The organism is Nostoc sp., assembly GCF_036917675.1.
Lineage (GTDB): Bacteria > Cyanobacteriota > Cyanobacteriia > Cyanobacteriales > Nostocaceae > Nostoc.
Genome location: NZ_JBALCT010000031.1, coordinates 1 through 57,671, shown reverse-complemented (window position 1 = coordinate 57,671; position 57,671 = coordinate 1). Strand labels below are relative to the sequence as shown.

Sequence of the window (57,671 nt, the reverse complement as noted above, 5' to 3'; positions counted from 1 at the left end):
CAGCAGCTAGCCAAGCTAATTTTTTGCCTAGCATAATTTTGCCGATTTCATACACCAGCCATAAGCTAAAAATGCCAGCAATCATGCTAGGAAGACGCGCACTAGTATCACTGATCCCAAACAGCTTATAGGAACTGGCAATTAACCAATAAGGACCAGGGGTTTTATGATGTGCCTTTTCCCAAGGAGCTATCCAATTATCAGAGTCAAACATCAGACGCGCACGCGATGCGTAAAGCCCTTCATCATGTGCCATCAAACTATTGTGTCCAGAATTAAATAGTAATAAGGGCAGTATCCAAACCAACAAACTAAAATAGGGTAATGATCCCACTAGGCGAATTTGTCGGCAAATCTGCTGCAAGAAGTGTAGTTTATAGAACATTGAATTGATAAAAGACGGTGCGCGAACAATTTTGAATTGTTAACTGCCCTGATGTTATTAAAATATGTTACATAGTCCTTGTTTCAAAATACCTGAAATTGTCGCCATCTGCGGAAAAGTTTTCCATAACAGAGATTTATGCAGCTAAAACCGAATCAACGCCTGAAATTAGATGACACAGACGATAAGCTGTTCTATGCTTATCCCCGCTTCGTCACCCATGTCGATGAAGGATTTATTCAACAGTTAACGGATTTATATCGCGATCGCACTAAACCCAACACCCGCATTTTTGATATGATGAGCAGTTGGGTGTCTCATCTGCCAGAAGAGACGCAGTTTTCCCATGTGGAGGGACACGGACTCAACGCCCAGGAACTAGCACGAAATCCCCGCTTAAATCATTATTTTGTACAAAATCTTAATGAAAATCCGCAGCTACCTTTACCAGATGAAGATTTTGATGCTGTTCTCAATTGCGTATCGGTGCAGTATGTGCAATATCCAGAAGCAGTATTTTCCGAAATTTACCGCATCTTGAAACCCGGTGGTGTCGCAATTATCAGCTTTTCTAACCGGATGTTTTTTGAAAAGGCAATTCAAGCTTGGCGGGAGGCTTCAGAAGCAGAGCGAGTGGAATTAGTCAAAGCCTATTTCGCCTCAGTTCCAGGATTTACAACCGCAGAAGTTATAGCTCATAAGTCAACATTACCAAATTTCTTACAATGGTTGGGTGCAGCCGGAGGAGATCCGTTTTATGCCGTTATAGCTTATCGCAGTTAAGCCCAGAGGTGGGTACTTCAACGAATTTTAGATTTTAAATTTTGGATTTTGGATTGATTGACCATTTCTCGTTCCCATGCAAAGCTAGGAATGGCTGATTAGAGGCTCTGCCTCCAGTCAAAATTGAGTTGGAGCCTCAATGAATGCATTCCCAGGCTCCGCCTGGGAACGAGTCAAGCCTCATCAAGGTAGGTTTTTAGGACTTGTGTGTACACCGTAGGACTTTAGGCATCGGATCAATCTAAAATCTAAAATCTAAAATCTAAAATCCAAAATTGATTGACGCCCATTGCACAGGATTTAATTGATAGTAACGTTGAAGTTGCTCATAAAGTGCCGGATGCTTGGATAGCAATTGGTGCGGTTTCTCAAAGAATGTCTCAGTCGCTACGGCAAAAAATTCTGCGGGATTCGTTGCACCATAGCTATCCATTACCGTCTTTACGCCTTGTAGAACATCATTACAAAGTTGCTGATATGCTTCTGTCATCACCTTCGCCCAAATAGGATAGTCTGAGTTGCGTTGCAGTATCGGAACTCCTTCAGCTTTACCATCCTCTTGATCTAACTGATGGGCGAATTCATGAAGCACAACGTTGCGTCCATCCCTCCAGTTATCAGTGTCTTGTTTCACCTGTTCCCAAGATACTACTAATTGGTCAGTTGTCCACGATTCCCCCAGTCTTGCTACACGCCTTTCTTCAACAACATAATTTCCGATGGAAGTCGTTTCCTGAACAAAATAAGCATTGGGATACACCAGAATTGAACGAAGTCTGGGAAAGTACTGGCCACGTTCATTTAGTAGGAGTAAACAGGCGACAGCCGCAAGGGTAAGTTTCATTTCCTCCGTCACCTGTAATCCTCTACAGCCAATAAATTGCTTTTCTGCTAAGAACACTTGAATATGTCCCTGAAGTCGTCTGAGTTCATCGGGAGAAAGACAGGGGTAAATGGGAAGATTATTCTCAATAATGGCATTCCAAAGTGGGGAAAAAGGGCGATGTTTGAGACGGGTTCTTCGCCTTTTGACTAAAATGGGATTGACTAAAATCCCAGTGATAATCAGCCCAATGATCAGAAATAAAATTATTGTTTTAATCATTGACTTTTGAGCAGTTTACATATTTCAGTCACTGGTAAGGAATAAGAATTAAATAACATACAATTTATGTCCTTGGCTTACCTCACCCTCAATCCCTCTCCGATATATTGGAGAGCGATCGTGAGACAGGATGAAGTTTTGCATTTTATTTAATCCACGTTCCTAAGCAGAAAATTTAGATAAAATAATTGTTCTTGTTGTGACTCACTAACTAAATTAAAATGGGACTTTTGTCTCCAAGCTTGCCTCTTGATTTACGGTTGCCAGCACTGTGAGTTTCGCCACCATTTTAAAATACTATTGAATCGATAACCGTTTGAAGAAATAATTTCCCTTGGGATTAAGTACGTTACAACCGTGGAGCCGAGATACAGAGTTTTTCAGGTAAATGAGGTAGACAGGTAGGGGCACAACAATGTTCATACGTGTCAACTTAAGCGCAAACCCTTTTAAAGCCTCGTTTACAGCCAGAGGCTGGAAATGCTCCTCCTGGCGGCTCTGCCGTCAGCAAGGGAGGCGGAACCTCTAGAACGGCATTCCCAGTCGGAGACTCTTGACGAGACAATCTAAAAGCTGGTTCTAGGAAGGTTTTCACGCTAAGTTGACACCAATGAACAATGTTGTGCCCTTACAATAATCTGTACAGAGGCGCTTGTTGCAATCTGCTGTATTTAGCATGCAGATAAAAGGCGTTGTTAAACTTAAATCAGCAACGCCTTTTCTTGAGTATTCAATAACTACTCAGCCCTCTTATTCTGCCCAAGCAATTAACCTTGGTTCATAGGGATTAGCCAGATTTTGATTCTTCGGCAATACACGCAAAGACAAGCCTTGCAAACCAGAAGCGGTATAGGTGATATTACCCGTGTAAATACTCAATTGCTGTGCATCTTCCCCTTGGTAATCCATCACCACTGGGACAGCGTTGACAATCTCACCATTGGCATCGATCGCACCTTGATATAGTTCCACCTGCACATCATCATCGGTCAAAGTTGCCAAGTCAACCTTGGCTTTGACAGCAACGGTTTGGTTAACCTCAATGTCTGAAGCTGCCGATACGTCAATATCTTTGATTGTGATGTTGAACCAGTGTTCGCTCAATTTCTCTTTCCAAGCAGCTAGTTCTTTAGCTGGGGCATAGTTATCAACAGTCAAGGTATGATAGCGATCGCTAGCTGGGAAATAAGCTCTAAGAGCATATTCTCCTACCATCCGCGCTGTATTAAAGAAGGGACAATTCAACCGAATTGCATCCTTCATTTTGGCAACCCAAGGACGGGGCAAGCCATCACTATCCCGTTGTTCATAAAATAACGGTACAACTTCCTTCTCTAACAACTCGTAGAGAGCATTTGCTTCTACTTCATCTTGATAGTTAGGATCGTCGTAATTCTCTCCATGTCCAATTGCCCAGCCTGTGCGGACGTAATCAGCTTCATCCCACCAGCCATCTAGTACACTTAAATTCGGCAATCCATTCATTGCTGCTTTCATCCCACTCGTACCAGAGGCTTCCCGTGGACGACGCGGTGTATTTAACCAGATATCGCAACCTGCAACCATCAACCGGGCAATATGAATGTCGTAATTGGGAACAAACACTACCTGTTTTTCTAAATGTTGTTCGCGGATAAAGTGATTGATATCGCGGATGAGTTCTTTACCGGGAATATCCTTGGGATGCGCCTTACCAGCAATCACAAATTGCACTTTCCGGTCTTTGTTAGCCAGCAAAAGCCGCTTAATACGTTCCAAATCACGCATCCAGAGGGTAGCGCGTTTGTAGGTGGCAAAGCGACGGGCAAAGCCAATGGTGAAAGCGTAAGGATCTAAAACTTCTTGGGCTTGGAAAATTTCCGAGGCGGAAGCGCCGCGATCGCGCAAATGTTTGACCAAATGCTCTCGCACATACAAAACCATATCTAAGCGGCAGCGTTCGTGATTGCGCCACAACTCCTCATCGGGTATAGCTTCCATCCGCTCCCACAATTGGCTATCTGGTGGTGCTGATGACCAATTTGGCCCTAAGTAGCGATCGTACAATTCTTGAGTCGATTTGGCAACACAACTCCGAGCATGGACACCGTTGGTAATTGCGGCGATCGGCACTTCCTCTACTGGCACCTTCTTCCACAAGCCCTGGAACATTTGCCGCGACACCACACCATGCAGTTGGGCGACACCGTTAGAAAATGTTGCCATCTTCAGCGCTAGTACCGCCATACTGAAAGGCCCAGATAAATCGCCTGTATTCTCGCGCCCTAGTCCTAAAAATTGCTCTTTGGGCAACCCAAATATCTCTGCATAGTACCCCAGGTAATACAGCATTTTTTCGGGAGCGAACAAGTCAATCCCTGCTGGTACTGGCGTGTGAGTGGTAAAGATATTGCTGGAAGCCACCACCTGTCTAGCTTGGGCATAATTCAGTCCCTCTTCCTGAATCAGCAAGCGGATGCGCTCTAAGGCAGAGAAGGCGGCGTGGCCTTCATTCATATGGTAGGCGGTGACTTTCAGCCCCAAAGCTTTGAGCATTTGCACACCACCAATTCCCAGCATGATTTCCTGGTGGATACGCATATCGATGTCGCCACCGTACAGCTGATCTGTGATGTCGTGATCGTAAGTAATGTTGGGTTCAATGTTGGTGTCCATCAAATATAGGGGCACCGTTCCCACCTGTACGCGCCAAACTCTGGCATACACCTTGCGTCCTGGATAATCTACCGCAATCCGCAGTTCTGAACCATCGGAATTGCGCTCTAGATGCAAGGGCATATTGTAGAAATCGTTGCTCAGGTAGCGTTCCTGTTGCCAGCCATCGGCATTGAGATACTGGGCAAAGTAGCCTTGCTGATACAGTAAACCTACACCTACAAGCGGTAGCCCCAGGTCACTGGCAGATTTGAGGTGATCCCCCGCCAAAACGCCCAAGCCCCCAGAATAGACGGGCAAACAATCTACAAGTCCAAATTCCGCCGAAAAATAGGCGTAGCATTCCTTTGGTTTCTCCTCCCGTTGTTTCTGATACCAAGTGCGCTCTTGCAAATAATCTTCTAACTGACGGTCAGATCGATCCATTTGCGCTAGAAAGCCTTCATCTTCAACAACTTCCAGAAGCCGCGATTGAGAGATAGTACCCAGCATCAACACCGGGTTATGATGGCTAGACTCCCACAGGTCGGAGTCTAAGCGACGAAATAAATCTTTAGTGTCAACGTTCCAATCCCAGTGCAAGTTATATGCTAGCCGCCGCAGTGGTTCGAGTCGCGGCGGTAGTGAAGGCGATACGTTAAATGTACGAATTGGCTGCATAGGTTGGCAAAACTCCAAGTTTAGCTATGGTTATTGTTTACTCTCTTTCCCAATGTTGCCAATTCTTTATACTGTAGTTTGTGAAAAAGCTATGACTTTGTTAAGCATTGAGAATTCTTTTTAACCTCGTTGCTAAAGTTTACACCAAGGTGTTTCTCATTCTATGCGTTATCTCAGCCATGTATTTGGTATATTAAGATTTAATCATTTACTGGTATGTATCACTTAAAAAAATCTAGTTTTGAATAAATAATTTATATTTATTTTAGTATTTATTCCGGGGATCAATTCTAGGGTCTTGGCTGAGGGTGAAAATTCCTCATAGCTGTGTCTAGGAAAGTTAAATTTTTTTTAATTATTTTTTAATAAAATTGCGCTGTCAAAAAAGCAGTTCGAGGGAAAGACTTAAATTTCGGTTAAGGTTAGCTTAAGGTGATGCGTCACCGCATAGCCCGTTCTAGACATCGCCTAAAATTATCTGATGCGAAAACTGTACCAAGCAGTTAACCAGTAAAAGCGATGCCTGGGTTGGGCTACGCCTACGCTAACTACTTGGTATTAAATTTTGAAACTAAAACAGGAAAATAACTTAGAAAGGTGTTATTTTACGCACCTAGTGAAGGTTGATCTTTAGTACTTTTTGTCATTGACAAAGCTACAGCTGCTGCATAAGCAATCTCCGCGGCCATTTGATAAGCAAGTTTGATACTTGATGAAGTGTCCTTGGCTTTAGGAGAGAGGGAAGCTTTTTTTCGGCGCGACTCTTGTTTGATATCACCTGCTACAATAGCTCGTTGTAAAATGATCCAGGCATCTAGGTCTTCTGAGTCATAATTACTTTGAAGCTGCGATCGCAGTTTATCTTCGGCTCTAACACTCAGATAGCCAGTAGTTAGAGCTTGTTGCACAAGTTTTTTAATTAAAGCCATAATTTGAACCAAGTGTGTGAGTTAAAACCGATACCTCAATTTGGGTGTGTGATGTTATTCTGTGGACTTTTCCCAGAAACTAAGCTACCTTTTAGCTCTCTTTGAATAGAATTTATAATAAGTAGTGTTAAGAACGCATCACCCGCTTGGCTCACCCGAATGGGTGATTTACAAATTTATAGATAAGAATGCCAATTAACCGCTTAAAACATTTTTCAACTCCCCATCCTCAAGGGATTTTATCTAAGTGTATAAAATTATTTGGGAGTAGCGATCGCTCCCGTAAAAAAGCTAACTGATTTCCATCATTCTCATCAACAAGCAACCTGAAAATCAACTTATTTATTAAGAGTGTTCCACTAAAAATAAAATGTGCTATGGTTAAAAATAATTGTCATTAAAAACCATTCATCTAATTATAAACGTGAATTGGTTAGTCTGTAAATCATCTGTGTGCAACATGATTGGAGCAGCATACTCTAGAAATTCGTTGCAAGAAAGCCGTCATAGCAGTCGGGGAAGCGCTTACTTGTTTGCACCGATGGTTAACTTCAATGTAATGGCTGATGTGGGAGATAATCCACCCTAATTGGGTTTTATTTGGGGAAAAGTACCCAGAAAAATCCAACAATAATTACATTGTCATGCTAGGCAAAAATTTTATCTAAATCTTTGAAATAGTCTAGTCAAATGTATTTTTTGTTGCAAAATAGCTTGTGGAACTGAGTTGTTTTAAAAGATTAAAACCGCTTGAGAGAAAGTAGCCTCATACTCAACACGGGCTAAACCCTAGCTATCCGCTAACAGCACTGTTTCGGTAACAAGCTTTGCAAATTTACTGGATAACCAAAACAGTATCCTATTTAAACCAGCAAATTTTGCCATCAGACAATTTAATAGCCTGAGCTTTGATCTTGCAATGCACTGAAATTGTTTTGTTAATTTAGCTGATCAAAAAGAAGCCAAATTTTTACGTACCTATTGTACAAAAGCTTCTAGCGACTTAACGCAATTTTGCATATAAATTGAGTGATTCTACACACATAAATTTAAAAATTGCTCACATAGTCAAAGCCATGCTCTAGTTTTTCAAATGTTGGAAAACTACCTAAAAATATGGAGAAAATTCGGTGATATTGCCAGTTTACCTCCTGTGTCAATGAATACTAACGCTGTTAGTATTGGTAAAAGATTAGGATACAGCCAAAACAACTTTTAAGACTGTCAACAACAATTGATTCAAGAGATATGTAACCATGCCTAACGAGCAATATTTTTCAAAATTGCAGCGCGTGCAAGAACTTTTAGTAACTACAGTGTTAGGAGATATTCCGACACTTCTTCTGGGGTCAAAGTTGCGTAATTTGGGATATCGTAGTATTTTTGCCCAGATAGGCAGCCCAGTCTATATTCAAAATGGTGTTGAATTTAACGGTACTTCTTGTATTGAGATAGGTAGTGGAGTCTATATTTTCAAGGGTGTGCGGATGGATGCTAGAGGACACAAAAATAATAGAATTCATCTAGGAAATAGAGTCGCTATTGAGCGTAACGTTGATATCGGGTCTTTGGAAGATACGTATATACATATTGATGAAGACACCTTCATTGCTCCCAACGTGTCTATTGAGGGGCCAGGAGACATTAAAATTGGTAAACACTGCCTGATTGCTGCCCACTCAGGGATATATGCCAATAATCATAATTTTGCCGATCCGATGGAGCCGATTAAATACCAAGGTGTTACTCGCAAGGGAATTGTGATTGAGGATGATTGTTGGCTAGGGCATGGCGTAACAGTATTAGATGGCGTTACCATAGGCAAAGGCAGTGTTATTGGTGCGGGAGCAGTTGTCAATAGAGATATTCCTCCTTTCTCTGTTGCTGTAGGTATACCTGCACGAGTAATCAAAAACCGAATTGGCAAAGACCTAGCAAAAGTTAAAACTGAGAAATAGGGCATGGGGCATGGGGCAGTTGTACTGACTTGTACTGACCATCTGGCTTACCTCGGCTTACCTCGGCACAAGTCGCTCGATAGAATCGCAGCCTCTGGTAGAGAAATATTAGGTATTGGGTATTGGGCATCATAACAATCTCCTTTTCCCTGTTTCCTTTTTTTAAGAAACTTTTGCCGTTACTCAACGTCACAAGAGCAAACGTCACCAGAGTTCATCTAAAAAAAGGACGAGATTTGGGTAATATAAAGGAGCTATCTTTTCTGCATGGTAGATCCTGAAAGAAAAGCTCTTTTTGTCTTACCCGTTGGAGATATTTCTATGCTGACTTTAAAAATCGCTGTTTATATTGTTGTTGCCTTCTTCGCCGCTCTGTTCATCTTCGGATTTTTATCGAACGATCCCGCTCGTAACCCCGGCCGTCGGGACTCAGAGTAAAAGGACGATAAATCATCCGCGACTTTGGAAGGCGGAAGATACTAAAGGCCACGGAAACTTACTAAACTTTCGCCTAGTAAGTTTCCTCTTCCAAGTGGCTTGCTCCAGGTAGCAGAAGGCGACAGTCGGAAGGCAAAATGTATATTTATCCTTCCGTCCGTCATTTGGCTGTTTGTTAGCCCGATTTTGCTCAAATATGCTTCACCCATTTCTGCCGCCCAATCCGCCTCATATCCTCGAATCTTTACAACCTGTAAATCCCGCCTCATCTGCTAGTCATTCAAAGTTTCTTTCAGGTGTAGAGACTGGAATACACGAAAAGATAGACAAATTCAAGCAGCCCAAGGCTTTGGCTCAGTTGGCAATTGCGGGTGACACTAAGATTGATCCGCCATTGCCAACTGTGATCAACTCAACTCAGGATGACTTGGTAGTTGCCAAAACTTCCTCTGTACCTCATTCACCAGAAACCTTTCCACTAGAATTTTCCCCCCTTACCGCTTCTAGGAGTGCTGCACTTTTGGGGCAGTCGGTGGTAGTTGGTTATCCCATGCAAGAGGTTCTAGCCCCGAATCGCCATCAGGGCAGTGAGGCTCAAAACCCTTATGGAGTGAGAATTGGGGGAGATGGGGAGAAACTTCCCCCATTCTCTCTGCTCCCTGCTCCCCTGCCTCCACTAGACGTTGCTCCAAGTGTGACAAACAGCGACAAGTTAGTTGAGTCGAAGGCGGAAATTTTAGCCCAGAAGTTAACCCAACAAAAACAGCAAAGTGATATTACTGCCCAACAGTCTTCAGGAGGAGAGAATATCTCTGTATCTGCTACTGATCTGGCACCGAGTTCTCAATCAGTACAAAATTTTATAGAATTTAAGTCTCGCAGCCCGACAAACCAACTCTCAGCGCCCATCACTGTAGAATTTAAGTCCCAAACCCAGCAACAAAGCCAAGCACCAACACCTACACCACAGGAAAATACCACCAATCAGCCACAAGGTCAACCATCTGGTACAACTGCACCAGCTAGCACGCCGCCAGTCAGACCGAGAATTGTGGAAGTGACTTCAGATCGGCAAGAGTATGACGAGCAACGGCGAATTGTTACAGCTGTAGGTAATGTAGTTGTGCGATTTGATGGAGCGGTGGTGGATGCCGATCGCCTGCAAGTCAATTTGGACAACTTGATCGCTGCGGGAGAAGGTAATGTCACCTTAACACGGGGCGATCAGATACTGCGTGGACAACGCTTTACCTATAACTTTGTTCAAGATAGTGGGGAACTGGAAAATGGGAGAGGAGAAATTTATGTACCCTCAGCCCAAACAGATTTTGCTTTCTCGCCCACGGATGTAACTGCTGGTGGAGTTTCAAAACGTCCGGCAAGCGATCACATTCGAGCCAATCAGCCCCTTTCCGGTGTGAGCAGCCCTGGAGGAATTGATGTGACATTTGGTGGCCGGGCAAATGCTACCAACATCCCGCCACCGAAATCAGGGGGTGTAGTCAATCGGCTCAGGTTTGAAGCTGAACACATTGATTTTTATCCGCAAGGCTGGCAAGCAAGCGATGTCCGCATCACCAATGATCCTTTTTCGCCCCCAGAACTAGAATTACGCGCAGATAAAGTAACTCTGACGCGAGAGACACCCTTGCTAGACCGGATCAGGACACAGCGACAGCGTTTGGTATTTGATCAAACACTCTCCTTACCAATTCCGGTGGATGAGCAGACTATTGACCGTCGGGAACGGGACGTTACACCCTTTATAGTCTCCCCTGGCTATGATGGAGATAAGCGGGGTGGGTTGTATGTTGAGCGTGGCTTTCCAGTGATCAATACAGACAACACACGCTGGACGATCACGCCCCAGTTGTTAGTACAGAGAGCTGTGCAAGAAGGCGCGGGTGATTTAGGCGCACTATTTGCTGTGAAGACAAAGATAAATTCCGTTTTGAGTCCACGGACAGTAGTTGAGGGAACTGGGGAGTTAACCAGTTTTGACTTGAACAATCTGGAAGAAAATTTGCGGGTGAATTTGTCATTGCGCCAGACATTAGGCAGTTCCCTTCCCCATATCTTGAATCTGCAATATAACTACCGCGATCGCCTCTACAATGGTAGCCTCGGCTTTCAAACTGTCCAGAGCAGTTTTGGCGGCATTATTACCTCTCCTGTGATTCCTTTAGGAAAAAGTGGCATTAACCTCAACTATCAAGCAAGCGCTCAATATATCGATGCCAACACCGATCGCCAAGACTTACTAAAACCGCAGCGTGAAAACGATCGCATCTCACTAGGTCGTTTACAAGGCAGCGTTACCCTCAGTAAAGGGCTGTTGCTATGGCAGGGAAAACCATTACCACCCACTGCCACTGAGGGATTACGATACACGGCTAGACCTGTAGTTCCTTACTTGCAAGCGATCGCTGCCATCACAGGCACTAGCAGTTATTACAGCAATGGTGATAACCAAAGCATCTTAACTGGTACAATTGGCTTACAAGGTCAAATTGGCCATTTTTCTCGACCTTTTTTCGACTATACCGCCTTTAATATTAGCTATTCCCAAGGTTTAAATAACGGATTATCACCATTTTTGTTTGATCGCTCCGTTGATAACAAAGTGTTGAGCGGTGGGATATCACAGCAAATCTACGGTCCTTTTCGCTTAGGCTTCCAAACATCTGTTAACTTGGATACTGGTCTAGAAACTAGCACCGACTACATTGTTGAATATAGCCGCCGCACCTATGGCATCACCTTGCGTTACAATCCGGTGCTGGAGTTAGGCGGTTTTAGCATCCGAATTAGTGATTTTAACTGGGGTGGCGGCACTGATCCATTTTCGGAAGTTAAGCCAGTAGTAAACGGCGTTCAACAGGATTATTAGGACTAAGAATTAAATAACATACAATTTATGTCCCTGGCTTACCTCACCCTCAATCCCTCTCCGATATATTGGAGAGGGATCGTCAGACAGGATGAAGTTTTGCATTTTATTTAATCCACGTTCCTTAGTTAAACAGTTATCAGTGATCAAAGGAATCACTCTCACGCCTGGAAAACTTCACCGCCCTAGCTTCGGAATAAGTTGATGCACCACCAGGTATTCTCAGCTTGGCATAGTCGCCGCTTAGTTCAACACTTGACGGTGGTTGGTGTAGGGTTGCACAGCATCTTTGAACTGCGGCTTGGTACTCTCGCCATTGCTTGCGGATTACAATACTTGCAGCATCGTCACCTAAGTCTGAAAATCTTAGCCCCGCTCGAATCAGCCAAGATTCTACATCAGTTGTTTCACCCAGTATTTCTGGAATGGGATTAATCTTTTCCATGAGTAATATCTTTTAAGCATATTCAAAATAGGTCATTTTACTTTAATAGAAGCTATTGATAATAGCCAATACAATTGTTTATCAAAATCATAAATTAAATTGATTAAAAAAATGGTCATATCTGAGTATGGAGACTCAGATATGACAGGATGAGTTACTATTACGGCTGGCAAACATCATTGCTTTAGTTTCCGAATAAGCCGTTTTCTAGCTCGTAATTACTAGAAACGATAGCCTAATCCGGCTTGGAAGCTCAGAGCATCAGCATCACTATTTCTGTAAGCGCCAATACCCCATTTAGTATCGCCATAGGCAATGACATTGTTGCTAACTTCTGATTCAATCCCAAGGGTAACTACAGGTGCATTCTGATTGCCCAATGGGGTTTTTTGACCTTCGTCAGTGACAAAAGAATAACCACCACCGAAGTAAACGTTAGTATTTTTGGCGATGGGTGCATCGTAAGTCACTATGGGCATAATGGCGGCAGCATCACCACCATACAGCACAGAACCCCGTACTGAAAGAGGTGTTTTAGGAACAGCGTAACGTCCTTGGATATTGCCACCAACTTGTGCTTCATCGTTTCCTTGTCCGCCACTGGTTGCACCAACCGCAATCCCAGCACCAATGTAATTACCGTTTGTACCGGCTGTTTGAGCAGAAGCAATTCCCGCCGAAAGGACAATTGAAGCAACAGCAAGGAAAGAGGCAGCTAATTTTGTAAATTTCATAGGATTCTTCTCACCAGAGTTAAGTAAAATCAATCTTCTCTAGTACCAGAATCTCTTTTTTTACAAAATGTAACCTCGCACATTTGGTTCACCCTACTGGCTGAATTATTGTTCACCCACTTGGGTGTACCAACTGAATTCAAATGAGAGTTATTTCTTCAAAAAGCGCTGACGCAGACGAGATATAAATCTATTGACTTCTGGTATTTTCATCGATGAAGCGATCGCAGCAAACACCGCAATCCCCACGAAACCAGATACACACAACTGCAACACCAGAATCACTAAACCTTCTTTACCTAACAACTGTTGAGTAGCAACCAATGTCCCATAGGTTGCTACCCCAGCTACGACGCTACCAGCAGCCAAACCCAAAATTGGCACACTCCACTCCCGCCAAGGTAAACCATTAAGTTTGCGATCGAGCAACCATAACAGCATTAACATTGAGCTGCAATTTACACCCACTGTTGCTAACACCAAACCAGGAGCGCCAAAAGGTTTAACGAAAAACGAATCTAGTAAGGCGTTGAGTAAGATGTTATAAATACTGATGCGAAAAGGTGTCTGTCCATCGCCTAAAGCATAAAATACCCGCACCAAAACATCACGTCCCAAATAGACAAACATCCCAATTCCATAAGCGACTAACAATGATGAAACTAACTGTGTGGCTTCTGGCTTGAAAGCACCGCGCTCATATACCACCTGCACAATGGGTACTGATAACGCCACCATCAGCGCCCCTAGCGGTAGCATGGTAAAGGCAGTGAGTAGGAGTCCTTGGCGAATGCGTAATTTTAGCTCTGGCCAATTTTCGGGGCCAGCAAGTTTGGCAAATATCGGTAATAGGGGCAGCAAAATGATATTAGAAATAATCCCTAAGGGAGTTTGAACTAATAGATTGGCATAGTTAAATCCTGCCGCAGCACCAGGGATAGGACTGGCAAAATAAAGGTCAGTGGCAACATTAATTGGCATCATTCCAGAGGAAACTGTTGCCGGAGTCATAATTTTAATGACTTCTTGAACGCCTGGGGATTTAAACTCAAACCGCAGGCGTAATGTGCCTAATCCTAGCCGCCACTGGACAATTAGCTGCACTAACCACTGGAGAACGGCTCCTGCCAAGGTTCCCCAAGCTAAGACCATTCCCCCGATTAAAGCGTACTCCGGTTTAATCATATCTTTGCCCAGTTGCATAGCTAAGATAGCAAGTCCGGCAACAACCGTAATACTAGATAATAAGGGGCTAATGGAGAGCAACCAATATTGATTGGCTGTATTGAGAGTACCAAAGCCAATGCCAATTAAACCGGCAAATAAAGCCATCGGTGCCATAATGCGGAGTTGTTGAATGGCGATCGCTCTGGTTGTCGCCTCCAAACCCTGACCAACGAAATCAACGATCGCATCCGCAAATAAAATCTGAGCAACTGTCACCAACAACAGCACTCCAGCCACCAGCGTTGTCACGGTTTCCACTAAAGGAGCCGCTTCTTCTCGCCGCCGCTTGGCTAAAACGCTGACGATCGCACTGTGTAATGGTCCATTTACACCACCAAGTAATATTAATAGAAAGCCAGGGATAATATAGGCATAACTATAGGCGGTGGCAGCAGCACCAACACCAAAAGCGGCAGCGATCGCTTGCTGCCGCACTAAACCGAAGACTTTACTAATTAATGTGGCTGCGGCAACAATGCCAGCAATTCCAGCGAAAGAACGAGAGGGTTTTTGGTCTTGTTGTGTCACGAATAATACCCGACAACTCTTAGAGAGTGCATATTTTAAAACATTTAACCTGAAATTCCGCAGTCTGTCAGGCAAATTTTGGCAAATTAGTCATTAGTTTATAGTCTCATGGCAATCATTTTAAGTGCGATGGCTGCGACGATCTGCGCCTACGCTCAAAACGAAACTGCTGCGATCGCTATAGTAGTAAGCATTTTAGCTCTCATTCCCTCTTATTTTCAGGTAATACCAATTCTTTCTAGGCTTGTCGTTACCCACATTTTTATAACAGTCAAAGTGTCGTGCTGACCGATATCCCGCCCAGAACTTAAGTTCTGGGCTGATAGCTAAAGTCCACTCAAGTGGACTGAAATTTTCCTTTTAGATACTCTACATGGCTGAAGATTTGTATTTAGTCCTCTTGAGAGGAATGCAACCCCTAAAGGGGTCAGATCGCTTTTCTGATTAGTCCCGGCAACACTAACTTAGTCATGTTTTCTGCTGTATACAAGCCAAAATTATTTTTTAACCACTACGAAAATAGATCAAGAAAAGGGAACTATAAAAATAATCATCTTCTGGGAAATAGTTGAAAACTGCAAAAATTTGCAGCTTGTCATATTTTTGACCCCCTTTGACTCTATGAAGCTTGGGATGAGGAATTATTAAAACCGACATAATCCAGAGCAATGGAACCCAATTCAAATTTAACGGAAAATCAACTTCTTTTGTCAAGCGTTCAACTTCAAGAGCAACTAGAGCAACAAAAGGCTCTGGCGAGTGTAATTGTGCGAATTCGGGAGTCTCTTGACTTAGAGACAATTTTTCAAACCACCGTTACCCAAGTGCGTCAGTTGCTAAATGCTGACCGTGTAGCCGTCTTCCAGTTTGACTTAGAAAAAGATTGGGAAGGAGAATTTGTTTCTGAGGATGTTGCACTTGGCTGGGACTCGGCATTGGCACTAAAAGTTTACGATCACTGCTTTGGAAAACAATTTGCTGCCAGTTATCAACAAGGTAGAGTGCAAGCAGTAGCAGATATTTACCAAGCGGGGCTGAGTGATTGTCATGTAGCAATTTTGAGTAAATTTCAGGTACAGGCTAATCTCATTGTCCCTCTATCGCGGGATAAGGAACTGTGGGGATTGCTTTGCATTCATCAGTGTAGTCAGCCTCGTGACTGGAAAGAATCGGAAATTGAGTTTATTCGTCAAATTGCTGACCATCTTACGGTAGCCATTCAACAAGCAAGGCATCTCCACCAAGTCCAATTGCAAGCCGCAAGATTGGCTCAAGCGGCTCAACGCGACCAAGTAATTGCTCGGATTGTCGATGAAATTCGCTCACCCCTTGATATTGAAACCATCTTTAAAACCACAACTCAAGAAATACGCCACTTGCTGCAAGCTGATCGAGTTGCCATTTTTAGCTTCAGTGCCGATTGGAGTGGTAACTTTGTTGCTGAATCATATGCTGAAGGTTGGACTCCCTTAGTTGGTGTTCAGCCTGCGATCGCTGATACTTATTTACAACAGACGCAAGGCGGACGTTACCTTAAAAACCAGACATTTACAGTTAATGACATTTATCAAGCCGGATTAACAAACTGCCATGTAACTCTGTTGGAGCAATTCCAGGCAAAAGCCTTTGCAAGTGCCCCCATTCTCCAGGGAGATCAACTTTGGGGAGTCATCGCTGCCTACCAAAATGCTTCACCCAGACAGTGGCAATCTTATGAAGTCGAATCACTGACCAAAATTGGTACACAAATTGGTGTGGCACTGCGACACCATAAGTTGCTGACACAGGCTCAGTACCAAGCAGAGCAACAAAAGACATTAACTAGCGTGATTACTCGAATTCGGGAGTCCCTAGATTTAGATACAATCTTCCAGACTACTGTCACCGAGTCCCGGCAAATGCTGCAAGCAGACAGAGTAGCAGTCTTTCGTTTTGAGCCTCAAAAAGATTGGGAAGGAGAATTTATTTCTGAGGATGTTGTAGCTGAATGTAACTCGGTAATAGCAGAAAAAGTTTATGATTATTGCTTCGCTGAAAACTTTGCACACCTTTACGCCCAAGGTCGAGTAAATGCGATCGCTGACATTTATCAAGGAAAGATTCCAGCTTGCTATGTCCAAATCCTAGAAAAATTTCAAGTGCGGGCAAATATGATCGCACCTCTATTGAAAAAAGGTGAACTTTGGGGATTGCTGTGTATTCACCAATGCAACGCTCCTCGTGACTGGCAACCCTCTGAAATTGAATTTGTCAGTCAAATAGCCCAGCAATTGGGAGTCGCATTAAAACAGGATTCTTATTTAAAGCAAGTTCAAATGCAGGTTGTCCAGTTAGCAGAAGCCACCGAACGCGAGAAATCAATGGAACGGCAAGAATTGCTGGCTGCAACAATTGATAAAATCCGCCAGTCACTCGATATTAAAACTATTTTTAGAACCACTACTCAAGCTGTGCGAGAGTTGCTCGAAGTCGAGCGAGTTGCAATCTACCGCTTCAACTCAGATTGGAGCGGTAAATTTGTGGCAGATTCCTTTAAAGATGGTTGGAAACCTGTTGTACAAGCCCAGCCAATGATTATAGAAGCTTTTGAGGACACAGACGATGATAACGAACTTCCGCGCAACGAAACCTTTGTTCCCATTCGGGAAGGTGAAAAATTGTGGGGATTATTAGTTGCTTATCAAAATTCGCAACCGCGTTATTGGAAAAATGAAGAAATTAATTTACTGGCTCAAGTAGGGGTGCAATTTGGAATTGCAATTCAGCAAGCAGAATTACTCGAACGAACTAAACGTCAAACCTCAGAACTCACTCAAGCCCTACAAGAGTTAAAACAAACTCAGACTAGGTTAATTCAAGGTGAAAAAATGGCAGGTTTAGGACAACTACTTGCTGGAGTCGCGCATGAAATCAACAATCCTATCAGTTTTATTTTTGGCAATCTCATACATTTAACTGAATATACTCAAGAACTGCTAAATGTAGTGAAACTTTACCGTCAAAACTCCTCCCTATTGCCAACTGTCCAACAACAAATTGACAAGACTGATTTGGAGTTTCTCATCGAAGATTTACCCAAAACTCTTGAATCAATGAAAGTAGGAACAGAGCGGATTTGTGAGATTGTCCTATCACTGCGTAACTTTTCTCGTACAGATGAGGCTGAATTGAAGCCTGTAGATATTCATGAAGGATTGGATAGTACTTTGCTAATCTTAGGGCATCGGCTCAAAAATAATAATCAACGCCCATCTCTTGAGATTGTTAAAGAATATGCTAATTTACCTTTGATCGAATGCTATCCCGCGCAATTAAATCAAGTGTTTATGAATCTTTTGAGTAACAGTATCGATGCCTTGGAAGAAAAGTTTAAAACTATACAGGAAAAGTATTTTAAGTTGTCACAAAGGTGTCCGAAAATACCCTTAACTATCTGGATTAGTACGCAAGCTGTTAATAATCAGATTGTAATTAGAATAGCTGATAATGGTCTGGGGATTCCAGAAGAAGTGCGATCGCACATTTTTGACCCCTTCTTCACCACAAAAGCAATAGGTAAAGGTACAGGGTTAGGATTATCTATCAGTTATCAAATAATAGTTGAAAAACATCATGGTCAGATTAAATGTTCTTCTAAACCAGGAGAAGGAACAGAGTTTTTGATTGAAATTCCCACCACTAGTTAAAGGTGACTGATTTTCGGGAATTCCAATAATGCTATTTTACGAAATACCTGGTACAGATACACGGCTAGGAGCGTACATCTGTAGATTGGTGTCAACTTAAGGTGAAAACCAGTATATAACCAGCGAATATGAGATTGTCTCGTTCCCAGTCAGAGACTGGGAATGTCTATGGGAGGCTCTGCCTCTCTGACTCGCGGCAGAGCCGCAATGAGCAACATTTCCAGCCAGAGGCTGGAAACGAGGTTTTAAAAGGTTTTGGCTGAAGTTGATTTTGCGTTTGCTCATGAATTTTGGAATTTTTACCTCTGATAAAATACCAAAATAAAAGCAAATTGGTAATTAATAATACATAACCTAATAAAGAATTTGTATTTTCCATTTTTTCGCTAAAATGTCTCTGCTTTTATGCTCAAGGCGGAGATTCTTTACTTACAACCTAAACTCTCTCGCGTTGACACACCAGTAACGGGATTTTCCCCATCAGCTCTTCCACACAGCAGCGACACTTGATAGCGGTCAATTAATGCATCTGTAAAATCAGCACCAGTGATATCAGCATCGTAAAAGCGGCTGCTCGTCAAAGTGGCTTCTGTAAAAATGGCATTTTTTAGGTTAGCACTATCCATAGTCACGCGATCAACCAAAGCGCCGCTCAAGTTCGCACCTTCCAGATTTGCTTTTAATAAAATTCCCTTAGTCAGAATTGCATTGCTTAAATTGGCTCCTTGAAAATTCGCGCCTCGCATTTCTGCTGCGACAAAAGTCACACCTGCTAAATCAGCATTGGAGAAGTCACGATTTTCTAAATTTATATTGTTGTAGTTGATTGTGTTTAGTTGAGCAAAAGCCGGTTTGGGATTAAGTATTATCCACAAAAATGCTAGTATCAAAATCGCAATCAAACCAAAAAAGCGCAGTAAAATCTTTTTCATAACTTTATTATTTGTCAGTAGTCCTTTGTCATTAGTCCTCTCTTACAAAGTTCTGTTAGCGTAGCTCCTCCGAAGGAGGCTCGGAGGAAACCTCCGCTCAGACTTTGCGCTTTGTCATTTAACTAATGACTAATGACTAATGACTCTTGCCTATTTCCAATCTTTACCAATGCGGATTGTAAGATCAGATTCTAAATCACCAATGGCCGACACCTCGATTTGACCCAAGCCTAAGACTTTTTGCAAATCAACTCCAACTCGTCGGTTGCCTTTTTGGACAATAATCTGAGTTTGACGTTGGGTATCTGGCCAATCAGGCACTTTGTAAATATTATTAAAGCCTTTCTGTTTGAGATAAGCAATAACTTTTTCAGTTAGCTGAGGTTGATTGGAAGCATTTTGAATAGCAATTTTGAGGTTAGGAACCCGGCGCATATCTGGCTTTAGACCAGGTACATTTACCCCAACATAATCATTCAACAGGCTCTGTTGTCCAGTCATGTTCAGCCAATAGCTATCAGGATCTTTGCTAAAACGGCTAAACGTACCAGGCAACATGGTCATTTGGAAATTATCTCGATCCAAGTTGAGTCCGAAGTTCACCAACGCCATCATTTCTTCCATCTTCAGGTTGGTATCAAAGTATTTTCGCATCAAGCGAGTTAATTGAGGCAACCTGGGTAAGACGGTAGGACTATTTAAGCGTTGCAGCAGGGCTGCTGTTAGTGCTTGCTGACGCTGTACTCTCGGCAAATCTCCCAAACCTGGTTCGCGGAATCGAACAAACTCTTCTGCTTGTTCGCCGTTGATGGTTTGCCAGCCACTGACTAAATTAATTGACAGCCGACTGCTGGAGTCTTTATATTCCATTGATTTGGGAACAAAGACCTCTACTCCGCCTAACTGATCGACTAACTGCCGTAAGCCACTGGTAGAAATACGGATGTAGCGATCAATTGGGGCATTGTTTAAGGTACGGCTAACTACCCGTGCTGCCAACACTGGGCCGCCTTTGGTATTGGCATCAGATACCTTAGTTAATCCCTTTTCTCCCTTTTCGGGGATGGCGATCATCGTATCTCTGGGAATGGAAAGCACCCGTACAGATTTTTCACTAGGATTCAGGCGTACCAGTAGCATGGTGTCGCTTTTCCCAGCAAAGCTTTCTGGTGAACCATCAACAGTACCACTGACTGGTTCAATTCCCATAATTAAAATATTCATCGGTCGTGAAAGCTGGTACTGGGAGAGTTTGCTCCATAACTCCCCTGGTAGTGGTATTTTTACCTCGTCTTTAGCAGTAGTTCCTAAATCTTCATCTGTTCGATCTAGATTGCTCCATAGCGGAGTCCAAAGTGCTAAGGTTGATACCAGTAACCCAGATAAGATGATGCCGATGACAACCGTCATGATCCACAACAGCCATCGAGGCATGGTCAAGCCCAGTCTCTCATAAAGCTGATTGGGAATTGCACCCACTGATTCGACGACGCTACGGTTCGGATTCGCTGGCTGGTTTAGTTCGACATCCTCCTCCTCTGAATCTGCTACTGGTGCAGGCGTTACCTGATTTTCCGTTCGTTGAAGTTGCGGCGATCGCACCTCAGTTTCAAATTCTACTACTTGCTGAGATGTCACCGGATTTTCCGACCATTCGATTTGTTTTATCACAATTATTTCCCCACTCAACCACTCCCTAAAAGTTATGTTAATCGAAGCTACAAATATTGCCAGTGGAAAAGCTCACTGTAAACTTGTAATGTTCTTCGGTAAGCGTGTATGACAACATGAATACTTTATTGTTCCCCGTAATCCTTGCTGGTGGTAAAGGTGAACGTTTTTGGCCTCTGAGTCGCAAAGACCGACCCAAACAATTTTTAAGTCTTGATGGTAGCTCTAGAAGTTTATTACAAGCAACCGCCGATCGCTTGTTAGCACTCGGAGGCGCTTGGGATTCCTTGTGGGTCATAACTTCTAGTCAGATAGCTGAAGGGGTACGACAACAATTACCTGATCTACCAGTTGAAAACTTACTGATTGAGTCTGAAGGAAGAGACACTGCCGCAGCCGTTGCTTGGACAAGTTTAGAAATCAAACAGCGCTATGGAGAAGACGCTGTTATTGGCTTTTTCCCTGCTGACCACTGGATTGCTGACCAAAAGGCGTTTGCACACACATTAAGCGCGGCTACGCAGCTGGCAGCAAGCACAGCAGCGATCGTTACACTGGGGATCAAGCCTACTTTTCCATCAACCGGTTACGGCTATATTGAACAAGGTGAAAAAATAGGTAGCTTTAATGAGTTGCCAGCTTATCACGTCAACCGTTTTACTGAAAAGCCCAACCGTGAAACAGCAGAAACTTTTTTATCTACGGGACGCTTTAGCTGGAATAGTGGAATGTTCGTTTTTCGGGCAGGGGTTGTTCTCAAGGAACTACATACCCATGCTCCAGAAATTATCGAACCTTTAGAGCAACATGGTCCTGATATCTATCCCCAGTTGCCTAAGAAGAGTATAGACTATGCGCTAATGGAAAAGACAACTTTAGCATACGTTTTGCCAGTTGATTTTGGTTGGGATGATTTAGGAGATTGGAATGCGATCGAACGCTTACTGAAGACAGAAGAGAGTCCAAATGTGGAACTCGCTACCCACATAGGGCTGGATACGCAGGGAGCGATTATTTATGCTTCAAATCCAGAAGATGTAGTTGTTACTATTGGTTTAGAGGACGTGGTGATTGTGCGCGATCGCAATGTCACCCTTATTGTTAAAAAAGAACGTACCCAGGAAATCAAGCAGATCCTTAAAATTCTCCAAAGCGATTCCCGATTTACCGACCTGCTATAAAAGTTAAAACCCTTGGCAGAGGCGAAAAAGTCTATTTTTCCATTATAACTTGACTGTCGAAAAGCAGAGCGTTGGATATTGGGCATGGGGCATAAGGCATTGGGCATTGGGCATGGGTACAATAATCAATGTTCTTCTCCCCCTGCTCCCCCTGCTCCCCCTGCTCCCCCTGCTCTCCCCACTCCCCCTGCTCCCCCCACTCCCCACTCCCCACTCCCCAAAATGTTCCTCACCCAAACTGTTCCCCGTCAACGAGAAATTCTTGAAGTATTCCTTCGTAATGGCTGGGACTATATGCGAAGGCTACTTACTGGTGGCAAAGCTGATGAACCCCAGCTACCTACACCTGCGGTTTTAAAAAATATCCTGGTAGACTTGGGGCCAGTTTACGTTAAACTTGGACAGCTACTCTCCACCCGTCCAGATTTACTTAGCGCCGCCTACATTGAGGAACTGTCAACTCTTCAAGATGAAGTACCAGCAGTTCCTTGGTCAGAGATCGAAATAGTCCTCCGCAAAGAATTAAAACATTCACTAGCAGAAACCTTCAGCACAATTAACCATATCCCCGTAGCGGCGGGATCAATTGCTCAGACACATCGGGCTACATTAGCAGACGGTCGAGAAGTCGCTCTGAAAGTGCAACGTCCGGGAATTGATATTACTATTGCTCAAGATATTGCTTTAATTCAAGGTATTGCCGATTTAGTTGCACGTACTGAGTTTGGCCAAACTTACGAAATCAAATCCATCGCCGAAGAATTTACCAAAGCCTTAGAAGCTGAATTAGATTTTAAACGGGAAGCGGGTTTTACAGACCAACTGCGGCGCAACTTATCTAAAAGTCGTTGGTTTGATCCCACGCAAATAGTGGTTGCGGAAATTAACTGGGAATTGACCACAGAAAAATTACTGGTCATGGAATGGCTGGATGGAGTGCCGTTCCTCTCGGCGGATTTGGATAGTGACCCCAACGTTAAAGATCCTGCCGAAAAGCGTAAAGAAATAACTACTTTGTTATTTCGGGTATTTTTTCAGCAACTATATATTGATGGCTTTTTTCACGCTGATCCCCATCCGGGGAACTTGTTTTATCTCAAAGATGGTCGTGTTGCCCTCTTAGACTGTGGCATGGTGGGAAGACTTGATCCCCGCACACAGCAGATATTAACAGAAATGTTGTTAGCGATCGTTGATTTAGATGCTCAAAGGTGCGCTCAATTAACTTTGCAGCTATCAGATTCTGCTCAACCAGTAATTTTATCGCGGTTAGAAAATGATTACGATCGCATGTTACGAAAATATCATAACGTCAGCCTCACCCAAATAAACTTCAGTCAGATAATTTATGAAGTTTTACAAGTTGCCCGCAACAATAAAATTAGGTTGCCTAGCAATATGGGATTGTATGCCAAAACCCTAGCGAATTTAGAGGGTGTGGCGCGGACATTCAACCCGGAGCTTAATTTTTTCGATGAAGTTAAACCATTAATTACAGACTTGTTTCGTCGGCAGTTAATAGGTGATAATCCAGTGCGATCGCTCCTGAGAACAGCCTTAGATATTAAAAGTCTCTCTCTCCAATCTCCTCGCCAAGTCGAACTGTTATTAGACCGAGTTACCTCGGAAACCTTACAGTGGAATCTATCGCTGCGGGGTTTAGATGGCGTGCGGCGCACTATGGACGATGCGGCTAACCGACTATCTTTTAGTATTTTAGTGGGTTCACTGATTATGGGTGCGGCAATTATTTCTACCAGAGCGCAGACAACTCAGCTATCTTTTTTAAGCACCATCCTGTTTGCAGTCGCTAGTTTATTGGGTTTGTGGTTAATTATTAGTACATTGCGATCGGGACGTTTACGGTAAAGTCTATCTGTTGTGCTTAATGCCCACCACAGTAAATCATGATATGTCACTGGCGAAAATCCCTGCTTTCGTATTTGGAAGCATAGATAAATAGCCCTAAACACCGATGATTTATAGCGGTTCTCACTTCAGTAGAATACAGTCTGAACCTCACCCCGTATTTGAGGCGCGCAAACACTCCCCTCTCCTTGCTAAGGAGAGGGGTTGGGGTGAGTATTTCATGCAAACGAGAACCGCTATATGTATGTTTACCTGTGTACAACTGTGGTTCTAATATAAAAAATATGTCAATCATCATTGCTGAAAATCTGAGTAAATCTTATCCAGTAGCAGTTAAAAGTCCGGGTATTAAAGGTACAATCACTCACCTTTTCCGCCGCACGTACCGCTCAATTAAAGCAGTTCAGGATGTTTCCTTTGAAATTGCCCCTGGTGAAGTAGTGGGGTTTTTGGGGCCAAATGGTGCTGGTAAAACCACCACACTCAAAATGCTCACAGGGCTGATTCATCCCTCTAGCGGTACAGTCACAGTGGCTGGACAAATTCCGTTTCATCGTAAAGAAGCATTTTTGCAAAAAATTACCTTGGTAATGGGGCAAAAGCAGCAGCTAATTTGGGACTTGCCAGCGCTGGATTCTTTGAAAATTAACGCTGCTGTATACGACATCTCTGATAAAGAGTTCCAACGGCGGGTGGGAGAATTAACAGAGATGCTTTCCCTAGAAGGCAAACTTACCCAACCAGTGCGGAAGCTATCTTTGGGTGAGCGGATGAAGGCGGAATTGCTAGCAGCACTTTTGCACCGTCCCCACGTATTATTCCTAGATGAACCGACTCTTGGATTGGATGTAAATGCTCAAGCAGCAGTGCGCGAATTTTTGCGCGACTACAATCAGCGTTATCAGGCTACAGTGCTGTTGACGAGTCATTACATGGCTGACATCACAGCTTTGTGTCAACGGGTGCTGTTGATTCACGAGGGGAAGCTGATGTATGACGGAAGCTTAAATGGACTGCTGGAAAGTTTTGCTCCTTATCGAGAAGTCCATATAGAGTTAGCCCAACCTCTACCTATAGAAAAACTTATGACCTATGGAGACGTGCAACTCTTAGAAGGGCGATCGGTGCATTTTATGGTGTCGAGAGAGGCCCTCACCCGCACGGTATCTAAGATTTTGACGGATTTGGAGGTAATTGATTTAACTGTCACCGAACCGCCTGTAGAAGAAGTGATTGGACGAGTTTTTCAGGCAGGTATCGTGTAGTGAGTGCTGTGAGGAATAGAGTTGCCGATAGGAAAATGCACCATAGATGAAAAAATTTATTAGAAAAGCTCTAACTTTGCTGTCAGTATACTACGCCTATTCGGTTGAGTATCGAGCAGAACTAATTTTATGGGTTTTGGCTGGCTCTTTGCCGATTATCCTTATGGGTATTTGGATACAGGCAGCACAAGGTGGGCAGTTTGGACTATCACCTGTGGATTTTGCTCGTTACTTTATCACAGTTTTCGTTGTTAGACAATTAACAGTTGTTTGGGTAATTTGGGACTTTGAAAGAGAGGTAGTGGAAGGCAAGCTTTCGCCCAAGTTGCTACAACCACTGGACCCAGTATGGCATCATGTTACCAGGCATATTTCTGAAAGATTTGCTCGGCTAATGTTTGCTTTTTTATTAGTGGCATTATTTTTTATTCTTTATCCCCAAGCTTTTTGGGTACCAAGTTTAAGTAGATTTTTACTGTTTACATTGGCGGTGGTGCTAGCTTTTGCTTTGCGGTTTACGATTCAGTACACCTTTGCCATGTTCGCCTTTTGGACAGAACGGGCTACTGCTTTAGAAAATTTGTGGTTGTTGTTTTATCTATTTTTATCTGGTTTGATAGCACCTTTAGAGGTTTTTCCAGAACTTGTGCAGAAAATAGTGATGTTTACGCCTTTTCCCTATTTGATTAATTTTCCTGCGAGTCTTTTGGTAGGGCTACCCGTAGATATAGTGCAGGGATTTGGCTCAATGGTGGGTTGGATATTAATATTTTTGGGTGCAAATCGCTTGCTTTGGCGTGCGGGTTTGAAGCGGTATTCTGGGATGGGAGCTTAAATAACTGATAATTTATAATTAGGATGTTTACCACCCCAGAATTGGGCTAAATTGAGGTAATTTAAAACTTTCTTGAGCAAATAAAGATTTATCGTACACTGACATATCCTACCTCACGATTTGCTCAACTAAAGCGCTGTCTAATACGAAGGTAGGAAAAAAAGCCATAACAATAGTTGTAGTTTATGGCTAAAGTGGCAATATCTACGATGGGCTACGCCTATGCACTGATGCTGACGGGGTGACAAAGATGGCTAGGATAGAGATAAAATAAGCCTCATAGCCCTCTGACCCTGTTGATAATACTTGCACTTATTAGGATTTAATTTCAATAATATCTCAACTAATGCCTTAGAATTGTCTACAAAATTAATCCAAGTTTGCCCATATAACCCAATATAAAAACTACTATGTCGTCTTTCAGTACGCCCATATTCTTTAATACGACCCACGTATTTCTGTACACCTTTGCGTTTAATTTCTTGCCCTTGTATCGTGGCAGAAGTGTAAGCAATTGATATCAATAAAATTATAGATATTAACCGTTCACCCGATACTTTAGTATCTTCCAAATTGTAACCACCCTTCTTAAAGTCTCTAAACATTTCTTCAATATCAAATCTTTTTTTGTATGCAGAGATTGCTGATGATAAAGTATCTAGATTTGTAAGAATAAACCATGCTTCTTCTGGTGCTACTCCCAAAATTTTACGTTTCCATTTACAGGCTAGATTGAAACCTCGTAGCCCCTTAGTTTTTGTTACTTTAACTCCTTTGAGAAAAAAAGAAATACCAGGGGATAACCCTAAATCATCTAGTTCTAACCAAATATCTGTTTCTCTTTCAACAAAATGATTCTTCTTGAGACGTAAACAAAAATATATTTTCTTCTCACAGAGCCAGTTTGCTAGCTTGACTGAACAAAATTCTCGGTCTCCTAATACACAAACATGATACTTATTAAAAAGTGGTAATACTTTCGATAAAATTGTTTTCTGTTCATCCAAATTGCTACTACCCATTTTTGATAATAGATCGAAATATATTGGAAAGCTTCTTTTATCCCAAATTACACTAACCATAAACAGATTTACACAACCCCAATTTGTCCGGTCAATTGCTAGATAAATTATTTTTTGAGGTTCAAAATATGTTGATAACCATTCGGTAACTATTGGGAACCAAATTTTTTTGATCGAAAGATTTGGTAATGACAAAAATCTCTGAAGTTTCTTTCTTCTACTTTCAAATGCTATAGGAATTGGGTATTGCATTGGACAAAGCTTCTAAACTGACTTTTTTAATCGATTGCAGCACAGTTATCAAAATTTGCAGCAAGAGATATTCGCTAGTACTCAGTTGACTTTTGAGATGTGTTTGGTAGAATTTAGGTAACATTATCAATAGATAGGTCTTCTTGACAAAACTAGACCTATCTTTTTCTACCATAAATTGCTGTATTCTTTACCTCATAAGCTTTTTAGCTTATTTCGTCGCCCCGTCAGGCACTGATGTACTTTGCTAGAGATGTTATAAATTACTCGGTATCGTCTTAAACCTTTCTACAGTCCCCAAAGAATAATCTTCTAACTTAAAATCAGCAAAAGGTTTCTTTTCCAACCTATCCCGTAATGCCTCATCCAGAATTAAACCTGCTGATTGTTTTTTAACCCCAATGACTATAATACTTCTCTGATATTTAGTTAAATCCTGATTTGCCTGACAATCACTACGTTGAAATTGTCCCAAATTTAATATACGATAACCTTTGACGCTTGGTGTATTAATAAATAAATTTTTCACTAAAAATTGTATTTGTTTGGAACGTTCTAGAGCCATACGTTCTTGAACTGCTGTATCACCGTTGCAAGAAACTGTACCTACAGAGATAATCTCACTAGGGTCTTCCATTATATTTTCTATACCTTCTTGTTCTAGGTTCAACTTTAAAAGGTCGAGACTTATAATTTCATCATTATATTTAATTTGAAAATTACTACCTAAAAGCCATTTATATTCTAGTGATAAAACAGCTATATTAAATTCGGCTACCTTCCCATGACTATCCCTACCTTCTTTATAAGGAAAATAATCAATTTTACCTTTTTTCTCTGGAGATTGTTCGGAATTTGGCATCAAAGTAAATTTTGATGTCCGCGTTGCTAAAGCCACTATACTAAGTAATCCTAATATTACTAGCATGACTGCAAAAAAGGCCAGTAGTCGTACTTCTTCTGGCTGTTTATGTGGAGGCGACAAAGTTTTAGCAATTGGCGGGGACAACTCCTCAGTGTTAAGATTACTTACTAAATTAATATTTGTAGAAGTAGTTTCTGTTAGTTGGGTTTCAATTTCTTCTAAACGTTGCAAAATTTCCTGAGTATTGGCAGGACGCTTTTCTATATCCAGTAGTGTTAGCCAATCAATTAAATTCAATAGTAAGGGTGAGATATGGATGGCATGATTTTGCCAGTGCAAAAAATTGTGCTGCATATCATACATATCTAAGGGATGATATCCCGTAAGTAAAAATACAAATGTGCGTCCCAAGGCAAAGAAATCTGATTGCGGTACTGCTTGAGCATTCATTTGTTCTGGGGCGCTGTAGCCAGATGACATAAGTGCTGTCATCGCGTCGCCGTTGCTGAGTTTATCTGGGTAGGTTCTGTCCATTTCAGTGGCGGTGCCAAAATCAATCAGTACCAAATCCCCCCAACCCTTACCAAGGGGGGATCTAATCATGATATTAGATGGTTTAATATCTCGATGCAGGTACTGTTTACCATGCACTAAATCCAAAATTTCTACCAATTGTTTTAACCAGTCTATGGCTTGTTCCTGCGAAATAGGGTGATTTTGCTGCTGCTTTAGCCACTGCTCTAAGTTGCACCCATCGATTTTTTCCATTGCAATGCAATGCAACACTAAACCGTTTCGAGTTTGATATTGGAAGTAACTATCTTCGTTGGGAATGCCGGGATGCTTGAGTTGTCTCAATATGGTTACTTCTTGCTGAAATAGTTCTACTGCTTTGGCGTTGCCTGATAAATCCTGTTTGAGTATCTTGAGGATTTTAGGGGTATCTTGTTCGTATGCTTCATAAACTTTACTAAACCCTGTTTTGTCACTCAACAGGCACATTACCCGATAACGCCCTAGCAATTCCAGATGGGAACCACAACTTTGACAAAAGCGGTTTTGATGATTATTCGGGTGATTTGGTTTAGGGCAAACTGGATTGATACAAAGGCTCATGACTGGCTTATCCGTACTTTAACAGTTATCAGTTATTGGTTATCAGCATTCATGGGGGACTGATAACTAATAACTGATTTAAGAGGAGCGCAGACGCATAGCACCTTGTCGCTAGACATCGCTCCTCTTAATTCTTCTGTTGTCGTAATGATAATCCCGTCTAATAATAATCAGATTTTCTATCTGTGTTCTGCCAAGAAAGCTGCTACAGTTTGGTTAAATGCCTCTGGTTGTGTCAAAAACGGCCAATGATTGCCAGGAACTTGGCAGATGCGTAAGTTTTTGAGATAGGTTTTATAGGGTTGGATTTGCCAATCTTGGCGATTTAGACCTTGTTCTGGTTGGATAAAGAGGGCATGGGTATCAAGAGGAATTGTAAAACCAGGCACTTGCATGACTTCCTCAAAAATCCCGTTGCGGGCGGCTATAGTAAATTTGCTACCCCAATTACCATCGGGTTTTTGTTCTATTCCGGCTTGGAAAACTTGCTGCTGTAAGGAACTCCATCCTTGATATTGCTTTAACTGGCGTGCTTGTTGTTCGGCTTCTTCATGACTGGCAAAGGGTCCCATGCTTTTGAGAAAAGGCAAGAAGCGATACAACATTGGAAAAGTTACCCTGAAAAGGCTGGGCATTTTCCAGATGAAAATCGGATCAACCAGAATTATACTCTGCAAACGCTTTGGGTTCTGCCTTGCCCAGATGACGGCTAATTTTCCTGTCCACGAGTGACTGACAATATGTGCAAATGCCCATCCTAAATGATCCATAAGTGCTTCGAGGTCTGCGATCGCACTTTCAAAAGTATAATCTCTCTCAGGCTTAGTACTTTGGCCATGTCCACGCATATCTGGTGCGACTATGTGGTAGTCTGCCGCTAAGTAATCTCCTAAACTAGACCACACTAGAGCATGGTCGCCTAAGCCGTGTAACAGCAGTAAAGGTTCTTGACCTTGGTTCCACTCTAAGTAAGAAAGTTCGATATCAGGCTTTGATAAAGTTTGACGTACAGGCATCATTGCACATCCACCAGTGAAGAAATAGAAATAGTTTCGCGTTTATATAATACTGCGAAAGAAGATGGTGAGCCTGAGGAGATAAGACTTGACAGCTATAACCAAGCTTTAAAATTCAAACCTGATGCTCTTTTTTCAATAGGTCAAATTACCTGGATGCGATCGCGCATTTGGAGTTAGAGTAATTAAATCGTCTATATTGCGTTTCATTGTGTGGCAAATCGTATCTAGAGGTAAGTCATTAGGGTCATAACCAAAGGGATTTTCTATCTCCAAGCCGATGGCTTCAATCCCAAATACTGTAAAAGCAACGAAAGCAGCAATTAAACCTGTCCACCAACCCAGACTCTCCACTATTTGAAATGGGAACAGAAAACAATATAGTAACAATAATTGCTTCAGATGAATAGAATAAGCTAATGGCATAGGTGTTTTTAAAATACGTTCACAAGCTCCTAAATTATCCACAAGATTATTCAATAATTCTTGCATAGATGTTAACTGGTAGCTATTAAGGCAATTGCGATGATACTGCTCCTGTAAATAATCTCCTATCCAAAAGGCAACCTCTATGGGGGGATTATTCATAATCTTCAGTTTTATATACTTACTAGATGGCATTAAATCTTCTAATTCGCTATTGACTGCTTCTCCCCGCAAATGTAATTTAGTTGTCACAGCAAAAGCTACCAATAAATTTAATGCTGTAATTTTATTGTGTTTATCTTCTGGTGATATTTCATCAATTGATACCCAAATTTGCCGCGCCAGATTTCGGACATTATTTACTATAGATCCCCAGCATTTTCTCCCTTCCCAAAATCGCTCATAAGCAGTATTTGTCCGAAATACAAGTAACAAACCTAATACAATACTAGGAATAACACTTCCTAAAATAGGTTGGGATACAGGTACGTCAAAATGGTAAAGTAGAGAAATCAAAAATCCGAAAGCTCCGCACGATAAAATATGTTTGTAAATTGCTTTAATCACCGAACCTTTAAGTTGTAATGTTGTGCGTAGCCATGTGATTTTTTCGGCTTTCATAAAGTCACCTTTAAAAAATATTTAGTCAAATTGGGTAAAGCCTCGTGTAGATGAGTCAGCGCTGTGCATATTTGCACCCGAAGCTGTACGTTAATGGTATGGGATTTCGCGCAATTGAGCGTTCTACGGAGTTGATCATACAACAATCATTTATTGGGTTAAACAAATTGCTCAACAACTTCCAGATGCACCACAAGAAGATGAAATTCCAGAAGTTAGAGAGTTAGATGAACTAGAAGCCTTGCCGGGTCAAAAAAACAAAATTTGGTTGTGGACAGCCGTAAATCTTTTTCATGTTGGCAAAGCCTGCCGAAGGCAAGGAATTTTGGCTTGGGTGCTGGGAGATACGGATATATACTGAATTATCTATATCTAACACGGGGCATCACTTATTGATGTACCCCTTCCTGCCAAACAACTCTCGCAAAACAGCCCCAGTTCATCTGGGGCTATCTTTTTTTGTGCATTTTCAACAGAGAAGCTGTGTAAACAAGAAGCACAGCAGTTGATCCTCAGACATCCTTAACTGTATTTGAGTGTATACCCTGATGACATCGGATTCTCTCAGGGTGAAAATTTGATATAGGTAAATGCGTATCTTTCCTGACTCCAGATTTGCCACAAACATTTCTGGAGTTTTTTAATTACTAGAATATCAACTACCCCGCCCATTTAAGAAGATGGACGAGGTTTCTGACGCTTCATTTCAGTTAGTTGCTTAAATCCACCGCAATGGGTAGAAGTAGAGCCATCCGATGCCCTCTCCAAGGGTGAAGCCCTGAAAGACACTCAGGTGTCTTTGCGAGGCATCTTAATGAAGCTAGGCATGACAAATACAAGCATTTAACTGGTTGACTACCAAAGAAAAGTATTAAAGCTTACCAAGCGATCAAAAAAACAAAGATACAGCATATTGCAGGTAAATGAAGTACACGGGTAGATATCGAAATCACTATCTAAAGTGGCGATCGCTGAATTCTCAAGTGCGATCGCGATTACGAATAATACAAAAACTGAGTTATCATCCTACAGCGTAACTCGTATAAAGTTGCCCACTCTAGAACTAATTTCTGAGCGCGAGTTGGCAGATATCCTCCAATGATTTACATTGATTCAATGCTCACTGAAGATATACCAAAGATGGTCAGCCATTTAAGCCCTATGGCGTTGCCGAAAACTGGTCGAGCGCTCAAAAAATCAAAGTGCGATCGCCGCTCTTGTAGGGTACTTTACACTTCGTTAACACACCATCTAATTATCAATTTGCATCAGGCTTATGAGAAGCGCCTGAAACGACCAAATCTCATAATACACATTATGCTTAATTTGTACAGTGCGTAAGTTCTAATAGAATTCGAGTGAAGAGATTCCCAAAGTAGACTTGTAGATGCAGTTGATGTATGCAGTTACCAGTTAATGAACTGTCCCTCTCAATGATTCAGCATCAACGGGTTTGATTAGGTAAGTCTGCAAAAGATGCCCAACAATGGAGGCTATCAAGGGTAATTTTTGGCAGAATTTTACAATTGGTGAGCGTAGCTTGCCGCCGTAGGTATCGCTGTTGTTAATCTCTGCTAGTTTCAGATTAAGGTCAGAACACTGCTCTAACCGTCGGAAAAACTCTGGATGATTTGTATTCAAAATCAACGGAAACGCGCGTGCAGCAGTGTTATTCGTCTCTTCAATCACTCTGGTATTATATTCGCGCGGATCTATCCCAATGGATTGATAAAACGTTGCGCGTTCAAATACTGTCAAGGTGTGAGTAGCAAAAACACTCAGCAAAAAGAAACGCACCCACAATCTAGCTCTCCAATTGTTCCATAATTGAGGTTGCGATCGCAGCAGCGCTTTAAAGAAATCTCCATGTCGATTTTCATCCTGACACCAACTCTCAAACTTGCGAAACAGTGGATAAATTTGGTGTTCTGGATGTTTTTCCATGTGGCGATACACCAAGATGTAGCGCCAGTAGCCAATTTTCTCCGATAGGTAGACTGTGTAAATAATCCACTCTGGCGGAAAGAAGGTATAAGTGCGATTTTTGGTTAAATAACTTAAGTCGAGGGAAAGATTAAAATCTGCCATTGACTTATTCAAAAATCCCGCATGGCGTGCTTCATCCCGTGCCATAAAATTAAAGGCTTCTGCTAGAATGGGATTGCGGTTTTTCAGACGACGCGATAATTCTTTGAACAGCAGAAATCCCGAAAACTCTGACGTACAAGAACGTTCCAAAAAGTCAATAAAAGCGACGCGTGTTTCCCCATCAATGTGATCCCAACACTGCTTAAATTCGTCATCACGGACAAAGTGATGACGGTTATAGTCAGTTCGTAACTCCTCTACAATTGCCAGTAACTCTGCTTCCTGCGCCGAAATATCCAACTGCGCCGCAGCTTCAAAGTCAGTGGTGTAAAACCGGGGTGTTAATAATGTTTCCTGAACAGGCGCTTTTACACCTGGCTTCAGCAACTCAGATTGGGGAGCCAGCGCGGTCTTGGGGGTTTCCCCGCCACTTCCTTCAACGGGGGAAACCCCCGCAACGGAGTGGCTCCCCATGAGTGACTGGCGTCCGGTTTCCAGAGACTTAACCATAAGAATCCTTTTATCTTTTAATGCCTCAAAATTTATATAACCATAAATAGGTGCTTGAGGACATCAGTTAAATTATTGAAAGTAAATTGTGAGAAATAAGCTTACCCCCTAAGCTAAACTTTGTCCTTGAAGAAGAATTTAGGAGTCAGAATCAATCAGTGGGGAATTCAGACCCGCCACTGAATTGAAGACCACTAAATCTTCTCTTTCAGAGACGCTGCGCGAACGATTTAGTGGGGGTCTTAAACTCCCTGATTCATCCGCCAGTCGCACAAAATACCCAACTGAATTCTGGCTCCTGACTCCTGAATTCTGTTTCGATAACTTGTGCATAATTAATGACACATAATTACTTTTGCTAGATGCAAATACCAAAACGCTGACGCAGAAAAATACGCAGAGTATGACTGGTCATTTTAGCGGCAATGCCAAGAAGATGAGAGAGATAACAAGCAGACAAGCACTGATAATAAAAATTATCTTATGTTTTGCGCGAGTTACAGCCATCACAAGACAGAGTAAGTTTGCAGGCGTGGGATGGAAAGCTGGGACGTTTAGAGAAGTTGATGCAGACAATGGGTGAAGTGACAGCGTAGGATCAATTACGCACTGGTAGTAGACAAAGTTCTGCGATCGCAGATGATTTAATCAAGTTTGCTCAAGTGATTGCGGCAATTACATAGAACCTTGTTGATTATCTTTCAACAAATAACAGTATATTAGCGGGTTACAATTAAGCCTTAATACCAGTAGTATGTAAAAAAACAAAATATATATATGAATGGGCAAGAGTTATTAGCAAAATATTTACCAAAGAAGTTTTAAAGTAAAAAACTTATCCTTAAAAAGTCTTGCAACTCTATTTACAGATTTAAATCAAAACATTTAGTTTAACCAGTAATATATCAGCCAAATTCGGATATTTATAACAAGTAGCTTAGAGAAAAAATGATTCCTAATTTAAAATATAAAATTATAGAAATAATTTCAGATGGTATAGATACTCTTGTTTATCGGGCACAGGAGCTTACGAATGAAAGAATGGTTATCCTTAAAATACTTAAAATTGAATACGCTAATATTGAATATGTAACAGAGTTTAAACATGAGTATGAAATTGCTAAATCGTTAGATTTACCAGGAGTTATTAAAGTTTATGGATTAGAAAATTATCAAAACAGTATTACTTTAGTTTTAGAGGACATTGGAGGAGAAAACCTAAAACAATTTATCAATAATAATAAACTTCATATAATAGATTGTTTAAAATTAGCAATTCAGCTTACTGATACTATTATAGATTTGCATGAACAACATATTATTCATAAAGATATTAAACCACAGAATATAATTATTAATCCTAAGTCAATGCAGGTTAAAATTACTGATTTCAGCATTGCCTCACGCCTGTCAAAAGAAAATGCAATGATCAGCAATCCTAATTTGCTTAAAGGAACACTTGCTTACATGTCTCCAGAGCAAACAGGTCGCATGAATAGGTCGATTGATTATCGCACAGACTTTTACTCTTTAGGCGTAACTTTTTATGAGCTGCTGACTTATGATTTGCCATTTAATTGCACTGACCCATTAGAAATGATTCACTCTCATATTGCCAAACAGCCGATACCTCCTCATCAGATTAACCCAGAAATTCCAGAGGCTGTATCTAATATTGTAATGAAACTATTATTTAAAACTGCTGAAGAAAGATATCAAAGTGGCTTAGGGCTAAAAGCCGATTTAGAGATTTGTTTAAAACAGTTATTAAATAATGGAAAAATCGAAAATTTTATTCCTGGTAAGTTAGATAAATTTAGCCAATTTACAATTCCTCAAAAACTCTATGGACGCGAAAAAGAAGTAGCATCTCTCATGTCAGCTTTTGAGAGAGTAAATATTGGCAGAAGTGAGATGATGTTAGTTTCAGGTTATGCAGGGATTGGTAAATCCTGCTTAGTTAATGAAATTCATAAACCTATTCTTCAACAACGTGGATATTTTATTTCTGGTAAATTTGATCAATTTAAGCGAAATATCCCTTATACAGCTCTAATTGAATCATTTCAAGAGTTGACCCAACAGTTATTAACAGAAAACTCTGAAAAAATAATTGTTTTGAAACAGCGACTTTTAGAAGCATTTGGTGAAATTGGTCAAGTTATTATTGATGTTATTCCTCAGATTGAAAAGATTGTAGGTCAACAGCCACCTGTGCCGCAATTAGGAGCAATTGAATCCCAAAACCGCTTTAATCGAGCCTTTCAAAAGTTTATTCAAGTATTTACTCAAAAAGAACGGCCACTTGTTCTATTTTTCGATGATTTACAATGGGCAGATTTAGCAACTCTCAAATTGATTCAGATGTTGATGCTTGATGATAGCCAATATTTTTTGATGATTGGAGCTTATCGAGATAACGAAGTCATATCAACTCATTATTTGAATCAAACCTTGAATGAAATCCAAAAAGCCGGAGCAATTGTAAATAATATTACACTAAAGCCTTTAAATATTAATGATGTGTATGAATTAATAGTCGATACACTTCATACTGCAACAGAAAAAACAAAAATACTAGCTGAACTTCTTTTTAATAAAACTCAGGGGAATCCTTTTTTCTTAACTCAGTTGTTCCAAACTATGTACCAAGAAAAACTATTAAATTTTGACTTTAATAGTGGAACATGGCAGTGGGAAATAAATCAAATTCAGGCTATTGGGATTACAGATTATGATGCCCTAGAATTAATTGTGAGAAATATTAATAAATTGCCTCAAGAGACACAACAGGTATTAAAATTAGCTGCCTGTATTGGCAATCGGTTTAACATAGATATTCTCGCAATTGCAAATGAAAAATCTCAGTCAGAAACCGCCTCTGAATTATGGGAAGCACTTCAAGCAAGCCTAATTCTCCCCTTGAGCGAAAACTATAAAGCTCCACTGTTTTTTGACAAAGATATATCTATATCCTTAGAATATCAGGAATTAAAAGTTTCATATAAGTTTTTGCACGATCGCATCCAGCAAGCAGCGTATTCCCTGATTTCAGAATCGGAAAGAAAACAAACTCACCTGAAAATTGGGCAATTAATCCTAGAATCTTGCCAGACAGAGGAAATTGAAGAAAATATTTTTAATATTGTTAACCACTTAAATTTTGGTACTGAATTTATTTGCGATCAATCTCAAAGAGAGCAGCTAGCTAAATTAAATCTGATAGCTAGCCAAAAAGCAAAAGCATCGTCAGCATACGAAGCTGCTCTTAGCTATTCAACAATTGGACTAGAATTGCTGACACCATTGAGTTGGGAAAATAACTACGACTTGATGCTAGCACTTCATTTAGAAAGCGTAGAAATAGAGTACTTAAATACTAATTTTACAAGAGCAGCTATTTTAACTGAAATTATTCTAGATCAAGCTAGCAATCTGCTCGATCAAGTCAAGGCTTATCAATTACAAATCCAGTTTTATATGGCTCAAAATCAGATGCTTGAAGCCATTGATACTGGACTAGAAGCGCTCGCAAAGTTGGGGATTCCTCTGTCGGCGGCACCAAATAAGCAAAGTACTATAGCTAATTTACCTCAGCTTGAAGATTTAGAAAATTTTTCAGTTGTCAAAGATCCTTGCATACTGGCAGCTTTAAAAATCCTTGTTACTATTGCTGGTGCTGCTTTTATTACTAACCCGACAAAGACAAGTTTTCCCCAGCTCATCTTGACTGTCGTCAATCTCTGTATTGAATACGGTCATTCAGCTTTGGCGGCTCACGGATATGCTTATTATGGGATGCTGTTGTGTGGTTATCTTGAAAATATTGATGCTGGATATCGTTCTGGTCAAATAGCTTTGCAAATATTAGAGCGGTTCCAAGATGTTGAACTTAAAAGTAAAGTATATGCACCATTTTATGGTTTTACCATTCATTGGAAAGAGCATCTTAGAGAAACAATTACTCCGTTGCAAGAAGCAATTCAAAGCGCGTTAGAAATTGGAGATTTAGAATACGCTGGCTATTGCTCTGTCCACTATTGCGGTCATATATTTTTTAGAGGAGAACAACTTGAATCAGTAGCTGACCAGCAAGCATCATATATTATTTTACTAGAAAAATTTAAACTAGATTTTCCGATAAACTATATTAAAATTTGGCACCAGCTAGCACTAAATCTGCAAGGATTTTCACAAAACAAACATATTTTAGTTGGTGATAGTTTTAATGAAGTAGCAATGCTGCCATATCTACAAACTACTAATAATGCTACTTCTTTGTTTGCTGCTTATGTTGCCAAGTTGATTCTTTTTTACTTATTTCAAGATTACACTCAAGCAATTGATAATGCCAAATTAGCTTCAGAATATATAGGTAGTGTGATGGGGATGATGACGGTTGGCATCCACAACCTATACTATTCACTAGCTCTAATTGCTTTATATCCAAATGTTGAACCTAAGATTCAAGAAGAATATCTGGCTGTGATCAATGGCAATCAGGAAAAAATGCGGTTATGGGCTAGTCATGCTCCTGCTAACTATCAGCATAAATATGATCTGGTAGAGGCAGAAAAAGCACGAGTTCTAGGGCAAACCTTTATAGCTATGGAATATTATGAGCTAGCTATTCAAGGAGCCAAAGAACAGGGATATGTTCAAGAAGAAGCACTAGCCAACGAGTTAGCAGCAGAATTTTACTTTTCTCGTGGTAGAGATCAGCAGGCGATCTTCTACCTCAGACAATCTTATCATACTTATGTACGTTGGGGAGCGATCGCAAAAGTCAGTGATTTAGAGTCAAAATACCCCGATTATTGCCTATTAAGAATAAATCAGGAACCATCTAGTTTGAAGGCTAGCTTGCGAACTACTTCAAGCCAGATAAATAATTCGGCATCTTTTGATTTGTCTACAGTTTTTAAAGCTTCGCAAGCTATTTCTAGTGAAATCATGCTAGATGAATTGCTAGCTAAGTTGATGAAAATTGTTATGGAAAATGCTGGGGCACAAACTAGCTGCTTCCTTTTAGAGAAAAATGGTCAAATGGTAATAGAAGCATTTGTGGGAGTTAATAAAGATGAGATGTTTTTGGAAACTTCCATGTCTTTAGATAATGGTCTATATGTACCAATGTCCATACTTAATTATGTGATTATAACTAAAGAAAGTGTCGTTCTTGGTGATGCTAGCTCTGAAGGAAAATTTACTAGAGATCCTTATATTGTTCAGAATAAATGTAAGTCAGTTTTATGTACACCGATAATTCATCAAAGTAAACTTATCGGAATTCTGTATCTCCAAAATAACTTAACAACGAACGCATTTACTACTGAACGTTTAGAAGTTTTAAAAATTCTTGCCTCTCAAGCAGCTATTTCTATTGAGAATGCCAAGCTGTATACTAATCTATCTAAACTAAATGATAATCTGCAACAAGCTAACCAGCAATTAGAAAATTATAGCAAAAATCTGGAACTAAAAGTTGAAGACAGAACACAGGAATTACATGAAAAAAATGTGCATTTGAAACAACAAGCCCAAAAATTAGAACTTACGCTAAAGCAACTACAAACAACACAGTTACAGATGATTCAAAGAGAAAAAATGTCTGGCTTAGGTCAATTGGTTGCTGGTATAGCTCACGAGATTAATAACCCGATTAATTTTATTTATGGCAACATTTCTCATGCTAGTGAATACATTAAGGATATGTTACATCTAATTAAAACTTATCAAAAAATCTCACCCAATTTAACTCCTCAAATGGTAGCAGAACAAGAGGATATAGATTTGGAATTTTTGCTTGAAGACTTACCCAAATTGCTATCTTCAATGAAGCTTGGAGCCGATCGCATCCGCCAGATAGTTCTGAGCTTACGTAACTTCTCCCGTTTGGATGAAGCAGAAATGAAGCCAGTTGATATTCATGAAGGTATTGATAGCACCTTGCTAATTTTGCAGCATCGACTCAAAACTGAATCCGTCAATTCTAAGATTCAAATTATCAAAAATTATGGCTCCTTACCATTAGTAGATTGTTATCCAGGTCAGCTCAACCAAGTATTTATGAATTTGTTAGCTAATGCTATTGATGCTTTGGAAGAGTATAACTCTCACCGTTCATTGCAGGAAGCTGAACTTAATCCAAGTTCTATCAAAATAACGACTGAGTTATTAGAGCCAAATCTGCTAACTATTCGCATTGCTGACAATGCTTCTGGGATGAGACCTGATATACTTTCTGAGATTTTCAATCCTTTCTTTACTACTAAACCTATTGGCAAAGGTACTGGTTTAGGATTATCTATTAGCTACACAATTATTGTAGAAAAGCATGGAGGTCAAATCAGTTGTCAGTCAGTACCAGGACAAGGAACTGAGTTCATAATTGAACTTTCAGTATCTCAGGAAAATTCTAAATTACTCAATTAAAAACTTTATTCTAAAGTAATCATTATGATTAATAATTCTCCAAATATAAATGTTTCTCATATCTCATTTTCTGAAGTATTCATGGCTTTAGTAACAGGAACTATACTAGATGAGCATTTTGAACCTTCAAGGATTGAAAAAATATCACGATTAACAATTACACAGAGAGATTTATATCTGGATAATATCCTCCATCCAGATAGTACTGTTTTTACTTTAGGAATTTCTGTAAATTTATCACACAATCTAGACAGATTTATTTGGGAACAGGCAATAAAAATAGTATGTCAAAAAAATGATACTACTAAAACTCGGTTTGTTTTTTATAAGGGCGAACCTTTTCAGTTTGTAGATCACAATACTGATGTTAATTTTGAATTTATCGATCTAGTAATTAATCATATTGATTTCACTAGTTTGCAGCAAGTTATCGAAGAAAAGATTAAAATCAAATTAGAATTGCAAAAAGGTAATCTATTTAAAAATGTTTTAGTTAAAGATAAACAGGGTAACTATACAGCTATTCTAGGTGCGCCTCATATCCTTTTTGATGGATATTCTGGGAAAGTTTTCTTTGAAAGGGTTGGAAAAGTCTACCAAGATTTAAAAATAGGCAATAATCCTCAACAGTTTGAGGGTAATTCTTTTCATGATTTTATTGACGAGTATGTGACTCGATTTGATACTCCAGAGATTCAGCAGTATTGGCTAGAAACGTTAAGTAACGTTATTCCGATTACGCCTTATATCAAAATCGAAACAGAAAACAAGACTAAATCAAGAAAAGTACAAATTGCGGGAAATGAGCTAGCACAAATTAGAAAATATTGTCAATTAAATAAATGTAGTGTTCCGACATTTTTTCGGGCTGTTTATGGCATTTATTTAAGTAAATATTTCCAAGTACCAGCAGATTTTGTATTTTACGATATTATTGGAAAAAGAGATGAGCAGTTGCTTAATATTTTAGGTTGTATTTACCAATTAGTTCCGATTGTTATACCTCAAAAAAATATTGATAATCAATCTAGGATAATTGATTATCTTTTATACATAAAAAATTATCGTAAGAATTTAGGTGCTCTCCAAAATATTTCAGTTCTTTTACAAAGAAAATATTTAAAAGATGAACAGTTAAAGTTCTTCTATAATTTTTATAATTTTAGTATTCTGAATATTCCTTTTTCTGAAGACTATTCTAGATTAACTGTCCACAATTCTTTTGCCGAAAATGAAGTTCATTTTGTCATTAACGACTATAATGATAATTTAGAAATAGAGCTATTTTATAATCAAAAATATTTTACTGAGATAAATTCTTTAGAGAGATTGCTATTTATAGCAAATCAAGTTATTCAAGGATGTGAGTATTTTGATCAACTGAATATATTGCTAGAAACTGAGCAGAAAGAATTAGTAGAAACTTGGAATGATACTAGTAGAGATTACCCATTAGATAAATGCGTTCATCAACTGTTTGAAGCGCAGGCGGAGCGATCGCCACATGCGATCGCGGTAGTCTTTAAAGAGGCACAGAAGCACGAACAATCTTCACTTACTTACCGAGAGCTAAATCAGCACGCCAACCAGTTAGCACACTACCTACGTTCAGCAAAGCTGTCGCGTAGCGAATCGCTAGGTGTGAAACCAGATATGCCAATAGGAATCTGTGTAGAAAGAACGCTGGAGATGGCGATCGCAGTTTTGGCAGTTCTCAAAGCTGGTGCGGCTTATGTACCAATGGATTCAGCGTATCCTAAAGAACGCCTAGCCTTTATGCTTGAGGATACTCAAGTATCAGTATTACTCACTCAACAACAACTATTAACAGAGCTTCCTGAAACCAAAGCCCAGATTATCAGTTTAGATACCGACTGGGACAAGATAGGCCAATACAGTCAGGAAAATCTCTCTAGTGAAGTAACAGCAGAGAATTTAGCCTATATCATCTACACTTCTGGTTCTACAGGCATACCGAAAGGCATCTGTTTAGCTCACCGTCCTTTAGTGAATTTACTGCAATGGCACTTAAACTCACTATTAACAGGTGTGCGTACCCTGCAATTTGCCTCTTTGAGCTTTGATGCCAGCTTTCATGAGATGTTTGCTAGTTGGTCTTCAGGTGGAACTTTGTTTCTCATTTCAGAAAACTTGCGTCGGGACACTACAGCTTTAGCTCGCTTTATTCAGAGTGAAAAGATTGAAAAAGTTATCCTGCCTGTTGTCGTACTACAGCAAATGGCAGAAATGGCTGTATCTCAGTTGGAATTATTTACTAGCTTAAGAGAAGTTACCACCACAGGTGAGCAACTGCAAATCACCCCAGCCATTGTCAAATTATTCAAATTGCTGCCACACTGCTCGTTTCATAATCACTACGGGCCATCAGAAACCCATGTGGTAACGGCTTTGACATTAGATCAGAATCCTGATTCCTGGGCAACTTATCCATCTATAGGTCGTCCCATAGCTAACACCCAAATCTACATACTTAATGCAGAGTTAAAGCCAGTTCCGATCGGTGTTTCGGGAGAGCTTTATATTGGTGGCGATAGTTTAGCTAGCGGTTATCTTAATCGACCCGATCTGACTAGTGAACGCTTTATTCTCAATCCCTTTAACAAGTCAAAATGGAATCGCTTGTATAAAACAGGTGACTTAGCTTGCTACTTACCGAATGGGAATATTGAATACCTGGGTCGGATAGACCAGCAGGTGAAGATTCGCGGCTTCCGCATTGAGCTAGGGGAAATCGAAGCAATGCTATTGCAGCATCCTGACGTGCGCGAAGCCGTAGTTATAGCACGCGAGGATCTGCCTGGGGACAAGCACTTAGTTGGTTATATTGTTTCTAGCTTGATTCCAGAACGAGTACCTTATGAAAGTGTTTGTCGAGTAGAAACTGATGACAACCGGATAGTAGAACTGCGAACAAAGGATATCTCCATTGGTGGCGTCTGCTTGGTAGGAGTGCCATTTAGTTGGGCTAGAGGTAAGGGCGTCCGTCTTTGTCTACGGTTGCCAGTGACATCGGAAGAACTATGGTTAAACGGCAGCGTTGCTTGGAATCAAGGGAAGCGGGCTGGTATTAGGTTGACTCTAACGCCTACCGAAAAAAACCTGTTTCACCAAAGCATAGAGCATATCTTAGAAACCCAACATCTATGGAAGATTTTGCAGCGCACAGTCAGCGGCAATCTCCGTAAATTTCTCCAGGGGAAGTTGCCAGATTATATGGTGCCTTCCAGCTTTGTAATGTTAAATGCATTGCCACTAACACCTAATGGGAAAGTAGATCGTCGCTCCCTACCAGCACTCGATCGCACTGGACGGAATCTGGAGCAAGATTTTGTCTCACCTCGTACCAGCGTTGAGGAAGTACTAGCAAAAATTTGGGTGGAAGTTTTGCGATTGGAGCAGATTAGTGTCTACGATAACTTTTTTGAGATTGGGGGACACTCACTGCTAGGGACTCAGGTAATCTCTCGGATTCGAGATACCTATCAATTAGATTTACCATTGCGGCGTTTATTCGATGCACCTACTGTTGCCAGCTTGGGTGAAAGTATCGAGACAGAACTAAAGCAAAATTCCGAATGGCAGACTTGGGCGATCTCACCAATAACGCGCAATAAAAACTTGCCCCTTTCCTTTGGCCAGCAGCGATTATGGTTTCTGGAACAGTTATTGCCTGACAGTCCCTTTTACAATTTTCCCCAAACTTTTCGCCTGTTTGGTCAGGTAAATCTGAGAGCTTTAGAGCAAAGCCTCAACGAAATTGTTCGGCGGCACGAAGTTTTACGCACCACTTTTGGTTTATCAAATGGGCAGCCTGTACAAATTATTGCTCCGGCTTTGAGTGTACCTATACATCTGGTAGATTTGCGATCGCCAAGTGTCTCTTTCAGAGAATCGCTGTCTGAATCACAAAAAGATACAGAAATTCAAAGGTTGATGATTCAAGAGTTTCAGCAGCCCTTTAATATCAACCGTGGTCCACTATTGCGAGCAACTTTATTGCAGTTAGATGCAGAGGAATATCTACTGCTTTTGAGCATTCACCACATTGTTTTTGATGGTTGGTCTGTCAGCGTGTTGTTTCGAGAACTGACATTGCTGTATCAGGCTTTCGCCAATGGTTTACCTTCTCCCCTCGCTGAACTTCCCATTCAGTATGCAGACTTTGCTGTATGGCAACGGCAATGGTTGCAAGGAAAAGTCATCTCAGAGCAACTAGTTTATTGGAAGCAGCAGTTAGCAGATTTACCCATTTTGGAGTTACCTAGCAATCGCCCCCGTCCAGCAATCCAAACTTATCGCGGGGCGCGTCAACCTCTAGCACTCTCCAAATCTCTCAGCGAGGCACTAACTCGGTTCAGCCAGCAGGAGGGAGTTACTTTATATATGACGCTCTTAGCAGCATTCCAAACACTGCTATTTTGCTATACGAATAGCGAAGATATCTTAGTAGGTTCGCTAATTGCCAACCGTCACCACCAACAAATTGAGAATTTAATTGGATTCTTTGTTAACACCTTAGTACTACGCAGCGATTTTTCTGGCTCTCCTAGTTTCCGCCAGTTGCTCAAGCAAGTAAGAGAAGTTACCTTAGAAGCTTACGCTCATCAAGACATCCCCTTTGAAAAGCTGGTGGAGGAACTAGAACCAGAGCGGGATTTGAGCCGCCATCCCCTGTTCCAAATCTGCTTTGCGCTGCAAAATGTACCCATGCGAGCTCTGGAACTTTCTGGTCTAAGCATCAACCATCGCTTGGAGTACAATGGTACAGCCAAGTTCGATCTATTCTTAGAATTATTTGAAACGCCAGATGGGATTAGTGGTTGGTTTGAATATAGCACCGACCTATTTGATGCTGCTACCATCTCTGGCATCGGAGAACATTTTCAGACTTTAGTTGCTGGTATTGTGGCTAATCCAAATCAGAAAGTTGCAGATTTATCTCTTTTAACACCTGTTGAGCGCCAACAATTGTTAGTGGAATGGAATCAAACTCAAGCAGATTACCCGCAGCAAAGTTGCATTCATCAACTATTTGAAGCGCAAGTAGAGCGATCGCCTGACTCTGTAGTAGCAATGTTTGCAGATCAGCAAATAACTTACCGCGAGTTAAATGCTAGAGCCAATCAATTAGCCCGCCATTTACAAACTTTAGGTGTCAGGCCAGATGTATTAGTAGGGATTTGTGTAGAGCGATCGCTAGAGATGATCGTAGCTCTATTAGCAATTCTCAAAGCTGGTGGGGCTTATATACCTCTAGATCCAGCCTATCCACAACAGCGTTTATCCCTGATGCTGTCAGACTCTCAGGTATCAGTGCTATTAACCCAACAACATTTATTGGTGCAACTGCGATTCCATCAAGCGCATATTGTCTGTTTGGATAGAGACTGGCAGGATATTGCTACACAAAGCCAAGATAACCTTGATATTAGTATTAATCCTGACAACTTAGCTTATGTAATCTACACCTCCGGTTCCACTGGCAAACCCAAAGGTGTCCAAATAATGCACTGCTCTGTAGTGAATTTCCTCCACTTCATGGGTCAGCACTTAGAACTGACAGAGCAAGACATACTTCTTTCCGTCACTACTTTATCCTTTGACATTGCAGTACTAGAAATTTTCCTACCCATTACTCTCGGTGCCCGTGTCGTTATGATCAGTCGGGAAGAGACTATGGACGGCACAGAGTTAATCGCAAAGTTAACGAATTCCGGTGCTACCGTTATGCAAGCTACCCCAGCCACTTGGCAACTGCTTCTAGAAGCAGGTTGGCAGGGCAGTAAACATCTGAAAATACTCTGCGGTGGGGAAGCTTTACCAAGAAAATTAGCTCAACAGTTGCAACAGCGATGTGCTACTTTATGGAACCTTTATGGCCCCACTGAAACTACCATCTGGTCAGCAACATATAAAGTTATATCTGAGGACGGACAAGTTCTGATTGGTCGGCCTATAGCCAATACTCAGTTCTATATACTCGACTCTCAGTTACAACCTGTGCCTGTGGGTGTGCCAGGAGAACTCTACATTGGTGGCGCTGGTTTAGCACGCGGTTATCTCAATCGCCCCGATCTTACAGATGCTCAGTTCATTCTCAATCCCTTTAAGGAGGTAGAAGGCAATAACGATCTTCGCCTTTATAAAACAGGGGACTTAGTTCGCTATCTCCCAGATGGCAATATCGAGTATCTCAGTCGTATCGATCACCAAGTGAAGATTCGCGGCTTTCGGATTGAGTTAGGAGAGGTTGAAGCCTTGTTGATGCAACATCCGTCAGTCAAGACAGGTGTTGTCATAGATCGCGAAGATGTACCCGGACAAAAGCGTTTAGTAGCTTATGTGGTGGAAAATCAACAAGATGACAATGGCCAAGAGTTATTAGCAGATTGGCAAACCGAACACCTTTCCCAGTGGCAAACACTCTACGATCAAACCTACAAGCAAACTACTGAGGAACAGAACCGAGTATTTAATACTATTGGTTGGAACAGTAGTTATACAGGTATGCCCATCCCTGCAAAGGAGATGCACGAATGGGTAGACCACACTGTTGAACGCATTCTTTCTCTGCAACCCAGCCAAGTACTAGAAATTGGTTGCGGTACAGGTCTGTTGCTATGCAGAATTATTTCCCATTGTAGTCAGTATTGGGGTACTGACTTTGCACCTGAAGCCCTGCGACAAATCCAACAGTTACAAATGTCCGGTCAAGATTGGCCACAACTGACTTTGTTGCAAAGACCAGCTGATAATTTTGAAGACATTCAGACAGATGCTTTTAATACGGTAATTATCAACTCGGTAGTTCAGTATTTTCCCAGCATTGATTATCTGGTGCAAGTTTTGGCAGGAGCTGTCAATGCTGTGAAGCCTGGTGGTTTTATCTTTGTCGGAGATGTGCGTAGCCTGCCGTTACTAGAGGCTTATCACGCTTCTGTAGCATTGTATCAAGCATCATCCGCACTTTCCACACTACAGTTACAAGAGCGCGTTCAACAACGCCTTAACCAAGAGGAGGAATTGGTAATTCACCCAGGCTTTTTTACGGCATTGCAACAGCATTTACCCAAGATTAGACAAGTACAAATTCAAGTCAAGGGTGGTCGGCATCACAATGAACTCACAAAGTTTCGCTATGATGTGATTCTGCATATAGGCACTAGTACTGATAACACTGTAGATATTCCTTGGTTGGATTGGCAACAACAAGAGCTAACGCTGTCATCTGTTCGTCACCTGCTATTAGCAACTCAGCCAGAAATTCTCTTAATTAGAAACGTACCTAATGCTAGGGTAATTAAGGAAGTCTTGACTGTAGAATTGCTAAACAACCCAGATGGCCCTAAGACAGTAGGCGAACTGCGATCGCATCTAGAGCAACTTCCCCAGACTGGGATTGATCCTGAAGAACTGTGGAATTTGAGCCAGGATTTACCTTATTTGATCGATATCATTTGGTCAGACTCTAGTGTGCTTAACTGTTACGAGGTAGTTTTCAGACATTGCCAAAGGGGAAGAGTAGATGTATTCTCAGAGGCGATCGCTTCTCAAGATACAGTTCACACTAAGCCTTGGAATTACTATGCCAATCAACCGTTACAGGGTAAGTTTACCCGCAAGCTGGCTTTAGAACTCCGTCACTTTCTCGAACAAAAGCTACCAGAATATATGGTGCCTAGAGCTTTCGTGTCCCTAGAGAAATTACCACTGACACCCAATGGCAAGTTAGACCGTCGCGCACTACCTGCACCAGATAAAGTCAGGTCTACCCTGGAAGTAGCCTTAATTACGCCTCGTACTCCCACTGAAGAACAAATGGTCAGTATTTGGGCTAAAGTACTCCGTATTGATCATGTGGGCATTCAAGATAATTTCTTTGAACTTGGCGGTAATTCTCTGCTAGCAGCGCAGTTAATGATGTCTGTACGAGAAACTTTCCAAGTAGAACTGCCCGTAAGATGTATTTTTGAGCAGCAGACTATAGAAGGACTCAGCCAAATTGTTGACAAAGTACGTAAAGAAGGAACTGCTAGTCTCAATACTGTTGTTAATCTCAAAGCTGAAGCTGTACTCGATTCAAACATCTATCCTCAAGGAGTGCTTGCTAACAATATCAGTCAGCCAGGGCATATTTTCTTAACAGGAGCGACAGGCTTTTTAGGTGCTTTCTTAATCCATGAATTGCTACAGCAAACTCAGGCGAAAATATATTGCCTTGTGCGTGCTAATAACGAAAGTGAAGGTTTCAAAAGACTACAACAAACCTTAGAAAAATATTTAATATGGGACGCAAGCCAAAGTTCAAGAATCATCCCCATACCAGGAGATTTAGCTTTGCCTCGTCTTGGACTTTCTCTAGAGCAATTTCAGAAGTTAGCAGAGCAGATTGATGTGATTTATCATAGTGGCGCTCAAGTCAACTTTGCTAAACCATATTCTGTAATTAAGGCCGCAAATGTTCTTGGTACTCAAGAAGTTCTCAGATTAGCGTGTCAGCATCAACTCAAGCCAGTACACTATATCTCAACAATTGCCGTTTTTGGCACAATAGCTTGTTTCACTGGAGTGAATGCCCTTGATGAGGACGATGATATTGATAATAGTGAAACTTATCTTTATCAGGATATTGGTTATACCCAAAGTAAATGGGTAGCTGAAAAACTTATTTGGATTGCTAAATCTAGAGGTATCCCTGTAACAGTTATTAGATCGGGATTTTTAATGGGGAATTCGCATACTGGCGTAACTAATACAGATGACTACATATCGAGATTAATCAAAGGTTGTATTCAAGTAGGTAGTTTTCCAGATTTAGTCAATCAAAAACAAGATTTAATTACTGTTGATTATGCCAGTAAAGCTATTGTTCAAATATCTCGGAGGAAAGAATCTTTAGGAAAGGCATTTCATCTAGTTCCTTTAGCATCGGAAAATATTGATTTAACTAGATTATTTGATTTGATATCGACTTGTGGATACCAACTTAAAAAAGTGCCTTATGATCAATGGACAAATGATTTAATCAATCAAGCTAGATCCTCTCAGAAAAATTCTTTATTTCCTCTCATACCCATGTTAACTGAAAAAGTCCATCAAGGAATGACTGCATGGCAACTATATCAAAACACTCCTGATTTAGACTCTCGCAATACACTTGAAGCAATTGCTGATACTTCCATTTACAGTCCATCAATGGATACTGAATTAATCAGTAAATATTTAGCTTATTTCCAAAGTAGTGGATTTTTAAATATAGAATTTGTATAGCAATACCTTCGCTTTCTTTAGGAGTATCGGTATAGAGCAAACCTAGATAAGACACGCTTATTTTTGCCTGATGGGAAAAAACTGAGCCAATAAAATCCTGTATGGTCTTTGTATCAAGAATTTATACTGTCTTCTCCTTCTGAACTAGGGTTTTACCTTTTGCCTAATAATCTTTGTATGTGCTTGTCTTGGGCTATTTCGGCAAAAGCTAGACTACCTCTATTTTTGGCGAAGGTATTGATATATAGGAATCATATTTGATTTCTGAAAAAATCTCGGTATTCTTGTAGTAGACCCTCTTGGCTAAAATGCTGCAAAAAAATTGTAGGTTGGGTGGAGCCTTTGCGTAACCCAACATCCTGATATATGTTGGGTTGCGCTCCGCTCCACCCAACCTACGTCTAATACACTATTTTAGCCTAGAGAGTCCACTACGCGCATTTCAAAAATAAAATACTAGTCCTATAGTAGACATATTTGTTGAGGAATTTAGCTAGGTAGAACTCCTTAAGACTTAAAACAGTTATGAATGTTTTGAAAGTTTTTGAGTAGTTTAACCGATCAAAAACCATTAAACATTTAAGTATTCCTGGCAATGCTCCCTAACCTTTAAAAGAGTTAGATTTTAATTGTTCATAGATCAAAGGGTTGAATATGTACCTAACAGAAGAACAATTATTAATCTATAAAAATCAAGGATTTATTTTATTATCTGAATATTTCTCCGGCACTGAAGTCGAAATTATGAAAGCAGAATTATCTGCTTTATCTACAGAAAACTCACCAAAAAAAATCCTTGAAAAAGATGGTAAGACTGTACGCTCACTTCACGCTTCGCATACTAAAAATGATGTTTTTAATTGCCTAACACGACATCCGTTCATTGTTGAGCCTGCTATGCAAATAGTTGGCAATCAAGTATATATATATCAATTCAAAGTAAATCTTAAAGCAGCATTTACTGGTGATATTTGGAAATGGCATCAAGACTATATCTATTGGCGCAAGGAGGACGGAATGCCAAGACCACAAGTAGTCAATGCCATGTGTTTGTTAGATGATATGAACGAATTTAATGGGCCGCTATTTGTTATCCCTGGTTCCCACAAAGAAGAGATGATTGATATTACGGCAGATAATCCTAGAGTGGCAAACACAAATTCTAATAGTTCTGGTGATAGCCCTGCATGGATATCAAATTTTAGTGCTAATTTGAAGTATTCTCTCAGCCAGAAATTAGTTGCTGATTTAGTATCAAAGTATGGAATTAATTTGATAAAAGCTGCTGCTGGTTCTGTATTGTTTTTTGATAGTAATATAGTACATGCTTCATCAAATAATATCTCCCCATTTGGGCGTTCTACAGTGATTATTACTTATAATAGTATTGAAAATATTCCTTTACCAGTTCAAAATCCCCGACCAGATTTTCTTGTGAGTAAAGATTATCGACCAGTCACTCCTCTAGCACCTAATGCGTTATCCCAGTTTTCTCGCGTCAAGCTTTAAAATATACCTTGTTTGACAGCAAGCGCTATTTCATCCCAATTGTTTGTGTAGCGTTTTCTTTTTATTGGCATTGCCGACGATACAAACAAAGCTGTTGGGTAGTCTTAGCAATTCTACCAATTTTTGAGAGTAACGATAACAGCCAAAGCGTCACCGAACGGACTGTCGTAGACATCGCTCTCCCCATTCAAAGGAGGATGCATAGCGATCGCAGGAGTGATGAAGTCAGTATCGGGTAAAATATTGGGAATTATTAGAGGATGAGGAGCAAGAATTAACGGCAAGATAGAAATTCTGTATTCAGACTCCAGCTCGTCAAACAATAAATAAATATTAATAACTTAATAGTTATGCAAGTATTAATAGTTAAATAATCTTAGGATAAATAAAAATAGCTGGGATTTGCATCGGCAGTGGTACTTGCTGGATAGAGTGATGCAGATCCTCTCTAAACCTAGAATAATAATTTTTTAGCTGTCCCTGGCAGGCATCCTGAGTCGATGACTGCCCAGAAACCTTGCGCTTGAACATGAAGGAAGCAACAATGAGTAGCAATCTAGCCATCAAACTGCGCTCTGGAACTCAACAAGCCCACACATCAGCAGAAAATGTGGGATTCATGAAATGTTTTCTGAAAGGGGTTGTGGATAGAGACTGCTTCGCCAAGTTCTTAAGCAACTTGTATTACGTTTACAGCGAACTAGAAGCAGCATTAGAGAGCCATGTAGACCATCCTGTGATTAGTGCGGTTTACTTCCCCGAACTTAATCGCCAATCCTCGCTCGAAAAAGACATGGTGTTCTATTATGGGGATAATTGGCGAGAGCAAGTTACACCCTCATTCGCTACCCAAAAGTACATTGACCGGATTCGGGAAATTTCTGCTAGTGAACCAGTCTTATTGCTAGGTCATGCCTACACTCGCTACATGGGCGATCTTTCAGGGGGTCAAATGCTACAAAAAGTTGCTCAGTCAGCCCTAAAGCTTTCTGGCTATGAAGGCACATCCTTTTACAATTTTGAGCAAATTCCTGATAAAAAGGCATTTAAGGATAAGTATCGTCAGGCATTAAATGCATTATCCATTGATGATATAACAGCAGAACGGATTGTTGCCGAAGCTAATAATGCCTTTGGGTTCAATTTACAGATGGCTCAGGAGTTAGAGGGAAGTTTAATTAAAGCACTCGGTCAAGTTGTGTTTAATAGCCTGACTCGTTCCCAGAATTCAGGTAGTACTGAAGTAGCTGCGGCTAATTAATTTAGTCATTAGTCATTGAGCATTGAACATTAGGCGTTAAGCATTGGTTATTTCCCCCTTACTCCCTTGCTCTCCCCTCATCCCCTCATACATTTATTGGAAAGCAACTCAATGGTTTTTCTATTACCATCTGTCAAGTTTGATCTCGATCTGATCCAAAAGTACGACACTCGCGCACCCAGATACACCAGTTACCCACCCGCTACAGAGTTAAGCGAAACATTCACTGAAACTGATTTTAAGACCGCGATCGCAGCATCGAATCAACGCCAAACTCCTATGAGTTTATATTTCCACATCCCTTTTTGCCAAAGTGCTTGCTACTTCTGCGGTTGTAACACCGTAATTTCTAACAATAAGAATATTGCTAAACCTTACCTGGAGTCTTTGGTTCAAGACATCAAAAACACCGCAGCTTTAATCGATCCAGATAGAAAAGTGCTGCAAATCCACTGGGGAGGTGGTACTCCTAATTACTTGGATCTTGAGCAAGTAGAATTTTTATGGAAAAACATCAATCGCTATTTCAACATCGCTCCAGAAGCAGAAATCTCAATTGAGATTAATCCCCGCTATATCGATAAAAACTACATTTTCTTTCTGAGACAGATTGGGTTTAACCGCATTAGTTTTGGTATTCAGGATTTTAATCGTCAAGTTCAAGTAGCTGTAAATCGTGTCCAGCCTGAAGAAATGCTATTTGATGTCATGAGTTGGGTCAAAGAAGCTAAGTTTGAAAGTGTGAATGTAGACCTAATTTATGGTTTACCCTATCAAACCCGCGAGACATTTCGGGAGACGGTGAAAAAGACAATTGAATTAGATCCTGATCGAATTGTTGTCTTTAACTTTGCCTATGTGCCGTGGCTCAAACCGACGCAAAAAAATATTCCTCAAGAGGCACTACCCCCAGCAGAGGAAAAGTTAGAGATTCTGAAAATGACCATTGAAGAATTGACGAATAACCAATATCTATTTATTGGGATGGATCATTTTGCTAAAACTAATGATGAATTAGCGATCGCTCAACGCAATGGCACTCTCAAACGCAATTTCCAGGGCTACACTACCCACGCCCAGACAGAACTCTTTGGTTTTGGTGCTACATCTATCAGTATGCTAGAAGATGCTTATGCTCAAAACCACAAGGAATTAAAGGATTATTATCAGACACTTGCAGTCGGTACTTTACCTGTTAGTAAAGGTATTAAGCTGACTCAGAATGACATCATCAGACGGGATGTGATTATGGGCATTATGTCTCACTTTCAGCTTCATAAGCAAGACATTGAAAACAAATATCATATCAGCTTTGATGAATATTTCTCTGAGGAACTAGAGGCGTTAAAACCGCTAGAAGCTGATGGTTTGGTTAGTTTATCAAAAAATCAGATCCAGATTACAGACATCGGTAGATTACTAGTCAGAAATATTGCCGTCATATTTGATACTCACACAAGAACGCGAGAGACAAAATTCTCCCGCACCATTTGATACCACTTTCGCAAATAGTTACTAGATATTATCCCCTCAATCTACCTTGAAATACGGTTGAGGGGATTTAAATAATTACGAATTACGTTAGCGAGTATTCGTACTCCTGCAAAGAAGCAAACTACGTGCAGCCGAATTACCAATTACTTTAACGCGTCTCCAAAAAGTTAGATAATATTTTACATCTTAAGATAGATATAAAAAAACATACCATATATTAATCAGGGCAAACGCATCTAAATTAGTCTTGACAAAAACCTTTGTTAATGTATCAACGAAAGAATCAGATTTATCGTTTAATTTATTTTTCAAGGGTCAAAGCGATGCCTGGATTGGGCTACGCCAACGCCTAAAATCTTGTCAATAAGCAAGCATTAATGCGATTATTTTGGGCTTTATTGAGATTAAGAGATTCTTCTTGACAAGACGCGTTTGCCCTGATACATTGATGAATTTATTAGTATCTAGTTCTTCTCAACTTATGTATCAATAATTCCTGATTTCTCTGGCAAAACTTTCATTTACCATTTTTATACTAGAAATGCCAATTCTCATCCAAATATTTATATAAAGTTTTTTGTCTAACTTTTGGATTTAGCATTTATCCCATATGGTAGAAAGAATTTTAAATCAGAGTTGATAACTTAGATACAAGTGAGGTTGTTGAGGGAGTTATGAGTATTATCGCTTGGGTAGTTTTAGGACTTTTGGCAGGTGCGATGCCTAGGTTGGGCTTACGCCTACGCTAAAGCTAATTATCCTGGCTATCAAGGTGGTGGCATTCTCTCCACAATGATTTTGGGTATCATTGGTGCTTTCGTTGGTGGAACTCTGTTTACCTTACTACGAACAGGAACTCTGCAAATTACTGCGGCTGGCGCTGGTTTAACTCTTCCTGGTATTTTAGTGGCTGTGCTTGGCGCAATTGTTGCTATTTATCTATGGGGATTAATCAGAAGAAGCAACAATGCCTAATCGCTGAATGGCAGTTATTAATACTGACATCACTACTCTATTTTCTGAGTCTTCTAGTTCACCAGTTTGAGAAGCTATCAAACATGAAATTAGCTCTATCTGGAAAAATACTAGCAGACAAGCCGATCCTTTGCGTAACACAAAATTTTTGGAAGTGTAAATCTATGTTTTTTCACAAGAAAGAGCCAATTCATGCAGTTAACGTTAATGAACCAAATCCTCGTTTTGCTCAGTTACTTCTAGAGCAGTTTGGCGGAGCTACTGGAGAACTTAGTGCAGCTTTGCAATATTGGGTTCAATCATTCCATGTCGAAAATGCTGGAATTAAAGATATGCTCCAAGATATTGCGATCGAGGAATTCGGCCATTTAGAAATGGTTGGTAAACTCATTGAAGCTCATACCAAAAATGTGGATCAAACAGAGGCTTATAAGAGTACTCTCTTTGCAGTTCGAGGGGCTGGTCCTCATTTTCTAGATAGCCAGGGTAGTGCTTGGACTGCAACTTACTTGAATGAGGGTGGAGATGTAGTGCGTGATTTAAGAGCTAACGTTGCAGCAGAAGCTGGCGCTCGTCAGACTTACGAAGCATTGATTAAGTTGGCAACTGACAAAGGAACTCAAGAGACTTTAGTGCATCTGTTAACACGAGAAATTTCTCATACCCAGATGTTTATGAAAGCTCTAGATTCACTGGGTAAGTTGACAGATCCATTCTTTGGTAATATTAAGCCAGATGAAACTGTTGCTCTCTACTACAATCTATCTACAAACGGAGATGGTAAAGATGAGCGTGGTCCTTGGAATTCTGAACCAACATTCAAATACATTGCTAATCCGCTAGAAAGCCACTCTTAATTCCATAGATTGATTTAAAGCAAAGAGATTTTTGGCAGATTCTTGAAAACTCCCAATCATCCGGTGGGCAAACAGCCTACATTCTTTAGCAATTGTTGGGCTGTTTAGCTACATCTCGTGAACGAAAAGATTCCCGACTTATTAGAAAAGTCGGGAATTTCGCCTAAGTATTTGGGTGTTATACTCAATGGAAAATAGCTATAGCTATAAATAGCCACACTGAAAAATTCAGAGCGATCGCTCTTCAATATCTACGCCGATATTTCTGAATTCAAAAATTACAGGACTTACGCAAAAAAGTTCTGAAGTAGGGGTAATTCATGAATTACCCCTACGACAAATCAGGTTTTTGAGACATTCGTTAAGAGTTAGGCATACACAGCTTAAGTTGTCGCCGCCATAGTCAGTAATTAAAGCCCCATCTGGGGCTTTTGGTATTGGAGTAGATTTTTAAACCTCACCCCCAACCCCTCTCCAAAGCATCGGAGAGGGGAGTGTTTGCTGTCTTCAAATACGGGGTGAGGTTACGACTTGCACCCAAGCAAGAACTGCTATATACGCACTTAATTCAAGTATAATTACAGACGCATTGTATAAGTGCTGTTGCTATAAATGAGATGTTTAACAAAATCTCAAAAATAAGTTTTTTGTACATTTATGAAATTAATCCAGATCCTAAAAGTAGCTGTAATTCCTGTTTTGACTGTATTTAGCTTTCTATCTACATCAAATACAGCACTAGCTGACTACTTAACAAGTCAGGGTTCAGGAGGTCAATACCGTTATGAATTATGGTCTACCGATGATAACAAGGATTACTACTTGAAAATTTGGTCAAATCATCAAGGAAGTACAGAAAGTGACTCATACTCAACTATACATTTCACATCTACTAAAGAAGCTCTAAGTTATTTTGATTCTCTAGAGAGGCGATAAAAAAGAGCCAGAGAACTAACTTTCTGGCTCAAAGTTGGAGACAAAAGAATCATCAAATAAAGGCTAACTTGGGTAAGAGCCTAAATTCTTCCCAGGTTATGCAACCCTAAGACAGCGCCCACTCCTAAGATATGACCAAAGGCGGCACTTGCTAAAAAGGCTGGTAAACCAAAATTACCTAAGAAATTGGCTAAGGGTAGTTTTGGTTCTGCGTTGGGATACTTGATGGTAGATTTGCCAAAGGCAATGGCAATGATATTGGCAATAATGATAATCAGTCCAACTGTCGGACTCCATTGCAGAGGTGTAGTTGCAGCAGCGAGTAAGGTTGAAGTAAACACCTGATTTGCTCCTGAAATTTATTAATGTATTGAAAATATAATCTGAAACTTTCCGAAGCAAATTCCAGAAAGTACCTAATTTTGCATCAATATTTAACACTTATTCTTACTACTTAATACAACGTCAGTTCAACGCGGTGAGTTAACTGTGGTAACTGCTTTGAACTTAAATCTACAAACCAAGCGGGTTTTTAGTTTTAAATTATACCTTAACTCCAACTGTAAGGAATAAGAGTTAAATAACATACATAAATAATATCCGATTTATGTCCCTGGCTTACCTCACCCTCAATCCCTCTCCTTATAAAGGAGAGGGAGGCTAGAGACAGGATGAAATTTTGCATTTTACCACGTTCCTAACTTCGTCGAATTCACGTCAATGCATCTATAGAACCCATTTGATATCTTTTTTAGGTAGCAGCTAGTCTTTTGAGCATCAATCTGATAAAACAAAGCTTGAGCTTGGCATTGGCACGAGCC

37 protein-coding genes and 3 pseudogenes (1 of these 40 running past the window's edge) are annotated in these 57,671 nt (G+C 40.6%); 23 read left to right on the top strand and 17 right to left on the bottom strand.

Translation table 11 applies throughout. From position 1 onward, the window contains the following. Positions 1–385, bottom strand: partial view of an ArnT family glycosyltransferase gene (locus V7K31_RS10660; RefSeq protein ID WP_335094265.1) — the 5' portion only. Its footprint begins 1,274 nt before the window's first position; 385 of the gene's 1,659 nt are visible here — the first part of the coding sequence; the start codon lies at positions 383–385; its stop codon lies beyond the left edge, outside the window. 138 nt (positions 386–523) lie between these two features. On the opposite strand from V7K31_RS10660, the gene V7K31_RS10655 reads away from it, so the two are divergent. Further along, complete coding sequence (locus V7K31_RS10655; protein ID WP_335094263.1) at positions 524–1,168, top strand: class I SAM-dependent methyltransferase; 645 nt, start codon at positions 524–526, stop codon at positions 1,166–1,168. Positions 1,169–1,430: 262 nt separating this feature from the next. Here the strand turns inward: V7K31_RS10655 and V7K31_RS10650 are convergent, their stop codons facing one another. From V7K31_RS10650 to V7K31_RS10635, 4 genes are all read right to left on the bottom strand, one after another. Next, positions 1,431–2,273 (bottom strand): M90 family metallopeptidase, encoded by an 843-nt coding sequence (locus V7K31_RS10650; protein WP_335094261.1) that lies wholly within the window; start codon positions 2,271–2,273, stop codon positions 1,431–1,433. Between the two features lie 433 nt (positions 2,274–2,706). After that, on the bottom strand, positions 2,707–2,868 hold the full coding sequence (locus V7K31_RS10645; protein ID WP_335094259.1) for a hypothetical protein: 162 nt from the start codon (positions 2,866–2,868) through the stop codon (positions 2,707–2,709). Positions 2,869–3,023: 155 nt separating this feature from the next. Then, positions 3,024–5,588 carry an alpha-glucan family phosphorylase gene (glgP, locus tag V7K31_RS10640; RefSeq protein ID WP_335094258.1) on the bottom strand — a complete coding sequence of 855 codons (2,565 nt, stop codon included), beginning with the start codon at positions 5,586–5,588 and terminating at the stop codon, positions 3,024–3,026. A gap of 605 nt (positions 5,589–6,193) precedes the next feature. Then, complete coding sequence (locus V7K31_RS10635) at positions 6,194–6,517, bottom strand: hypothetical protein (RefSeq protein WP_335094257.1); 324 nt, start codon at positions 6,515–6,517, stop codon at positions 6,194–6,196. A gap of 424 nt (positions 6,518–6,941) precedes the next feature. On the opposite strand from V7K31_RS10635, the gene V7K31_RS10630 reads away from it, so the two are divergent. The 5 genes from V7K31_RS10630 (at position 6,942) to V7K31_RS10610 (ending at position 11,803) form a co-directional block, all read left to right on the top strand. Then, a complete protein-coding gene (locus V7K31_RS10630; RefSeq protein WP_179063512.1) occupies positions 6,942–7,106 on the top strand; it encodes a hypothetical protein in 165 nt (54 codons plus the stop codon). A gap of 667 nt (positions 7,107–7,773) precedes the next feature. Beyond that, positions 7,774–8,475 (top strand): acyltransferase, encoded by a 702-nt coding sequence (locus V7K31_RS10625; protein WP_335094256.1) that lies wholly within the window; start codon positions 7,774–7,776, stop codon positions 8,473–8,475. Positions 8,476–8,478: 3 nt separating this feature from the next. Further along, on the top strand, positions 8,479–8,610 hold the full coding sequence (locus V7K31_RS10620) for a hypothetical protein (protein WP_335094255.1): 132 nt from the start codon (positions 8,479–8,481) through the stop codon (positions 8,608–8,610). A gap of 186 nt (positions 8,611–8,796) precedes the next feature. Beyond that, entirely contained in the window at positions 8,797–8,913 is a 117-nt protein-coding gene (locus V7K31_RS10615; RefSeq protein WP_335094311.1) for a photosystem II reaction center protein I, read from the top strand. Between the two features lie 196 nt (positions 8,914–9,109). Next, positions 9,110–11,803: a DUF3769 domain-containing protein gene (locus tag V7K31_RS10610; RefSeq protein WP_335094254.1), complete on the top strand. Its 2,694-nt coding sequence runs from the start codon at positions 9,110–9,112 to the stop codon at positions 11,801–11,803. A 139-nt stretch (positions 11,804–11,942) separates the two neighbouring features. On the opposite strand, the gene V7K31_RS10605 is transcribed toward V7K31_RS10610, so the two are convergent. From V7K31_RS10605 to murJ, 3 genes are all read right to left on the bottom strand, one after another. Continuing rightward, positions 11,943–12,248: a hypothetical protein gene (locus V7K31_RS10605; RefSeq protein ID WP_335094253.1), complete on the bottom strand. Its 306-nt coding sequence runs from the start codon at positions 12,246–12,248 to the stop codon at positions 11,943–11,945. 221 nt (positions 12,249–12,469) lie between these two features. After that, complete coding sequence (locus V7K31_RS10600) at positions 12,470–12,982, bottom strand: outer membrane beta-barrel protein (protein WP_335094252.1); 513 nt, start codon at positions 12,980–12,982, stop codon at positions 12,470–12,472. A gap of 150 nt (positions 12,983–13,132) precedes the next feature. Further along, on the bottom strand, positions 13,133–14,737 hold the full coding sequence (gene murJ, locus V7K31_RS10595; RefSeq protein ID WP_335094251.1) for a murein biosynthesis integral membrane protein MurJ: 1,605 nt from the start codon (positions 14,735–14,737) through the stop codon (positions 13,133–13,135). A 108-nt stretch (positions 14,738–14,845) separates the two neighbouring features. On the opposite strand from murJ, the gene V7K31_RS10590 reads away from it, so the two are divergent. Both V7K31_RS10590 and V7K31_RS10585 read left to right on the top strand, forming a co-directional pair. Further along, positions 14,846–15,025 (top strand): hypothetical protein, encoded by a 180-nt coding sequence (locus V7K31_RS10590; protein WP_335094250.1) that lies wholly within the window; start codon positions 14,846–14,848, stop codon positions 15,023–15,025. Positions 15,026–15,405: 380 nt separating this feature from the next. Further along, positions 15,406–18,423, top strand: a complete 3,018-nt coding sequence (locus V7K31_RS10585; protein WP_335094249.1) for a GAF domain-containing sensor histidine kinase — start codon at positions 15,406–15,408, stop codon at positions 18,421–18,423. 425 nt (positions 18,424–18,848) lie between these two features. Here V7K31_RS10585 and V7K31_RS10580 read toward each other — a convergent pair whose 3' ends face one another. Continuing rightward, the gene (locus tag V7K31_RS10580) at positions 18,849–19,355 is read right to left on the bottom strand and encodes a pentapeptide repeat-containing protein (RefSeq protein ID WP_335094248.1); all 507 of its coding nucleotides are present in this window, start codon (positions 19,353–19,355) and stop codon (positions 18,849–18,851) included. A gap of 150 nt (positions 19,356–19,505) precedes the next feature. After that, on the bottom strand, positions 19,506–21,026 hold the full coding sequence (locus tag V7K31_RS10575) for an LCP family protein (protein ID WP_335094247.1): 1,521 nt from the start codon (positions 21,024–21,026) through the stop codon (positions 19,506–19,508). A 116-nt stretch (positions 21,027–21,142) separates the two neighbouring features. Between V7K31_RS10575 and V7K31_RS10570 the strand changes: the two genes are divergently transcribed. The 4 genes from V7K31_RS10570 (at position 21,143) to V7K31_RS10555 (ending at position 26,176) form a co-directional block, all read left to right on the top strand. Continuing rightward, positions 21,143–22,207, top strand: coding sequence for a mannose-1-phosphate guanylyltransferase (locus V7K31_RS10570; RefSeq protein WP_335094246.1), 1,065 nt, complete (start codon positions 21,143–21,145; stop codon positions 22,205–22,207). 222 nt (positions 22,208–22,429) lie between these two features. Next, positions 22,430–24,076 (top strand): ABC1 kinase family protein, encoded by a 1,647-nt coding sequence (locus V7K31_RS10565; protein WP_335094245.1) that lies wholly within the window; start codon positions 22,430–22,432, stop codon positions 24,074–24,076. Between the two features lie 284 nt (positions 24,077–24,360). Then, on the top strand, positions 24,361–25,341 hold the full coding sequence (locus tag V7K31_RS10560) for an ABC transporter ATP-binding protein (RefSeq protein ID WP_335094244.1): 981 nt from the start codon (positions 24,361–24,363) through the stop codon (positions 25,339–25,341). Positions 25,342–25,387: 46 nt separating this feature from the next. Then, a complete protein-coding gene (locus tag V7K31_RS10555) occupies positions 25,388–26,176 on the top strand; it encodes an ABC transporter permease (protein ID WP_335094242.1) in 789 nt (262 codons plus the stop codon). Between the two features lie 254 nt (positions 26,177–26,430). On the opposite strand, the pseudogene V7K31_RS10550 reads toward V7K31_RS10555, so the two are convergent. The 4 genes and pseudogenes from V7K31_RS10550 to V7K31_RS10535 form a co-directional block, all read right to left on the bottom strand. Continuing rightward, a pseudogene (locus V7K31_RS10550) lies at positions 26,431–27,574 on the bottom strand (IS4 family transposase). Positions 27,575–27,706: 132 nt separating this feature from the next. Continuing rightward, positions 27,707–29,431, bottom strand: a complete 1,725-nt coding sequence (locus V7K31_RS10545; RefSeq protein WP_335094241.1) for a serine/threonine-protein kinase — start codon at positions 29,429–29,431, stop codon at positions 27,707–27,709. A 179-nt stretch (positions 29,432–29,610) separates the two neighbouring features. After that, positions 29,611–30,447, bottom strand: coding sequence for an alpha/beta fold hydrolase (locus V7K31_RS10540; RefSeq protein WP_335094310.1), 837 nt, complete (start codon positions 30,445–30,447; stop codon positions 29,611–29,613). A gap of 135 nt (positions 30,448–30,582) precedes the next feature. After that, positions 30,583–31,494, bottom strand: a complete 912-nt coding sequence (locus tag V7K31_RS10535) for a bestrophin family protein (protein WP_335094239.1) — start codon at positions 31,492–31,494, stop codon at positions 30,583–30,585. A gap of 80 nt (positions 31,495–31,574) precedes the next feature. On the opposite strand from V7K31_RS10535, the pseudogene V7K31_RS10530 reads away from it, so the two are divergent. Both V7K31_RS10530 and V7K31_RS10525 read left to right on the top strand, forming a co-directional pair. Next, positions 31,575–31,840: pseudogene (locus V7K31_RS10530) on the top strand (IS1 family transposase); the annotation flags it as partial. 615 nt (positions 31,841–32,455) lie between these two features. Beyond that, the gene (locus V7K31_RS10525; RefSeq protein ID WP_335094237.1) at positions 32,456–32,596 is read left to right on the top strand and encodes a hypothetical protein; all 141 of its coding nucleotides are present in this window, start codon (positions 32,456–32,458) and stop codon (positions 32,594–32,596) included. Positions 32,597–32,907: 311 nt separating this feature from the next. On the opposite strand, the gene acsF is transcribed toward V7K31_RS10525, so the two are convergent. Beyond that, a complete protein-coding gene (acsF, locus tag V7K31_RS10520; RefSeq protein WP_335094236.1) occupies positions 32,908–34,092 on the bottom strand; it encodes a magnesium-protoporphyrin IX monomethyl ester (oxidative) cyclase in 1,185 nt (394 codons plus the stop codon). Positions 34,093–34,447: 355 nt separating this feature from the next. On the opposite strand from acsF, the gene V7K31_RS10515 reads away from it, so the two are divergent. The 4 genes from V7K31_RS10515 to V7K31_RS10500 all read left to right on the top strand — a co-directional run bounded on the left by V7K31_RS10515 (position 34,448) and on the right by V7K31_RS10500 (position 51,327). Then, positions 34,448–34,675, top strand: a complete 228-nt coding sequence (locus tag V7K31_RS10515; RefSeq protein WP_335094235.1) for a hypothetical protein — start codon at positions 34,448–34,450, stop codon at positions 34,673–34,675. 365 nt (positions 34,676–35,040) lie between these two features. Further along, entirely contained in the window at positions 35,041–40,527 is a 5,487-nt protein-coding gene (locus V7K31_RS10510; RefSeq protein ID WP_335094234.1) for an ATP-binding sensor histidine kinase, read from the top strand. 24 nt (positions 40,528–40,551) lie between these two features. Then, entirely contained in the window at positions 40,552–49,818 is a 9,267-nt protein-coding gene (locus V7K31_RS10505) for an amino acid adenylation domain-containing protein (protein ID WP_335094233.1), read from the top strand. A 654-nt stretch (positions 49,819–50,472) separates the two neighbouring features. Beyond that, on the top strand, positions 50,473–51,327 hold the full coding sequence (locus V7K31_RS10500; RefSeq protein ID WP_335094231.1) for a phytanoyl-CoA dioxygenase family protein: 855 nt from the start codon (positions 50,473–50,475) through the stop codon (positions 51,325–51,327). Between the two features lie 113 nt (positions 51,328–51,440). Here the strand turns inward: V7K31_RS10500 and V7K31_RS10495 are convergent, their stop codons facing one another. Continuing rightward, a complete protein-coding gene (locus tag V7K31_RS10495; protein ID WP_335094230.1) occupies positions 51,441–51,650 on the bottom strand; it encodes a hypothetical protein in 210 nt (69 codons plus the stop codon). Between the two features lie 221 nt (positions 51,651–51,871). Here V7K31_RS10495 and V7K31_RS10490 point away from each other — a divergent pair, with 221 nt between their 5' ends. The 5 genes and pseudogenes from V7K31_RS10490 (at position 51,872) to V7K31_RS10470 (ending at position 56,850) form a co-directional block, all read left to right on the top strand. Then, positions 51,872–52,588, top strand: a complete 717-nt coding sequence (locus tag V7K31_RS10490; protein ID WP_335094229.1) for a biliverdin-producing heme oxygenase — start codon at positions 51,872–51,874, stop codon at positions 52,586–52,588. Between the two features lie 111 nt (positions 52,589–52,699). After that, complete coding sequence (hemN, locus tag V7K31_RS10485; protein WP_335094228.1) at positions 52,700–54,082, top strand: oxygen-independent coproporphyrinogen III oxidase; 1,383 nt, start codon at positions 52,700–52,702, stop codon at positions 54,080–54,082. A gap of 674 nt (positions 54,083–54,756) precedes the next feature. Then, positions 54,757–55,057: pseudogene (locus V7K31_RS10480) on the top strand (GlsB/YeaQ/YmgE family stress response membrane protein). Between the two features lie 164 nt (positions 55,058–55,221). Next, positions 55,222–55,914, top strand: a complete 693-nt coding sequence (locus V7K31_RS10475) for a manganese catalase family protein (protein WP_335094226.1) — start codon at positions 55,222–55,224, stop codon at positions 55,912–55,914. Between the two features lie 657 nt (positions 55,915–56,571). Then, on the top strand, positions 56,572–56,850 hold the full coding sequence (locus tag V7K31_RS10470) for a hypothetical protein (protein ID WP_335094224.1): 279 nt from the start codon (positions 56,572–56,574) through the stop codon (positions 56,848–56,850). Positions 56,851–56,930: 80 nt separating this feature from the next. On the opposite strand, the gene psaK is transcribed toward V7K31_RS10470, so the two are convergent. Then, positions 56,931–57,191, bottom strand: coding sequence for a photosystem I reaction center subunit PsaK (gene psaK, locus V7K31_RS10465; protein WP_335094222.1), 261 nt, complete (start codon positions 57,189–57,191; stop codon positions 56,931–56,933). Positions 57,192–57,671 lie beyond the last annotated feature (480 nt).

What these genes read in the sequence shown, in the direction of transcription:
- V7K31_RS10655 (WP_335094263.1), top strand. Translation starts at nt 524, where the DNA reads ATGCAGCTAAAACCGAATCAACGCCTGAAATTAGATGACACAGACGAT.
- V7K31_RS10650 (WP_335094261.1), bottom strand. Translation starts at nt 2,273, where the DNA reads ATGATTAAAACAATAATTTTATTTCTGATCATTGGGCTGATTATCACT.
- glgP (WP_335094258.1), bottom strand. Translation starts at nt 5,588, where the DNA reads ATGCAGCCAATTCGTACATTTAACGTATCGCCTTCACTACCGCCGCGA.
- V7K31_RS10635 (WP_335094257.1), bottom strand. Translation starts at nt 6,517, where the DNA reads ATGGCTTTAATTAAAAAACTTGTGCAACAAGCTCTAACTACTGGCTAT.
- V7K31_RS10625 (WP_335094256.1), top strand. Translation starts at nt 7,774, where the DNA reads ATGCCTAACGAGCAATATTTTTCAAAATTGCAGCGCGTGCAAGAACTT.
- V7K31_RS10620 (WP_335094255.1), top strand. Translation starts at nt 8,479, where the DNA reads ATGGGGCATGGGGCAGTTGTACTGACTTGTACTGACCATCTGGCTTAC.
- V7K31_RS10615 (WP_335094311.1), top strand. Translation starts at nt 8,797, where the DNA reads ATGCTGACTTTAAAAATCGCTGTTTATATTGTTGTTGCCTTCTTCGCC.
- V7K31_RS10610 (WP_335094254.1), top strand. Translation starts at nt 9,110, where the DNA reads ATGCTTCACCCATTTCTGCCGCCCAATCCGCCTCATATCCTCGAATCT.
- V7K31_RS10605 (WP_335094253.1), bottom strand. Translation starts at nt 12,248, where the DNA reads ATGGAAAAGATTAATCCCATTCCAGAAATACTGGGTGAAACAACTGAT.
- V7K31_RS10600 (WP_335094252.1), bottom strand. Translation starts at nt 12,982, where the DNA reads ATGAAATTTACAAAATTAGCTGCCTCTTTCCTTGCTGTTGCTTCAATT.
- V7K31_RS10590 (WP_335094250.1), top strand. Translation starts at nt 14,846, where the DNA reads ATGGCAATCATTTTAAGTGCGATGGCTGCGACGATCTGCGCCTACGCT.
- V7K31_RS10585 (WP_335094249.1), top strand. Translation starts at nt 15,406, where the DNA reads ATGGAACCCAATTCAAATTTAACGGAAAATCAACTTCTTTTGTCAAGC.
- V7K31_RS10580 (WP_335094248.1), bottom strand. Translation starts at nt 19,355, where the DNA reads ATGAAAAAGATTTTACTGCGCTTTTTTGGTTTGATTGCGATTTTGATA.
- V7K31_RS10570 (WP_335094246.1), top strand. Translation starts at nt 21,143, where the DNA reads ATGAATACTTTATTGTTCCCCGTAATCCTTGCTGGTGGTAAAGGTGAA.
- V7K31_RS10565 (WP_335094245.1), top strand. Translation starts at nt 22,430, where the DNA reads ATGTTCCTCACCCAAACTGTTCCCCGTCAACGAGAAATTCTTGAAGTA.
- V7K31_RS10560 (WP_335094244.1), top strand. Translation starts at nt 24,361, where the DNA reads ATGTCAATCATCATTGCTGAAAATCTGAGTAAATCTTATCCAGTAGCA.
- V7K31_RS10555 (WP_335094242.1), top strand. Translation starts at nt 25,388, where the DNA reads ATGAAAAAATTTATTAGAAAAGCTCTAACTTTGCTGTCAGTATACTAC.
- V7K31_RS10545 (WP_335094241.1), bottom strand. Translation starts at nt 29,431, where the DNA reads ATGAGCCTTTGTATCAATCCAGTTTGCCCTAAACCAAATCACCCGAAT.
- V7K31_RS10540 (WP_335094310.1), bottom strand. Translation starts at nt 30,447, where the DNA reads ATGCCTGTACGTCAAACTTTATCAAAGCCTGATATCGAACTTTCTTAC.
- V7K31_RS10535 (WP_335094239.1), bottom strand. Translation starts at nt 31,494, where the DNA reads ATGAAAGCCGAAAAAATCACATGGCTACGCACAACATTACAACTTAAA.
- acsF (WP_335094236.1), bottom strand. Translation starts at nt 34,092, where the DNA reads ATGGTTAAGTCTCTGGAAACCGGACGCCAGTCACTCATGGGGAGCCAC.
- V7K31_RS10510 (WP_335094234.1), top strand. Translation starts at nt 35,041, where the DNA reads ATGATTCCTAATTTAAAATATAAAATTATAGAAATAATTTCAGATGGT.
- V7K31_RS10505 (WP_335094233.1), top strand. Translation starts at nt 40,552, where the DNA reads ATGATTAATAATTCTCCAAATATAAATGTTTCTCATATCTCATTTTCT.
- V7K31_RS10500 (WP_335094231.1), top strand. Translation starts at nt 50,473, where the DNA reads ATGTACCTAACAGAAGAACAATTATTAATCTATAAAAATCAAGGATTT.
- V7K31_RS10490 (WP_335094229.1), top strand. Translation starts at nt 51,872, where the DNA reads ATGAGTAGCAATCTAGCCATCAAACTGCGCTCTGGAACTCAACAAGCC.
- hemN (WP_335094228.1), top strand. Translation starts at nt 52,700, where the DNA reads ATGGTTTTTCTATTACCATCTGTCAAGTTTGATCTCGATCTGATCCAA.
- V7K31_RS10475 (WP_335094226.1), top strand. Translation starts at nt 55,222, where the DNA reads ATGTTTTTTCACAAGAAAGAGCCAATTCATGCAGTTAACGTTAATGAA.
- V7K31_RS10470 (WP_335094224.1), top strand. Translation starts at nt 56,572, where the DNA reads ATGAAATTAATCCAGATCCTAAAAGTAGCTGTAATTCCTGTTTTGACT.